Consider the following 57,671-nt stretch of genomic DNA (forward strand, 5'->3'; position numbering starts at 1 on the left):
GGCGAACGGGCTTTCCGTGAAGCAGGGGGCCTACGTGGCCGACGTCACGAGCGGCAGCCCCGCCGACAAGGCCGGCATCAAGAAGGGCGACATCATCGTGGCGGTGGACGGCGACGAGATCACGTCGGCCGATGGCATGATCCTGGCGGTGCGCTCGCACGAGATTGGCGACAAGGTCAAGGTGACGTTCATGCGCGGCGACTCGAAGAAGACCGTCGAGGTGACGCTGGGCGACGACGCAGAGCTCCAGAAGCAGCTGAAGGAGCAGAGCCAGCAGCAGAACACGCAGCAGAACAACGGCCTGGGCGACGGCTACGGCAACGGGTCTGGCAGCGGCTCGTCCCAGGAGGACCTGATGCAGGAGATCTATAACTACCTCAACCAGAACCACGGCGGCTCGTACTCGGACGGGACGTCCGGAAGCTCGAACCAGAGCTAGGGACCGTGGGGCCGCATGGCGCGGCGCCCGCGTGAGGGATACAATCCAGAGTCAGGCACTTCTCGCCCGCGTCGGCCTCACGGCTTGGCGCGGGCGAGCGCGCACGGGCGCACCGCGAGAGCGCGCGGCGCGTTGCGCGGCCTGGGCTTTGGTTCGAAGGCCTATGTGCGCCGATGGCGCGGGAGGGATGCGCGCATGGAATACGCAAGCGACCCGGCGTTCTGCCACGTGTGCGGGACGAGGCTCGTGCTGAGGGAGCAGCCGGAGGACGGACCGGAGCCGTGGTGCCCGACCTGCGGGGCGTGGCGCTACCCCGGCTTCAGCGTGGGGTGCAGCATGATCGTGTACCACCCGGACGGCACGCGCATCCTGACGATCGACCAGTACGGCAAGCGCGGGATCCTGGTGGCGGGCTACGTCGCGCGCGGGGAGGACCTGGAGTCGACCGTGCGGCGCGAGGTGCGCGAGGAGACGGGGCTCGAGCTGGATTCCGTGGCGTTCAACGCGAGCAGGTTCTATGGGCCCTCGAACACGCTGATGGCGAACTTCGTGTGCCACGCTACGGGGGAGGAGGCCCGCGCGAGACCCGGCGAGGTGGACCGCCTGAGGTGGGTTCCCGTCGAGGACGTGCTGGGACGGATGCCGGAGGGGTCCCTTGCGCAGTGGTTCGTGCGGCACCACCTGGAGTCCGTGGGGCTGGCATAGCGCCGGCGGTGCGGGGGCGTGCCTCTTTTGCGGCTTTCCGCCCCGGCCGCGCGCGCCGTGAGATAATCTCTTGTCTTGTGGCGACGTAGGGAGGAAGCGCATGGCAGACCGGGACGCAAGGCAGACGGCGGCGACAGGCACGCAGTTCTCGCTGTTTGGGCGGGACCAGGCTCCTGAGGTGCCGGGGGGCGGCGCCGGCGCGTCCACGCCGGCCGAGCGCGCGGCAGAGCTGAACCGCATCCTTTCGCACGCGGCATACGCGTACTACGCGCTGGACGACCCCGAGATGACGGACGCGCAGTTTGACCGCTACCTGGTGGAGCTGCAGCGGATCGAGGCCGCGCACCCCGAGTTGGTGACGCCGGACTCCTACACCCAGCGCGTGGGCGGCTACGTGAGCGAGCAGTTTGCGCCCGTGCGCCACGCGCGCCGCATGTACTCCATAGACGACGCGATGGACCTGGACGAGCTGGACGAGTGGCTCGCCCGCACCGAGGAGGCGCTCGCCGCCGCGGGGCAGGGGCCCGTTGCCTACACCTGCGAGCTGAAGATCGACGGCCTTGGCATCGCGCTGACGTATCGCGACGGGCGGCTGGTGCGCGCGGCGACGCGCGGCGACGGCACGACGGGCGAGGACGTGACGCAGAACGCGCTCACGATAAAGGGCATCCCGACGACGCTGGGGAAGGCCGGCCTTGCGCGCGTGGCCGACGGTGGCTTTGGACACTCCGTCGAGGTTCGCGGTGAGGTGTACATGCCGAAGCACTCCTTCGTGCGGCTGAACGAGGAGAACGACGCGGCCGGCAGGGCGCCGTTCGCGAACCCGCGCAACGCCGCCGCCGGGTCGCTGCGCCAGAAGGACCCGAAGGTGACGGCCGCGCGAGACCTGGAAACGTTCATATACGCCGTGGCCGACGAGGACCCCCTGGACGTTGCGACCCAGAGCGACTTTCTGGACTGGCTGCGCGACTGCGGCTTTAGCGTGAACCCGCACGCCCGCCGCGTGGCGACCGCCGCCGAGGTGCACGCGTACTGCGCGGACGCGCTCGCGCACCGCGAGGACCTGGACTACGACATCGACGGCGTGGTGGTGAAGGTGGACTCGTTCGCCTCGCAGGCGAGCCTTGGCTTCACGGCGCGCGCGCCGCGCTGGTCCATCGCGTTCAAGTTTCCCCCGGAGGAGAAGAGCACCATCCTGCGCCAGATCCGCGTGCAGGTGGGGCGCACCGGCGTGCTGACGCCGGTGGCGGAGTTCGACCCCGTGGTGGTGGCGGGCTCCACGATCGCGCGCGCGACGCTGCACAACATAGACGAGGTGCGTCGCAAGGACGTGCGCGTGGGCGACACCATCGTGGTGCACAAGGCGGGCGACGTCATCCCGGAGGTGGTGGGGCCCCTCGACCGCGAGGACGAGGAGCACCTTGCCCGTCCGCTGTGGGAGATGCCCGCGACGTGCCCCAGCTGCGGCAGCCCCGTGGTGCGCGAGGAGGGCGAGGTGGCGTACCGCTGCGTGTCCATCGACTGTCCCGCGCAGGCGACAGAACGCCTGATCCACTGGGGCAGCCGCAACGCCATGGACATAGACGGCCTTGGCGACGAGATCGTGGGCCGCATGGTCGAGCAGGGGCTGCTGCTGGACGTGGCCGACTTCTACACGCTCACGGCGGACGAGCTTGCGGCCGTCGACACGGGCAGGGTGTACGAGACGAGCACGAAGGACCACCTCGAGGGCGACGGCATCGTGGTGGGGCCGACCATCGCGGGGAAGATCATGGGGCAGATAGAGGAGTCCAAGGGCCGCGGGCTTGCGCGCGTGCTGTTTGGCCTGGGCATCCGCCACGTGGGCGCGAACGTGGCCGCGCTGCTTGCGAACTCCTTCGGGTCGATGGAGCGCCTCATGCTCGCAAAGGAGGCCGACATATCCGCAATCGATGGCATTGGGCCGAAGATCGCGGCAAGCGTGCGCGAGTTCTTCTCGATAGAGAAGAACGTCGCCGTCATCGAGCGCCTGCGCGAGAGCGGGGTGATCCTGGAGCAGGAGGGCTTTGGCGAGGAGCCGGAGAAGCCGCAGACGCTTGCGGGGCTCACGTTCGTGCTGACGGGGACGCTCAAGGGGCACACCCGCACCGAGGCGGGTAACCTGCTGAAGGCGATGGGCGCGAAGGTGTCCGGCTCCGTATCGAAGCGCACGAGCTACGTCGTCGCGGGCGAGGCCGCGGGCTCGAAGCTGACGAAGGCGCAGCAGCTTGGGGTGCCCGTGCTGGACGAGTCGGCTCTGGACGAGATCCTTGCGACGGGCGTGGTGCCTGCGGTCGAGGGATAGCGAGCTGCGGGCGCCTCGCGCCATGCGGGCTGGCGGCACACGTCGGCCGCGAGTTTACAAGATTTTGCAAGGTCATCCGCGGGTGTGTGCGGGTGCGTACCCGCCGCCGCACGCACCCGGCCCCAGTTCGCGCGAACCCGCAATCTCGGCCCCGGTGCGTTGCGCAAAGCGGGGCCCCGTGCCACGAAGTCGCGGGTGTGCTTCGCGAGATGCGAGAATCCCCCGGGTGTGCTACGTGCGCGCTTGGCTCGATAACGCATGGTCGCAGGTAGGCTGCCCGAGCCATGGCTCGTTTAACCATCGCGGGGTCACACACCGCGGGGTTCCCGCCACGGCGGCCCCAGGGGCGCAACGCACCCGGCCCGAGCTTGCACGACTCCGCAATGTCGGCCCGGGTGAGTGCGGGCGCGGCCGAGGCCTGGGTACGCACCCGGCCCGAGTTTGCACGATCTTGCAAGCTCGCCCCTGGTGCGCGCCGGGTGCCGACGCCGTGGGTACACACCCGCGCCGAGTTCGCAGCGGGTCCGTAAACTCGGGCCCCACGAGTACGGACAATGCTTTGCGCCGGTACACACCTGGACCGAGCTTGCACGCCCGCACGAAACTCGGGCCAGGTGTGTACCGGGAGGCGCCCCCGCGGTACACGCCTGCCCCCAGTTCGCGGGCGGCCTGCAAACTCGGCCCTCATGTGTGCCGAGGGCACGCCCCGTCGGTACACGTGGGGCCGGAACGTACGGGATCCCGCAAACTCGCGGCCGACGTGTGCCATAAGAATTCCAACCGTGTTAGGAACTCGCTGACGTGTACCGGAAAATGCAAACTCGGGCCAGACGCGTACCATGTGGAATTAGTCCAATTCCACATAGCATGAGGTAGACGACCTGCTCGATCAAAGTCTTAACGAACGACCCGGTACACGTCTGACGGTTCCTGACATGGCTCGACTTTCGATGGTACTCGCCTGACCCGAGTTCACGGGTTCGTGTCAAAAGCGCCCATGTGTACCGGTGCCGTATAGCGACCATGATCGCAATCGCGCATGGTCATGTGGTGCGAAGGGCGGCTTGGCCTTGCTTTGCGTGATGAGGCCGGGCGAAGGTAGGCCTGCGGTCAAATGGCTCCCAGAATTGCAATAAATACTGTGTCAAATGCATAAATTACGTCTTTGCTACAAAAGCGCATCAATTCAGTTCACAGTTCATACACGACGGGCCTGTGCTGCGTCGGCGTCTCTAGAATCGTGGCGTACGCAGTCAAGAGTGCAAGGGGTGATTCGCTATGGAGGAATCCGAGAAGCGTTTCGGTCGCGTCTTGGCATGGCTGGACGACGACGAGAAGACCGTTGAGTTCAAGCGCGAGAGGCCGCAGACGTGGCTCGAGGAGCTCGGCGAGCTGAACGAGGAGGGCAAGCTCGAGTCCGTTTCCAGGACCCTGAGGTTCCCGCGTTCGAAGGAGGAGTACGAGAGCGACGACGTTGCCTGGCTATAGGGCGAAAGCTCGTCAGATTTCCGTTCGGATGCCGCGGTCTGTGGGTTTGCAAGAGTTTCGCCGCGACGTCCTTCTCGGCGCTATCCTTTCAGAATGAATTGGAGTCATGGCCCCTCGCACCAGCTGCGAGGGGCCTTCCTGTGGGGAGTCCCGTCGTGGCGGAAATCTACTACTCTCTCGTGACCATCCTTCTGGTGACTGTGGTGTCGCCGTTCGTGGCGAGCCTCATCCCGGGCCGCGCGGTGCCCGAGGTCGTGTTCCTCGTGTTTGGCGGCGCCATCTGCGGAAAGTTCGGGCTGGCCGGCATAAACCCCGACCTCGAGCCGGTCAAGCTCCTCGCCGACCTTGGCATGGGCTTCCTCTTCCTGAAGGCCGGCTATGAGATCGACACCCGCGACCTTCTGGGACGCACGGGCGCCTATGCCGCCGGCTCGTGGCTGGTGTCTCTTGGGCTGGGGTTCGCCGTCGTGGCGCTCGTCTTCTCGAGGCTCGGCTTCAACCAGTCGTCGTGGGTGGCGCTCGCCATCTGCATGACGACCACCGCGTACGGCACGCTTGCGCCCATCATGCACGACCGTCGCCTGCAGGGCACGCGCGTGGGCAAGGCCGTCGACGTATACGGCTCGCTGGGAGAGATTCTGCCCGTCCTCGCGATGGCGTTCCTCCTGTCCTCGCGCTCGCTCGCGCGCACCGGGGCGCTGCTGCTGGCGTTCGTGCTCGTGTGCCTCGCCGTCTACCTGCTGTCCTCGAAGGTGCGCGACGGAGGCCGTCGCTTCCGCCGCTTCCTCGTGGAGAACGCCGGAGGCTCCAGCCAGCCCCTCATGAGACTCGTCATCCTCCTTCTGGTGTTCCTGCTGTTTGCGACCACGATGTTCGAGTTCGATGCGGCACTCGGCGCGTTCGCGGCCGGCTTCATCCTGAGGGCGCTCTTCCCCAACGGCAGCGAGCCCCTGGAGCAGAAGATCGATGTCATATCCAACAGCTTCTTCCAGCCGGTGTTCTTCGTCGTGTCCGGCGCGAGCCTCGACCTCGCCGCCGCAACGCGCGACCTGCCGCTCCTTTTGGGCTTCATCCTCGCGCTCGTCGTCGTTCGCGGGTTCGTGGTCGCGGCGTCGCTCAAGGCGGACCCGTCCACCCGCGACATGGACTGGCACGAGGTCTTCTCCACGTCCGCGTACTGCACCATGGCGCTTCCGCTCGTCGTGGCGATCACGTCGCTCGCGCGTGACGGCGGCCTGCTGTCCGCCACGGCCGCGTCCGTGCTCGTCACGTCCGCGGCGCTCACCGTGCTCATCGTTCCCACGGTCACGTCGTTCGTCCGCGTTGTCGAGGAGGTGGCGCCCGCGAGCGCCGCCCACCAGATCGCGCGCCACGAGGCGCCGCTCGAGCAGGTCCTGCACGACCACCTCGATACGTTCCACGAGCGCCAGCAGGCGTTCCACGACGTCAGGCGGAGCGTCCACCGCGAGGGCCGGCGCTTCTCGTCCGCCGAGTACTTCGCCCACCCGCACGAGAACGGGCTCCAGCACGCCCACGGGGGGCGCCATCCCCACGCCACGGGTGCGGGCGAGAGGGACGCGGCAAGTCGGCACGAGGCCCGGTCCTAGGTCCGCCGCGGGCGTGCACCGGACGTGTCCCAGATGCGGCCGGACACGGCAAGTGCCTTGCGCGGCCCCGGCTAGTCCTCGGCCGGCATGCCGTTGTAGTTGCGGCCGCCCATCGCGGCGCGCAGCAGCCGCTCGTCGCCGCGCACGTAGGTCTGCGCGACGTCCGCCCACTGGTCCAGGGCGCCAAAGAACAGGTCGGGGAAGCTCTCGTCGCGGACCTCGCCGGTCGCCGGGTCGCCCCACGGGTGATGCTGCAGGTTGGCGGCCGCGCAGTCGTCCGAGGTGCTCGCGCGGTGCGCCATGGACTCCGCCATGCCGTACGAGCTGAACAGGTGCTCGATCGCGACGACGGCCGCGCTCTTCCGGGAGCCCACGGGCTCGATGGCGCGGTACAGCGTCGCGTAGTCGCGCGTGGCACCGGCGTACTGCTCCGGGTTGAGCTTGATGTTGAACGTCTGCAGCGCAAGCTGCGAGAAGAGCGCCCCTGCCACGCGGTCGATCCGCTCGGTGCGCGTCAGGAGGCTTGCCGTGGGGGTGTCGCGCACCGTCTGGTGGCGCATGCTCCACAGCATCCACGTGTCGAGGTCGCTCTCGATGATCGCGTGGACCTCGCTGCCCCTGTGCTCAAGCCCCACGCCCGCGCCGCAGATCGCGTACTGCTGGGCGTATATGAACGGGTGCGTCGTGCTGTCGAGCACGTAGTGGCCAAGCAGGCCCAGCGTGAAGCTGCGGCCGATGCCCTTGTCGGCCTCGGGCAGGTGGGCCACGCCGTCGCGCAGCGCCATGAGCGCGGGTATGACCTTGCGCTCGTGCATGAGGTGCGCCAGGCGGTGGCAGGCCGAGGCGTTCTCGGGCGTGGTCGAGAAGCGCGTGAAGAACGGGTCCGGGCCCTGGTTGCCAAGGATGAAGGCCAGGAGCTCCTCCTGGTTGCGGATGATGCCCTCGGGCAGGAGGGCCGCGGCCTTCTCGCCAAAGAGGTGATGGGTTATCAGAGCAGGCATGGGCGCTCCCGAAAACGCGAATCTTGCAGTCAACGTGTTTAGATTACACGATTTTGACGCCGTCGGCACGAATTTGGCCACACGCGCGCCGAGGTTGTGTACAGTAGACGTTTTGCAGACGATACGTCCAACCGCGTCTTGCCCCACTGGAGGTTGCCCGTGAGCCCCATCGAAGTCGTGATAATCGGCCTTGCGCTTTCCGCCGACGCATTCGCCGTCACCATATCGAACACCTTTGTCTATTGCGACGAGAGACGCTCGCGCCTGCTGCTGCAGCCGCTGTTCTTTGGCGCGTTCCAGGGCCTGATGCCGCTTCTGGGCTACTTCCTGGGAGGTCTTGCCGCCAGCCTGATAGAGGCGTACGCGGGCATCGTCACCCTCGTGATCCTGGGCGTGATCGGCGGCAACATGGTGCGCGAGGGCGCGGTCGCGCTCAGGCACCCGGACGAGGTGGAGGAGCACGACGCATGCGTCAGGGGCAAGCGCCTCACGCTGGCACAGCTGCTGTTTCAGTCCGTCGCCACGGCGATCGACGCGTTCGCCGTGGGCGTGAGCCTTCGTGCGCACGCCGTGAACCTCGCGTTTGCGGCGGGGACGATCGCTGTCACGACCGCGCTCTGCTGCCTGGTGGCGCTCGCCATAGGCCGTAGGCTCGGCCACCTCTTGGGCGACCGCGCGGAGGTCGCCGGCGGCCTCGTGCTCATCGCGATCGGCGTGAAGGCGCTTCTGGGCTAGCAGCGGCGCGGGGTGCGGGCTGGCGCGACATGACCGGGCCCGCGTGTCGGGGCTTCGTGCGGTCGCGCCCCCGGAGGCTTTTGCGTCCGGTCGTGCGGCTACAATCGATAGGACCACAACCGGCAAGGAGACCCCATGGCAGAGACTCTGTCCGCAACGCAGGACCATTCCAGAAGGACCATCGCCGTCATCGACGGCAACTCGCTCATGCATCGCGCGTTCCACGCGATCCGCCAGCCCATGACGGCGCCGGACGGACGGGCCACGAACGCGCTCTTCGGCTTCTTCAACATGTTCATCAAGATGGTCGAGTCCTTCTCGCCCGATGGCGTGATCTGTGCGTTCGACAAGGGAAAGCCCCAGGTCAGGATTGACATGCTGCCGCAGTACAAAGCGCAGCGCCCACCGATGGACGAGTCCCTGCACGAGCAGTTCCCCATGGTGAAGGACCTTCTGCGCGCGCTGGACGTACCCGTGGTGGAGCTCCAGGGCTGGGAGGGCGACGACATCCTGGGCACGCTCGCGCGCCGCGGCGAGGCCGAGGGCTACGACATGCTGCTCTTCACGGGCGACCGCGACATGTACCAGCTCGCGACGGACCACGTGAGGATCGTCGCCACGAAGAAGGGCGTGTCCGACGTGTCGATCATGACGCCGGAGTCCGTGGACGACCTCTACCACGGCGTCACGCCCGAGCTGGTGCCGGACTTCTACGGCCTGAAGGGCGACACGTCGGACAACATCCCCGGCGTGCCCGGCATCGGCCCGAAGAAGGCGGCGGCCCTCATCGTGCAGTACGGGAGCCTCGACAACGTGATCGCGCACGCGGACGAGGTAAAGGGCAAGATGGGCGAGAGCCTGCGCGCCCACATAGACGACGCGCTGCTGAGCCGCAAGGTCGCGACCATCCGCACGGACGCGCCGCTCGACGTGAGCCTTTCGGACGCGAAGTTCCCCACGTTCGACCCCGCCGAGGTGACGAGGGCGTTTTCCGCGCTCGGCTTCACGGGGATGACGCAGCGCCTGGTGCGCCTGGGCGGCTACGACGTGCCGCAGGAGCAGACGGCTCCCTCGCTCGCGCTTCCGAAGCCGCTTTCCGGCGACGCCGCCGAGAAGCGCCTGGACGCCGCGGTCGCGGCCGGCTCGTGGGTCGCGGCGGCGCTCGAGAGCCCGGACGCGAAGAGGGGCCAGCAGACGGCGCTGTTTGACGAGGCACCGAAGGTGCTGTGGGCGGCGACGGCGGACGGCCTCCTGAGGTTCGAGGGAGGGGCCGCGACGTCCGCCCTCGCGAGGCTCGCCCGCGAGGGGCACCTGGTCGCGGGCGACGCGAAGGCCCTTCTCCACGAGGTGTGCCCCATGGACTCCGCGGAGGAGGCGCTCATCGCGCCGGAGGAGATGGACGCGGCGAGGCTGTTTGACTGCGGCGTTGCCGGATACCTGCTCGACTCGGACAGCGGGCACTTCTCGGTCGGGGAGCTGTACCAGAACCCGAAGGTGCTGGGCGGCACGCTGCCAGAGGCCACGGACGAAGCGCCCGCGGCCGCGATCGAGGCGGCGGCGGCGCTTGCGCTGATGCCGCGCCTGTCGGAGCTCTTGGAGAAGGACGGCAGTGACGCGCTGTTCCGCAAGGTGGAGATGCCGCTGCTTCTGGTGCTGCTGCAGATGGAGCGCACGGGCCTGCACGCGGACCCGGAGCGCCTGCGCGAGCAGTCCGAGGGCCTTGGCGCGGAGATCGACCGCATGGTGGCGGAGATCCACGAGGCGGCGGGGGAGGACTTCAACATCGACTCGCCGCAGCAGCTGAGCCACGTGCTGTTTGACGTGTGGGGCCTGCCGACGCAGGGCCTGAAGAAGACGCGCAAGGGGTTCTACTCCACGAACGCGAAGGTGATCGAGGGCTTCGCGGACGGCGGCTACGAGGCGAGCAGGTACGTGCGCGAGGTGCTGGACTACCGCGAGCGCGCGAAGATCAAGAACACGTACCTGGACGCGCTGCCACAGCTCATCCGCAGGGACGGGCGCATCCACACCACGCTGAACCAGACCGTCGCCGCGACGGGCAGACTCTCGAGCTCAGACCCGAACCTGCAGAACATCCCGACGAGGTCCGAGCTGGGGCACCGCGTGAGGACGGCGTTCACCGTGCCGGAGGGCTGCGTGTTCCTGGCATGCGACTACTCGCAGATCGAGCTGAGGCTGCTTGCGCATCTTTCGGGCGACGAGCACCTGGTCGCGGCGTTCAACGAGGGCGCGGACTTCCACCGTGCCACCGCGGCGCGCGTGTTTGGCGTACCGGTGGACGAGGTGACGCCGCAGCTGAGGAGCCGCGCGAAGGCCGTGAACTTTGGCATCGTGTACGGGCAGCAGGCGTACGGCCTGGCCACGTCGCTCAAGATCGGCCGTGCGGAGGCGCAGGAGATGATCGACCGCTACTTCGAGGCGTACCCCGGGGTCCGCGCGTACCTTGACCAGAGCATCGCGTTTGCGCGCAAGAACGGCTACGCCGTGACGATGTACGGCCGCAAGCGCCACATACGCGACATCAAGAGCCGCAACTTCCAGCTGCGCTCGTTCGCGGAGCGCACCGCGATGAACCACCCCATGCAGGGCACGGCGGCCGACATCATCAAGATCGCGATGACCCGCGTCCCGTCTCGCCTGCGCGAGGAGGGGCTGAGGAGCAGGCTCGTGCTGCAGATCCACGACGAGCTGGACTTCGAGGTGCCGAACGACGAGATCGAGCCCCTTTCCGAGCTGGTGCGCGACACCATGCAGGGCGTGGCGGAGCTGAGGGTCCCGCTTCTGGCGGACGTGAGCTATGGCAAGAACTGGGCGGAGGCGAAGTAGTGGCGAGCTTTGACGACTTCGTGAGGCAGAACCCGGGCGCCGTGAGGAAGGCGCCGGCGAGGCAGATGCGGGTTGTGGTGTGGACGGATGGCTCCTCCAGGGGAAACCCCGGCCCGGGAGGCTACGGGGCCGTGCTTCTGTACACGGACCCCGCGGGCGCGGAGCACAGGCTCGAGCTGAGCCAGGGATACCGCAAGACCACGAACAACCGCATGGAGCTCATGGGCGTGATCGCGGCGCTCGAGGCGCTCAGGCGCCCGTGCGCCGTGGAGGTGCACTCTGACTCGCAGTACGTGGTGAACGCGTTCAACAAGAACTGGGTGGCCGGCTGGCAGAAGCGCGGCTGGAAGAATGCCTCGAAGCAGCCCGTGAAGAACCCGGACCTGTGGAAGCGCCTGCTGAGGGCGATCGAGCCGCACGACGTCACGTTCGTGTGGGTGAAGGGCCACGCCGGCACCGAGCTGAACGAGCGCTGCGACGAGCTCGCGACGACCGCGGCGGACGATCGCGCGCACCTGATAGAGGACGAGGGCTTCTAGCGACTTGTGTCCCCGCGCTTGCGCCATCGCGTCGGGACGCTATAGTTAGAGATGGTTAACTTAGGCGTCTGGAGGACGAGATGGCAAACGTCGTGATAGTGGCTGTCGTGGCAGTGGGCTTTGTGTTCGCGGCGCGTCATGCCCTGCAGGTGTTCACGGGCAGGCGGGACTGCTGCGGGGGCGGCGCATGCGAGAAGGGCGGGCGTCCGCGGCCCGTGCGCGTTGCGGACACGGACGAGTCCCATTACCCGTACCGCATGGACCTGCGGATAGCCGGCATGCACTGCGAGGGGTGCCGCCGCAGCGTCGAGGGGGCGCTGGACTCCGTCCCGGGCACGTGGGCGAGGGTCGACCTGAAGAAGGGGACCGCGCGCGTGCTGAGCAAGGCGCCCGCGGACGCAGACGCGTATGCGCGGGCGGTGCGCGAGGCGGGCTACAGGGTCGTGGGGTAGGCCCGTGGGGCAGGCCCGCACGGTAGCCCAGCGCGAGCGGGCGCGGGGGTGCGGGCTACGGCCTCCTGAGCCTGCGGCGCCTGCCGGCGGCGATGCTGTCCAGGCACTTCTCGCTCTTCTCGTACTGGTCCTCTGACAGGGGCGTCACGTGTAGCCCGGCGGCCCAGTTGCCGCTCTCGCCGCGCCTGAGGCTGAGGTAGCCGACGACGGAGAACGCGAGCGCGCCGACGAAGTTGACGAGAAGGTCCTTCATGGTGTCGATGAGGCCGATGTCGAGGTAGCCGGAGAACGTGGTCGTGGCCCCGCCGGCCGTCGTGACCGTCGTGCGCGCGATGTCGCGTATGGCGACGCGTCTGCCCTGGTTCGTGGGGTCGAGCGCGATCGACGATATCGCCGTGACGAAGCTGTCCTTCTGCATGTCGAGGCCGAAGAAGGTGTCGAAGCCGAACTCGACGAACTCCCACAGGACGCCGATGGTCATCGAGAAGCAGAACGCGACGATCGCGACGTAGAGCGGGGAGAGGCTGATGGGCTTGTCCGAGCGGTTGAGCAGGTCGACGAGGGAGAAGCCGATCGCGGCGCACAGGAAGCCGTTCATGGTGTGCAGCACCGTGTCCCACCCGGGGACGAGCACGTAGTAGTGGTCGATCTCTCCCAGGATCTCCGCGGCGAAGATGAACGAGAAGATGATGGCCTGGAACAGGCCCGGGATCTGGATGCGGGCGAGGTCCTCGACGAACGCGGGAACGAGGAACAGCACGAGCGAAAGCGCGCAGAGCGCTACGTCCTCCCACCTGCCCGTGATGACGCAGCGAACGAGGACCACGAGCACGAGCGCGCGGAGCACGGAGTAGAGTACGAACGCCCGCCGGTTGAGCGCGATGCGGTCTTTCAGGCGTCGAACGAACGCCCTTGCCTTTATGGCGGGCATGGGTGCCGCCTCCCTTCCTCGGCGCGGCCGCCCGCTAGGCGTCCACGTCCGTCTTTCCGATCATGATGTTGAGTATCTCGACGTCCGTGGGGTGCATGCCCACGCGGCCGACGTAGCCCATGGAGCGGATGGTCTCCTCCGCGTTCTGGCCGACGAGGCCGTCGCCTGCGAGGAAGTTGTCGTCCGAGAGCGCCATGTCGCAGCCCAGGATGGCCGCGTCCACGGCGGCGCAGATCTTGGCGGCGCAGCTGGGCTTCGCGCCGTCGCACACGATGCCGCCCACGTTGGCGAGGGTGTTGACGATGGTCGCCTCGAACTGGGCGAACGAGCCGCCGCGCAGCATGCAGATGCCGGCGCCGGCGCCGCAGCTTGCGGACACGGCGCCGCAGAACGCCGACAGCTCGCCGATGAAGTACTTGACGTGGACGGCCGTGAGGTCCGAGAGCACGACGGCGCGCACGAGCTCCTCGTGCGTGCTCCACAGGTCGTGCGCGTACTCCAGCACGGGCTGCGAGCAGGTGATTCCCTGGTTGCCGCTGCCGCAGTTGATCACGACGGGCATGGCACAGCCGCTCATGCGCGCGTCCGATCCGGCCGCGGCCGCGGCGCGCGCCTTGCAGCTGATGTCGTTGGGGCGGCTGCGCAGGAGGGTGCGACCGATGTTCGCGCCCCAGCGGTTCGTGAGGCCCTCGCGCGAGATGGCCTGGTTCGTACGTATCTGGCGCGAGACGAGCTCGTCCACGTCCTCGAGCCGTGCCTCGTGGGCGAAGTCCCAGATCGACTGGAGCGTGAGGGCCGAGCGGTCAGCCCCGCCCGCGACGTCCGCGTCCTTCTCGCCCGTGGCGGCCCTTCCCGCGACCGTCGTGGGGCTGCCGTCGAGCGTGAGCTCGCACACGTTGGTGTGGCGCTCCTCGATGCAGGCGACGGCGACGTGGCCCGCGCCCGTCGCCGTGACGTGCACGTAGAGGTTCGGGACGTCCTCGGCGAGCTCCACGTCGCAGAAGCCCGCGGAGACGAGCGACTTCGTGTGCTCGATGTCCTCGGGGCGAACGGACTGGAGCACCTCGAGGTCGCGCGAGGGGTCGCCGCCGATGGCGCCGAGCGTGGCCGCGGCCTCGATGCCGCGCATGCCGCCGGAGTTGGGCACGGTGACGCTCTTGACGTTCTTGATGATGTTTCCGCTGCATGCGACGGTCAGGTGCTCCGGGCGCGCCCGAAGCGCGCCGCTGGCGAGCGCGGATGCGAGCGCGACGGCGATGGGCTCCGTGCACCCCAGCGCGCAGACGAGCTCCTCCTTCAGTATCGCGACGTGGTTTGCGTAGGCGTTCTGGTCCATGGGTTCCTCCTGCGGGGGATCGTTTGCGATGGGCGTGCCGTGGCCTGCGTCAGCGCAGGCCCTGACGGGAGTTGAGGAGGTCCAAGATCTCGGGCAGACGGGCGCCCAGGGCCTCTATGGGACCGCGGAAGACGGCCTTCCTCGGCCATCCGTGGCCGACGTACGCGGTGCTCATGCCTATGTCCGGCCGCGGGAAGTCCCGCGTCGCGTCGTTGCCCACCATGAGGCACTCCTGTGGCGCCAGGCCGAGCTGCGCGGCGAACTCCTGGTAGTAGCGGGCGCACGGCTTCGTGCGCGTCGAGTTCGCGATGTGGCTCACCAGCGCGAAGTCGATGTCGTCCACGCCCGCCCAGCGCATGCGCACGCGGTCGACGTCCATGGTGAGGGTGGGGTTGGTGGCAAGGGCGACCGTCAGCCCCATCGACAGGGCCTTCTCGACCGTCTGGCGCGCGCCCCTCTGCGGCGCCGCCATCACGATGCCGCCCTTGAGGGGCTCGAGGCACTCGCGCTCGTAGAAGCCGATGGCGTCCGCGATGGCCGGGTCATCCAGGGGAATGGAGGTGAGCGAGAAGAACGTCTCGTTCAGGAGCTGCTCGTTCGTCAGCTGGTCGTCGCGGGTCTGGTCGTTCACGCGCATGTAGCTGCGCGCGAGCCGCTCCATCACGATGGGGTAGGGAATGCCGGAGACCTTCGCGAGTATCCGGGCCTTGCCCGAGGCCCAGCGTGCCACGAACGCCGTGAGGTTTATGTCAAGCAGGGTATCGTCAAGATCGAAAAGCACTGCCCTGATCACGACACGTCCTCTCATAGGTATGAACAACAGAAACATTACTCTTGTGCCCGATAGTTTTGCACGCGAAATGAAATTCCTGAAATCCACAGGTAGTGCTTGAAATCTTGGGTCGATTAAAGGTACTCTATCCCACGCATGGGTAAATTGCCCATGCAAACGTATCTGTAGGCCCCCGAGAGCATGTAAGTTTCCATCTGCGCAAACGCACCTTCGCTGAGCGCCCGGCAGCGATCATGTTGATCGGGGCCCCGTTTTCGAAAGGGGTCCACCTTTGAGTGAGATTCAGAACTCGTCCATCTTCTCCCTGGATGACATGTCCGACGAGGAGATGAACAGCCTCATCGACGGTACGATTACCGACTTTGATGAGGGCGATCTTGTGACGGGCACCGTCGTCAAGATTGAGCACGATGAGGTTCTGCTGGACATCGGCTTCAAGTCCGAGGGCGTCATCCCCGCCCGCGAGCTTTCCATCCGCAAGGATGTCAACCCCGAGGACGTCGTCTCCCTGGGTGACACCATCGAGGCCCTCGTTCTCCAGAAGGAGGACAAGGAGGGTCGCCTGATCCTCTCCAAGAAGCGCGCGGAGTACGAGCGTGCCTGGAACCGCGTCGAGGAGAAGTTCAACGCCGGCGAGAACGTCGAGGGCGAGGTCATCGAGGTCGTCAAGGGCGGCCTTATCCTCGACATCGGCCTGCGCGGTTTCCTGCCCGCCTCCCTCGTCGACCTTCGTCGCGTCAAGGACCTCAACGCCTACCTCGGCACCCGCATCGAGGCCCGCGTCATCGAGATGGACCGCAACCGCAACAACGTCGTCCTCTCCCGCCGCGTCGTCCTCGAGGAGGCCCGCAAGGCCGAGCGCTCGGAGATCCTCTCCAAGCTCAAGCCTGGCATGCGCCTTCGTGGCACCGTGTCCTCGATCGTCGACTTCGGCGCGTTCGTCGACCTCGGCGGCATCGACGGCCTCATCCACATCTCCGAGCTCTCCTGGAACCACGTCAACCACCCCTCCGAGGTCGTCAAGGTCGGCCAGGAGGTCGAGGTTCAGGTTCTCGACGTGGACCTCAACCGCGAGCGCATCTCCCTTGGCCTGAAGCAGACCACCGAGGATCCCTGGAGGACCCTGGTCAAGAAGTATCCCGTCGGCGCCATCGTCGAGGGCACTGTCACCAAGCTCGTCACCTTCGGCGTCTTCGTCGACCTCGGTGACGGCGTCGAGGGCCTCGTGCACATCTCCGAGATGGCCAAGCAGCACGTGGACCAGCCGTCCCAGGTCTGCTCCGTGGGCGACAAGGTCCAGGTCAAGGTCATGGAGATCGACCTCGACCGTCGTCGCATCTCCCTGTCCATGAAGGCCGCTGCCGAGACGCTGGGCGTCGAGGTCGAGGTCAAGCCTCTGGACAAGCCCGAGGAGGACGAGAAGCCCGTCGAGGAGTAGCCTCGAGCCACGCCTTTAGGTGCATTTTCGCGAGGGGTCGCTTCGGCGGCCCCTCGTTCTTCTCTGCTGGGTCCGTGCCTTTGCCCGCGGACTAGAAACTGCCATAATGGGCACCATGCAATGTAGGTAGATTCGGGCGCGCCTGGGCGCACGGGAACGAGGGGTCTGGTCAATGGCTGACTTCAAGAACAAGGTCGAGGACTTCATGCGGGGACGCAACGGTGCCGACGAGCTGGGAATCGCGACGCTCGAGCTTGCGGTCATACTTGCAATCGTAAACATCTTCGCGAACAACACCGTCATCTACGTGCTGATTCTGCTCCTAATTGCGTATGCCGTGTTCAGGATGGTGTCGACGGACGTCAACCGCCGCCGCAAGGAGAGCATGGCGTTCGCATCGAAGCTGGGCCCCGCGCGCCCGTGGATCACGAACCCGGCGGCCGCGCTGCAGAACGCCCGCACGTACAAGCACGCGACGTGCCCCAACTGCCACCAGCGCGTCCGCGTCCCCAGGGGCAAGGGCCACATCCGCATCACGTGCCCGCGCTGCAAGCAGAAGTTCGACATCCACTCGTAGGCGCCGCGAGGCAACACGGGGGTGAGGAGGGGACGGTCGTGCCTTGCGCGCGGCCGTCCCCATGCGTTAGACACGTGCCTTGGCCGTCGGTCGCGCTCCGTCTGTTGGTTTTTGGGATGGGCGCATGGCACGTCCCCGGCGTGAGATGATAGTGTGCCGCCGCGCGTCTTGCGCGGAAGAGCGAAGGGTGGGCAGCATGTACATCGTGTTCCTTGCGGGTGGCATCGCGTCTGGCAAGTCGACCGTGGCTCGCGAGCTCGAGCGCCTGGGCGCGTGGCGCATAGACCTGGACCGCATATCGCGCGACGTGCTCGAGCCCGGGGGCGAGTGCACGCTCGCGATAGCGGACGCGTTTGGGCAGGACGTGCTCGACCCCAACACGGGGGCGCTGCGCAGGGGCCTGCTCGCAAAGCGCGCCTTCGCGTGTGAGGACGCGGCGCGCCTGCTAGAGAGCATCGAGCTTCCCTACATAAGGCAGAGGCTCGAGCAGGCGCTCTCGCAGGACGCATGCGCCTCGGCGGAGCCGCCGTGCGCCGTGGTGGAGGTGCCGCTGCTCGACCGCATGGAGGACTCACTCGGCATGGCCGACGAGGTCGTGTGCGTGACCTGCCCCGTGGCGGTGCGTCGCGAGCGCGCCATCGGCCGCGGGATGTCCAAGGAGGACTTCGACGCGCGGGCGGCGCGCCAGCCAAGCGACGACTACCTGCGCTCGAAGAGCGACGTCGAGATCGTTAACGACGGGGACGAGAAGGACCTTGCATCCAAGGTTCGCGCGTGGTGGGACGCCCACGAGCGAGCCGGTTGGAAGGCGGGCGGCGAGAGGGACGTGATGCATGGCTGACACCAGATTCTGGCGATGGTTCAGGACCATACCGATCGTGTGCATGCTGGCGGTGTGCGTCGCCTGCGCGGGGGCAAGTCTCCTTCCCACGCAGATCGTGAGGCGCGTGTTCTATCCCGTGGAGCATGCGGACGTGATTGAGCGGGCCTCCCGGCGCTACGGCGTGGACGAGTACCTGATCTGCGCGGTCATCAAGTGCGAGTCGAACTGGGACGAGCAGGCGCAGTCCTCGGCGGGCGCCGTCGGGCTCATGCAGCTGATGCCGTCGACGTCCGAGGCCGTGGCGAAGATGGGTCTGGTGGACTCGTCCGCGTACCCGCCCGACAACCTCACCGATGCCGAGACGAACATCATGTACGGCACGGCGTACCTCTCGTACCTGCAGAAGAACCTCTCCTCGCGCGACCAGGTCATCGCGGCGTACAACGCGGGGCTCGGCTCGGTGTCGAAGTGGCTCGCAAACGGGGACGACATCTCGTCCCAGATACAGTACTCCGAGACGGCGTCCTACCTCGTGAGGGTGAACGAGGCGTACGACCGCTACAAGCAGTTCTACCCGGACGGAATCCAGTCCCAGGGGTAGACTTCCCCGCGCATTGTTGGGTACACTTGTTCTAGTTCGTTTCTCTCGCTTTGGAGGGTGCATGGGTCAGGTGGCATCGGATGGCGCGCGTGATATCCCGCGGGGAGACGCGCCCGCCGCGGAAGAGCGCTCATTCGTGGACGAGAAGGGCGAGCGCATCGAGTACGAGCCCCTTGCCGGGACGCGCGAGGCGAAGGAGCGCTACGGCGCGGAGCTCAAGCGCTTTGGCATGGAGCATGGGGACGAGCGCCTCGAGGTCGTCTCTCCCTACCAGCCCGCCGGCGATCAGCCGAAGGCCATCGCGAGCCTGGCGAAGGGCGTGAGGGACGGCCTCCGCTACCAGACGCTTTTGGGCGTCACGGGGAGCGGCAAGACCTTCTCGATGGCAAAGACCATCGAGGCGGTGCAGAAGCCCACGCTCATCATGGAGCCCAACAAGACGCTCGCGGCGCAGGTCGCGAGCGAGATGCGTGAGCTCTTCCCCAACAACGCCGTCGTGTACTTCGTGAGCTACTACGACTACTACCAGCCTGAGGCCTACGTTCCGCAGACGGACACATACATAGAGAAGGACGCCTCCATCAACGAGGAGGTCGAGAAGCTCCGCCATCAGGCCACGTCGAGCCTCCTCAGCAGGCGCGACGTCATCGTGGTCGCGTCCGTCAGCTGCATCTACGGCATCGGCAGCCCCCAGGACTACGCGGGTCTTGCGCCGAACGTGGACAAGAGCGTGCCGCTTGAGCGCGACGACCTCGTGCACGAGCTCATCGACATCCAGTACGACCGCAACGACTACGACCTGCAGCGTGGCATGTTCCGCGTGCGCGGCGACACCGTGGACGTGTTTCCGCCCTACGCGGAGAACCCGCTGCGCATAAGCTTCTTCGGTGACGAGGTGGAGCTCATCGCGGAGATAGACGGCGTCACGGGCGAGGTTGTCCGCGAGTACGACGCGATCCCCATCTGGCCGGCGTCCCACTACGTTACGGCGCGGCCAAAGATCAACCACGCCATCAAGACGATAGAGGAGGAGCTCGAGCACCGCGTCAAGGAGCTGAAGGGCAACGATATGATCCTCGAGGCGCAGCGCCTGAGCCAGAGGACCGGCTACGACATAGAGATGCTCGAGACCATGGGCTACTGCTCCGGCATCGAGAACTACTCGAGGCACATGGACGGCCGCAGGCCGGGCGAGCCGCCGTACACGCTGATCGACTACTTCCCGAGCGACATGCTCTGCATCATCGACGAGTCGCACGTGACGGTGCCGCAGATCCGGGGCATGTACGAGGGCGACCGCTCCCGCAAGGTCACGCTCGTGGACCACGGCTTCCGCCTTCCGTCCGCGCTCGACAACAGGCCGCTGCGCTTCGACGAGTTCGAGCAGCGCATTCCCCAGTTCATCTACGTGTCCGCGACCCCCGGCGACTACGAGGAGCACGTGAGCCAGAACGAGGTGGAGCAGGTCATCAGGCCGACGGGTCTGCTCGACCCAGAGGTGGAGCTCAGGCCGGTGCGCGGTCAGATAGACGACCTCCTGGACGAGATAAAGATCCGCGTCGCCCGCAAGGAGCGCGTGCTCGTGACCACGCTCACGAAGCGCATGGCGGAGGACCTGACGGACCACCTCCTGGACGAGGGCATCCGTGTGAACTACATGCACTCGGACACGGCGACCCTCGACCGCATCGACATCATCCGCGACCTGAGGCTCGGCAGGATAGACGTGCTCGTGGGCATCAACCTGCTGCGCGAGGGCCTGGACATCCCCGAGGTATCGCTCGTCGCGATACTCGACGCGGACAAGGAGGGCTTCCTCCGAAACCGTCGCTCGCTCATCCAGACCATGGGCCGCGCCGCTCGAAACGCCCAGGGCAAGGTCATCATGTACGCCGACAGCGTGACGGACTCGATGCGCGAGGCCATGGACGAGACGGCGCGCCGCCGGCGCATCCAGATCGCGTTCAACGAGGAGCACGGCATCGTCCCGAAGACCATCAAGAAGTCGATCACGGACGTCACGAGCTTCATCGCCGAGGCGGACGAGACCCTTGGCTCCAAGTCGCGCGTGGACGGCAAGTTCTTCACCGCGGCCGGCGGCGAGGGCGAGCTCCAGGGGGATGCCGAGGAGGAGCACGAGAGGACGGTCCAGTCCGTGGCGGACGAGCTTCTTGCCCTGCCGAAGCAGGAGGTCGCCCAGGTCATGGGCTCACTTCAGGACGAGATGCTCCAGGCGTCCGCGGACATGGACTTCGAGCGCGCCGCGCGGCTCCGCGACCAGATCGTGGAGCTGCAGGCGCGTCTGGAGGGAACGAGCGAGAAGGACGTGATGGACCGCCTGAAGGCCGGCGCGCGCAAGGGGTCGGCCCACGCCACCCGCAGGCACTACAAGCGGAAGAAGCACTAGACGGACGCGTCGGTCCCTCCGCCGGCGCGCCCGTACTCCCTGAGCGTGCGGACGAGGAGCCCCGAGCTCGCGGCGTCGTCTCGCACGATCCTGGCCAGCGCCCTGCTCGCCCGCTCCTCCCTGGTGTCGTCGCGCGCCCACTCTGGCATCCGGCTGCGGACGTCCTCCGTCGCATGCCGCCACGCTAGGGCGAGCGCGCGCCGGACGAGCCCCGCGATGCCGGCGGCCGCCACGAGCGCGCCGCCGATGCCGAGCGCGGACACGCCGTGCGAGAAGAGCGGCACCCAGCAGACCTGGAGGGCGAGGCATACGAGCACCTGGAACGGCCCGTCGTCCAGCCGCTCGTCGACGCAATCGTCGCAGAGCGCGCGGCTGTAAGGCCTCCACTCGACGTCCCCGTCCTCACCGGACCTGCGGCCCAGGTACACGGTGGCCATGCCCTCGGCGTGCCTTCCGCAGAGGATGCAGTCCTTCTCGCCTGCGGTCTTCTTGCCCTGGGGCGCCATGCCGTCGATTTCCCGGGAGTCCCTCTTGGGGTGGTGCCGTGCCATGGTGAGCCTTTCGACATCGAGAATAAAACGTAATAGAACGTTATCACATTCCTGGGGATCGGCGCCGGTCATGGCGACCGGGCGCCTAAACGTCGCAATTGGGCACGCTCGTCCATGGGATGGGTGCGAAATACGTGGCCTACCCTTATATTTAGATAAAGAGTTGTTATGGCCGGGGGGAAGTTTCCCCTTGGCGCTGGCGTTTGGAGGGCTTGGCATGAAGCTTGAGGAAGGCGGTCTGACCCCGCTTTACCAGCAGGTGATGGAGGACCTCAAGGACGACATCGAGCGTGGAAAGTACCCAGCGGGCTGTCGCATCCCCTCCGAGGCGGAACTCTCGCAGATGTATTCCGTGAGCAGGATCACCGTGAGAAGGGCCGTCTCGGAGCTCGCTGCCGAGGGCTACCTCAGCAAGAAGCAGGGCAAGGGCACCTTCGTGAACCGGCGCAAGCTCATTCGCAAGATTTGCCAGAAGAGCGAGATCCAGAGCTTCACGGAGACCTGCGCGGAGGACGGTCGCGTCGCGGGCGCGAAGGTGCTGGGCGTCGAGGTCGTAAAGGCGCGCGAGGCCGAGAGGGAGTTCCTGGGCCTTGGGGAGGGCGCCGAGCTCGTCCACGTGAAGCGCCTGCGCACGGCGGACAGCGTGCCCATCATGCTCGAGAACAACTTCTATCCGCTCGAGGGCTTCGAGTTCCTGCTCGAGGCGGACCTTCAGGACGCGTCGATCTTCGACTACGTGAAGGGGCGGACCGGACGCGTCCCCCGCGGCGACGACCTCTGCACGCTCGAGGTGGTCCGCGCGAGCCCCGAGGAGGCGTCGGCCCTGAAGGTGTCGGTTGGGGAGCCCCTGTTCTACGAGAAGATCGACTTCACGGACCAGGACAGACGCCCGTTCCTGATAGGCAAGCAGTACATCGTGTGCAGCCTGTACGTCTTCAACATCTGACACGGCCCATGGCCCGCGCCGCCCGCGGGCCATATTGTTGCGCTTGGGAAAACGCTCGAGTCGGAGCTGGCGCCCGGGATTGCATTACGTACTATAACGTTATATAACAAGATATAACGTGCGAAGGTACGTGTCAGCAGTCTATACGGGAGGTGCCGCATGTCAGGGGAGAGCTCGAGTCGCAAGCGCAGGTCGTTCAGCCTGCCGCACGTGTACACCATCGTCTTCTTGCTCATGGTGGTGTTCGCAGTGCTCACGTGGATCGTTCCGTCAGGCTCGTACGAGCGCAAGACCATCCAGACCGCCGCGGGCGAGAAGGAAGTCGCCGTGGCTGGAACCTACAAGCCGCAGGACAAGGTCTACACCGACTCCAAGACGGGCGAGAAGGTCGACCTCCGCTGCAGCGTGATGCAGCTGCTCGAGGCACCGACCCAGGGCATCCAGGCCGCCGCCGACGTCGTGGCGTTCGTCCTTCTCATCGGGGGGTCGTTCGCCATCATCACGAAGACGAACGCGATAAACGCGGGGCTCAGCCACGTTATCGGAAGGTTCAAGGACCGCGACATCCTCATCATCCCCATCGTGATGGTCCTTCTCTCCATCTGCGGAACGACGTTTGGCATGTCGGAGGAGGCGCTCCCGTTCTACGCCATCTTCATCCCGATCATGATGGCTCTGGGATACGACTCCATGACGGCGTTCCTCATCTGCTTCATGGGACCGAACATCGGCTACATCGCCTCGACCGTGAACCCGTTCAACGTCCTCATCGCGCAGGGCATCGTCGGCATCGAGGGCAACCCCCAGCTGTGGCTGCGCGCAATCGTCTGGGTCGTGTTTACCGCGCTCGCGATCGTCTGGGTCATGCGCTACGCCCGCAAGGTGAAGAGGGACCCGCAGAGCTCCATCACCTACAAGGACGACATCCAGAAGCGCGTGGAGTTCTCCGTGCAGGACGACGCCATCGCGCAGCCGTTCTCTGGGCGCCAGAAGGGCGTGCTCGTGGTGTTTGCGGTCGGCATGGGCATCATCATCTGGGGCCTCGTCACCCAGCACTGGTACATGGACGAGATCAGCGCCGTGTTCTTTGGCATGGGCGTGCTGTCCGGCATCGTCGCCGGCATGAGCGAGCGCGAGATCGCGGAGGAGTTCGTCCACGGCATCGCGGACTTCGCCTATGCCGCCATCATCATCGGGCTCGCCCGCTCCATCCTCGTGATCGCCGAGAACGGCATGATCATCGACACGATCCTGAACGCCATGGCCACGGCCCTTGCCGGCGTGCCCGCGCCCGTGTATACCACGCTCCTCTACGTCGTGCTTGGCCTCCTGTCGCTGCTCGTGCCGAGCTCTTCCGGCCTCGCCGCGCTCACGATGCCGATCCTGGGGCCGCTCACGCAGCTCATGGGCGTGAACCCGGAGGCCGCGGTGACCGCGCTCTGCCTCGCGAACCAAACCATCAACTCCATCAGCCCCACGGCGGGCATGACGGTTGCGGGACTGTCCGTCTCCAAGATCAGCTTTGGCCAGTGGTGGAAGACGTGCTGGAAGTTCATCCTGCTCATCGCGGTGCTTGGCGTGGTCGTGACGGCAATCTCCGGCCTTCTGCCCGCATAGCGGCCGCAACGAGCTGCGCATGCTGAACGTGTAGGGCGTGAACGCGGCCCTCGCGGTGAGTGACGGACGCGTCGTGTACGACGAGCTTAGATAGTCTTATCGACAAAGGGAAGGACAGGAGAAGGACATGGACGCAAAGGACTTTGCAAGGCAGGCGCTGGGCGAGAAGGGCGCCGTCTCGCAGGTGTACTGGGTGGCGTGTGGCGGATCGGTCATCGACCTGTACCCCGCGCACTGCCTGATTAACGCAACAAGCAAGAGCATCGTGAGTGGCATCTATACGGCGGCGGAGTTCAACGCATTCCCGCCCGCGCAGCTTGGGCCATCGAGCGTCGTCGTCACGTGCAGCCACAGTGGCGGCACGCCCGAGACCATAGCCGCGACGCGCCTTGCGAAGGAGCGCGGCGCCTACGTCCTCACCATGACCAACCGCGCTGGCTCCAAGATCGACAACGGCGAGTGGCCGTGCTGGGTGTACGAGTGGGAGGACGACACGCCGCAGGCGGCTCGGCCGGCCGGGTTCTCGCTCGCGTTCGCGGCCGAGCTCATGGCAGCGCAGGACGGCTACGATGGCCGCGAGGCGCTTGCCCGGGGCCTTGCCCAGCTCGACCCCATCATCGCGGCCGCAAAGCCGCGCGTGGCCGCGGACCTTGGCCCCCGCTTCGTGGGACTGTGCCAGAAGCACGACTTTCTCTACGTCCTGGGCTCCGGTCCCACGTTCTGCCAGACCTACGGCTTCGCCATCTGCTCGCTCATGGAGATGCAGTGGCAGAACTGCTCGTACGTCAACTCCGCGGAGTACTTCCACGGGCCGTTCGAGTGCACGGAGGACGGCGTGTTCTACTTCCTGCAGAAGGGCGCCGGCGCCAACCGCGCCATCGACGAGCGTGCGGAGCGCTTCCTGAAGACGCATACGGACGACCTCGTGGTGCTGGACTCCGCGGCGTATGGCATGGTGGACGTGGGCGAGTCCGTGCGCACCTACCTGGACCCCATCTTCTTCTACGAGATGAACGTCACGCTGCGCGGCGAGCGTGGCAAGGCGTTCGACCACGATCCGGACGTGCGCCGCTACATGGGCGTCGTCGAGTACTAGGCGGAACGGACCGGGGGGAGGACACATGCAGAGGCAGGACCTGGACGTCGCCGTGTGCGGCTTCGGAGACAACGTCGTGGACGTGTACGAGCACACGAGGACCATGTATCCCGGCGGTAACTGCGTCAACTTTGCCGTGTACGCGCTCAAGGCGGGCGCACGGCGCGCGGCGTACATGGGCTACTTCGGAAGCGACGACCGTGCGGAGCACGTCATACGCAGCCTCCACGAGGAGGGCGTCGAGACCGTCAAGTGCAGGCAGCTTCTGGGCGAAAACGGCTACAGCTGCGTCTCCATCGCGCCGGACGGCGACCGCATCTGGGGTGACTACAACCAAGGCGGCATAAGGGGCGAGACGAGCTACGTCCTCGACCGCTTCGACATCGAGTACCTGCGCCAGTTCGACGTGGTGCACTCCGGCAACTACTGCTACACCGAGCGCCAGCTTCACAAGATCCACGACGCCGGAATCGCGCTCTCGTTCGACTTCTCGGACGACTCCACATGGGAGTACTTCCAGGAGGTGGCCCCCAACGTGACCTACGCGTTCTTCTCGGCCTCCGACCTGACCGTGGACGAGACGCGCGAGCGCCTGCGCAAGGTGCACGAGCTTGGGCCGCGCTGGGTCAGCGCCACGCGCGGGGCGGATGGTTGCTACGCGTTCGACGGCGAGCGCTTCTATCGTCAGGAGTCGAAGCCCGTGGAGCACATGCGCGACGCCATGGGGGCGGGGGACTCGTTTCTCACGTCGTTTTTGGTGAAGGCGCTCGACGGGCTCAAGCGCGGCGCGTCACATGAGGAGGCGTACTCGGCGGGGCTCGCGTTCGCGGCGGAGTTCGCGTCAGACGTGTGCTGCGCGCAGGACGGAAGCTGGGGCCACGGGCTCAGGTACTAGACGAACGATGTTTTTTTGGGGGGGCTCCGCTTTGACGGAGCCCCTGGCGTAAAGCAAGGACCCCGGGACTCGCGCGGCACGTTGCCGCGGGTCCCGGGGTCCCTGGTCTCAAGGGCGTGTTGCGGTCCCTATGCCTTGCTCTTCTCGCCCGCGAGCTTTGTGCGCACGATCTTGAACGAGCGCTTGGCCTGGTAGGGCAGGATGGCCTTCATCTTGTCCTCGGCCGTGTACATGTCGGACGCCTCCGGCACGTCGCGCGTGAGGTGGATCGCGTCGAACTCGCAGCGTGTGGTGCACAGTCCGCAGCCAATGCACTTGTTCGTGTCGACGATGCTGGCGCCGCACTTCAGGCAGCGCGCGGTCTCCTTGCGGATCTGCTCCTCCGTGAACTGGCGACGCGGGTCGTGCCAGTTGTGGTCGATGGAGGTAACCTTCTGGCATGCGGGGACCTGACGGCCGGCGTGGTCGTAGTCGCCGGGCGCGAGCACCACGTCGTCCTTGTTGAGCTCGACGTAGTGGCGCTGGTTCCTGCCCAGCGTGAGCGAGGAGCCGGTCTGCACGAAGCGGTGCAGGCTGATCGCGGCCTCGTGGCCCGCGGCGATCGCGTCGATCACGAAGCTGGGACCGGTGTAGACGTCACCGCCCACGAAGATGTCCGGCTCGTCGGTCTGATAGGTCTTGGGGTCCGCGACGGCGCCCTGCCCACGGCCGAGCTTGACCTTGCTGCCCGCGAGCAGGTCGCCCCACTCGATGGACTGGCCGATGGAGAGGACGACGTTCTTGCACGGCACGAACGTGGTGTCGGACTCGTCGTAGGTGGGCGAGAAGTGCTTGGCCTCGTCGAAGACGCGCGTGCAGCGCTTGAAGGTGACGCCGCGGACGCGACCCGCCTCATCGAGCTCGATGCGCGCGGGGCCCCAGCCGTTGTGGACCGTGACGCCGTCGTCCTTGGCCTCCTGCACCTCGAGCGGGAGGGCCGGCATCTCGTCCGGCTGCTCCAGGCACCACATGCTCACGTCGTCAGAGCCGCAGCGCTTGGACACGCGCGCGGAGTCGATGGCCACGTTGCCGCCGCCGATGACGACGGTCGCACCGTGGACCTCGTGCGACGGGTCGTCAAGCGCGCGGCGCAGGAAGTCAACGGCCGTGCTGACGCCCGCGGCGTCCTCGCCGTCCACGCCGGCCTTGCGGCCGCCCTGGCAGCCGATCGCAACGTAGAACGCCTTGAAGCCCTGCTCGCGCAGCTGCTGGAGCGTGACGTCGCGTCCGACCTCCACGCCGCAGCGGATCTCGACGCCCATCTGGCGCAGGATGTCGATCTCTGCGGCCACGACGTCCTTCTCGAGCTTGTAGCTGGGGATGCCGTAGACCATCATGCCGCCGGGCAGTGGGTTCTTCTCGAACACGACGGGGTTGTAGCCCATGTTCGCCAGGTAGTATGCGCAGCTGAGGCCAGCGGGTCCCGCACCCACGACGGCGATCTTCTCGAGGTGACGGCCGCGGTTGGAGGATATCACCGGCTCCGGCACGTAGCGGTGCTCCGCCTCCATGTCCTTGGCCGCGATGAACGCCTTCACGTCGTCGATGGCCACGGCCTCGTCCACCAGCCCGCGCGTGCAGGCGGCCTCGCAGCGCTTGTTGCAGATGCGGCCGCACACCGCCGGGAACGGGTTCTCCTTCTTGATGAGCGCCAGCGCGTCACGGTAGCGTCCCTGCGCGGCCATGCGCAGGTAGCCCTGGATCGCGATGTGCGCGGGGCATGCGACCTTGCACGGCGAGGTGCCGGACTCATGGCACTCGATGCGGTTGTTGTTCTTGTAGTTGGGGTCCCAGTCCTTCTCGCTCCAGGCGTGGTCGTCGGGAAGCGGCTGTTTGGGGTAGGAGACGCGGCCGTTCTTGGTGAGGAGCTTCTGGCCAAGCTGCACGGCACCTGCGGGGCAGACCTCGACGCAGCCTCCGCACGCCACGCACTTCTCCTCGTCCACGTGCGCGCGATAGGCGCTTGCGCTCATGTTGGGCGTGTTAAACAGCTGCGAGGTGCGCAGCGCGTAGCACACGTTCACGTCGCAGTTGCAGATGCCAAATATCTTGCGCTCGCCATCGATGTTCGTGATCTGGTGCACGTAGCCGTTCTTCTCGGCGTTCAGCAGGATGTCGATGACCTCGTCATAGGTGATGTAGTGGCCCTTGCCGGTCTCGACGCTGTAGTCCGCCAGGTCGCCCACGCCTATGCACCAGTTCTGCGGGTCGCGCCCGGCGTTGTTGGTGCGTGCGCGCTCTGACAACGTGCACGAGCACGGGCCGACGGAGAAGTGGTCGTACTTCTTGAGCCAGTGCGAGAGGTGCTCGACGTCCGCGGACTGGTTCTCGTGCCTGATGGCGTGCTCCACGGGGATGACGTGCATGCCGACGCCGGCGCCTCCGGGCGGGACCATCTTCGTGGCCATGGTGAGCGGCAGGTACGTCATGCGCTCGAAGAACGTCCCGAGCTCGGGGTGCTCGTTCAGCTGCTTCTCGTTCATGACCGTGAACTCCGCGGCCCCGGGGACGAACATGGGCAGGACGTAGCGCTTCTCGCCTTTGGGGTTCTTCCCGTCCAGGTTCTCCCAGTTGTACTCGATGCAGCCCTTGATGGACATGGAGTCGAGAAGTTCCTGGGCCTTCTCCTTCGACACGCCCGCGCCTGCGGCAACCTGCTCCAGGGTCTCGGGCACGCGGCGCTTCATGTGGCGCGTGAGCGCGGCCTCCTCCTCCGTCATGGCGACGGCGAGGCCCCAGTAGTCGGGGTCGTCGTAGTTGGTCTTGTGGAGCATGCGGTCCGTCATCTTGGCGGCTTCGCGCAGGACGCCCGGCTTTGGCGCCTCGGACGACGCCGGGCCGGGCGCGTCCACGGACGACGGCACGTAGTGATTCGCGCCGTCGTTCTCCACGAAGGTCTCGCGCGCGTTGATGACCCTGAGCTCGCGACCCTGCGGGTTCACGCGGGGTATGCCGTCCTCGTCGAGCTTGGGCCTGCGGTTGCGGACGGCGATGTCCTCATCCGTCATGCCGCGCCGCATCGCCTCCGCGCGCTCCTCGACGCTCGCCCCGCCGTAGTCCTCTGTCGGCCGGCCCGTCTTGGCGCCCTCCTCATAGTTGGCGGTCCCTATGCGGATGACCGTGTTCTTCTCGTCCGCGTCTTCAACCATGTTGGTCTCCCATCAGGCCAGGTGCATTCCAACGTCTTCTTCACAATGTCACCAATTCTAGCAGCGCGGGGCAACCATTTGCAGGGCACGGCGCATTTTGCCGAAACTGCCCCGGTGCGTTTCAAGCCGCGTCGCGGCGCGCGCCCCGCCACGCTCCGAGTCCGGTTGTGTAGATGCTGTGGGCCGCGTTTCGGGCGCTGGGCGCACGTTGCGTCGAAGGCAAGAAAACGACCACTTCTAGCTGCGGCGATACAAAAAATGGAACGGCCGCAAGACAGCGGCAAGACGCGTGGGAGGTAGCTGCAAGCGCCGTGGTGCACCCTCTTCATCCATCCCCGAGCGCGCGGAGAGAACTAACGGAGTCCGGCGAGCCAAGACAGTCGCCCGCCGGACAGGCCACGGGACCATATCGGTCCAAGAGACGGAGGACGCATGAGTGGGAATGCGAGGCAGGCGCGGTTTGCAGGACTTGGAAGGGCCATGGGGCGAGTGGCCCTCGTGGGCGGCGTTGCGGCTTCGTTGGCGCTGGGGCAGCTGGCGCCCGTAGCGGCGCTGGCGGAGGGCGAGGCCCAGGATGCGACCAAGGGCTCGATCACCATCAACTCAAACAACTACAGGAAGGGCGAGCTTTCCTACCTTGGCTACCAGGTGTTCAAGGCGGCCGTGGGAAAGGACGGGTCGGTCTCTGACGTGCAGTGGGCAAACGACGACGTGAAGGCCGCCGTGGAGGGGGTCATCAGAGCGGAGGACGCCTCGTACAGGGGCACGACCGCCCAGGATGCGGCCGTGTGGATTCGCGCGCACGTGCAGAAGGACGCCTATTGGCTCAAGGCGACCGATCCCGTCGGTAAGATCGCAAAGGCGGTCTCCGGCAAGACGAGCACCGTCACGGCGAAGCCGGGTGTCGCCGCAAGCGTGGACCAGGGGTACTGGCTCTTCGTGACCGATCCCGCCTCGACGAACGGCAAGGTCTACCTTGGCGGCACGTCGCCGCTGTTCGTGCTGGTGGGCACGGAGCCCGTGGACGTGACCGAGAAGACCGACCTTCCCCACTTGGGGAAGACCGTAACGGACGACGCGGGAAGGCGAAGCATCGCCGCGGACTCGCAGATGGGCCAGGAGCTCTCGTACAGGCTGGAGGGCTCCCTGCCGATGAACTTCGACAGCTACGACAAGTACTATTACCAGTTCGAGGACACGCTGTCGAAAGGCCTGACGCTTGGCAGCGACGTCAAGGTCGAGGTGGATTGCACGGACGAGAAGGGCGGCCCCGTCACTCGAGACGCCACCGGCAAGTTCAAGGTGGAGCGCGTGTCAAATGCCGATGGGACTACGACGCTCAGGCTCACTTGCGAGGACGTCAAGGCCATCGACGGTCTGGACGCCTCCTCCACGATCAGGGTCACCTACAAGGCGAAGATCAACGAGAAGGCCGTCATGGGCGGCAAGGGCAACAGGAACGACGCGAAGATAACGTACTCCAACAACCCGAACTCGGACAGCAAGGGAACGTCCCACGGCGGAGGGACGACGAACTACACGTTCAGACTCGACATCTGCAAGGTCGATGCCGCGACGAAGCGACCGCTCGCGGGCGCCAAGTTCACGATTCAGGCGACCGACCCGGACGACGAGGGATCGAAGAATAAGTACGTCCAGGAGGACGGCTCCCTGGGAAGCACGCCGTTCGTGTTTACGACGGACGAGAAGGGCATGATCGACGCACCGAGAATCGACTCGGGCACCTATACCATCCATGAGACGGAGGCGCCCAAGACGGACGACGGAACCTATGACAAGGTGCCTGACTTCGGCGTGGAGTTCAGCCCATCATACGTGCTGCCAAACTCCCTTGGCACGGATGACGGTGGCGCCTACAGGCTTACGGTACGGACGCTGGGCGGTGACGGCTATGTCACGGGCGGCATCGACGCGAACGGCGACGGCGTCATCGACGAAAAGGACTCCAAGGAGAAGATCGCGGACGCCGCGACGGGAACCGCGCGCGTGACCGTGGGCGACCGCCTGCAGACGAGCCTGCCGGTCACCGGTCGAAGCGGCATCGCCATGGCCGTGGGAACGGGGCTCGTCATCGTGACGGCGTCGGTCATCGCAATCAATCGCAGGCGCGGGGACGACCAGGTGGACTAGGAAGCTGAAGTAGGAGGGAGACGCTCGATGCGAGTGGGTGACGTTCTCGAGGCAGGCATGGGTCCCATGGGGAAGAGGCAGGCGCGCGGCGTGCCCGCCCGCATCTGCGTCGCACTTGTGGCGGCGATGGCGGCGCTTGCCCTGCTCGTGGGCCACGCGTTGGCCGCGGAGCCGGCGGAGCAAGGCGGTGCCGTCACCGTCGTCGCTGCCGGAAAGGCGCGTACGTACGAGGCATACAGGCTCTTCTCCGCCCGCGTCGGCAAAGGGGGGAAGGTGTCGGGCGCGTCGTGGGACGGCTGCATGGGCGCCGCATTCTACCGCGGGCTGGGCACGTTCGCGAACGCGCAGGATGCGCTGGTCGCGGTCGTGCGGGGCGCCCGCGGTGACGATGCCGCGAGCTACCTGGAAAGGCTTGCGGCCCTTGCCGTGGACGACGGGGAGTCCAGGCCCGTCAAGAGCGTCCGCTCGGGAAGGGCGACGCGGCTTGGGGAAGGCGTCTGGCTCCTCGTCTGCAAGGATTCGCAGCCGATTCTCCTTACGCTTGGGGGTGACGACGTGGTCGTGAACGAGAAGGGCGTCCGTCCGGGCGTTCAGAAGGAGATCCTGGTGCGCGGAGCCGACGGGACGGGACTTCGTGCGAAGGAGGCGAGCGCGTCCGCGGGAGACGCCGTGAGGTTCGTGCTGACGGGGACGCTTCCAAGCGACTATGGCGCGTACCGTGCGTACAGGTACGCGTTCGAGGATCGCGCGAGCGCCGCGATCAGGCCGGACGCCGACTCCGTTCGCGTTGCCGTGGTGCGGGCTGACGGTTCGAGGAAGGCCGTTGACGACGGATTCGAGGTGCACGTGACCGGGGGCGTGCTCACGGTCGAGTTCGCAGACCTGAAGAAGTCGTGCCCCAAGCTTGCGTTCGGGGATAGGCTGGAGGTCTCGTACGAGGCGCGCCTTCGCGCGGCCGAGGCAGGCATTGGCTTCGACGTTGGGAACGAGAACGAGGCAGTGGTCAAGTTTTCCGATTCCGCGGCCACGGGAGGGGTGGGCGAGAGCGCCCCGGACAGCGCGGCCGTATATTCCTTCGCCGTCAGGGCGGTGAAGGTGGACGAGGACGGAAAGAGGGTTCCCGGAGCGGCGTTTACGCTGCAGCGGGAGGATGGCAGGTACCTATCGCCAGAAGGCGAATGGGTGGACGACGCGGCCTCGGCGGCTCTCGATTGCGACGAGGACGGGACGGTCGTGTTCCGTGCGCTTGATGCGGGCTCGTATCGACTTCGCGAGGTGAGGGCGCCGAGGGGATTCCTCGGCCTTGCGAAGGACGCGACCATCGATGTCAGGGCCGACTTGGGTCAAAAGAGGCTTGGGGCGACGTGCGAGGGCGATGGGGTGCGCCTTTCGACGGTCAACGCAGGGTCCGGCACGGTCGATGTGACGGTGAGGAACGCCCGGGAAGCCAAGGCGGGTGTCGCCAGTCCAGGCGTGCCGAAAACCGGTGACGACGGGCAGGGGCGCCTCGCCGCGGCTTCCGCGTTGGCGGCCGCGATGATGGCCTTGGGGCTTGCGAGGAAGCTGGCTTCTGACGACAGGATTCTTGGGACGGGAGAAGTACGAGGGCGGGAGGCGACTCGCGTTGCGGACCATGCGTCCTCGTAGGTCACGGTCCCGGAGTCGCAGGGGGAGAAGACGCCTCCGTAGGGCCCTTCCCGCACTCGGGATGATGGTCAGCATCGCGCTTCTAGCGGCGCCCCTGGCAATGGACGTGGTCACGTCGGCATTGGCGGGACGCCAGGTGACGTCCATGAGCGACCGCTCTGACGGGATTGATCCGGGGGAGAGGAGGAGGCTGCTGTTGCAGGCGCGCTCGTACAATCGCGTGCTCGCGGGAGAGCGCACCGAGATTCCGACGAGCGAGATCTGGGACTACGAGCGGCAGCTGAATGGCAAGGACGGCAGGGTCGTGTCGGGCATAGAGGTGCCAAGCATCGGAGTCCGCCTACCCGTCCGCCTGGGGACTGGCGATGACGTCCTTTCCTCCGGCGTCGGCCACCTTGAGGGAAGCTCGCTACCCGTGGGAGGAAGATCGACCCATGCGGTGCTGATGGGACACTCTGGCCTCTACGGGAGCAGGATGTTCGACGACATTAGGAAGCTGAGGAAAGGAGACCACTTCAGGCTCCGTACGCTTGGGAGGACCCTCGAATACGCGGTGGTAGAAACGAGGGTGGTCAAGCCTGAGGGAGTGCGGGGCCTGAAGGTCTCCGCGGGCGAGGACCTGTGCACGCTTGTCACCTGCACGCCGTATGGCGTGAACGACCACAGGCTGCTGGTGACGGGGAGAAGGACAAGAGCGAGCGCGGCGGGTAAGGAGCGGGCCTCGGATGGTGTGGCGAACCCTCGGGTGATACCGCTTGCCGCAGGGATGACGACGGCCGCGTTCGGCTGTCTGGCGAACCGGATTCGGAAGGGACGTAGCGAGAGGAGGCGCGTTGCGTCGTCTCCTCGTCACATGGCCTCAGGAAAGGGAGTCGACAAGCGCCTGGGCGACACGGAGGCCATCGGTTGCGGCGCTCATGATTCCTCCGGCATATCCAGCCCCCTCGCCGCATGGCCAAAGACCGGCGGTTGAGACGGACCTGCAGTCCTTGCCGCGTGTCACGCGTATGGGCGAGCTCGACCGCGTCTCCACGCCGGTAAGAACCGCGTCCGCCGTCTCGAAGCCATGCAGCTGTCGGTTCATCTTCGGGATCGAGCCGCGCAGCGTCTCGGTGATGTAGGAGGGGAGGCACGTCGTGACGTCACCCCAGCTCACGCCACGCGGGTACGTCGGTACGACGTTTCCCACGGCAGTCGACGGCGTTCCCTGGAGGAAGTCTGCGACGAGCTGGGCAGGCGCGACATAAGATCCGCCGCCGGCCTCGAAAGCGAGGCGCTCGCAGCGGCGCTGTAGCTCGACGCCGGCAAGAACGTCGTCTCCGGGGAGGTCCGTCGGGAACACGTTGGCGAGAAAGCCGGAGTTGGCATTCGTCCCGGCACGGTCGGAGAGACTCATCCCGTTCGTTACGACGCCGCCCGGCTCACTGGCGGCGGCAACGACATAGCCGCCCGGGCACATGCAAAACGAGAACGCGCTGCGGTCGTTGTCGAGGTGGGCGACGAGCTTGTAGGGAGCGGCGCCCAAGGCCGGGTGTCCCGCAAAGGGTCCGTATTGGGATCGGTCGATCATGGACTGGAGGTGCTCTATGCGAACGCCCATCGCGAACGTCTTCCGCTCGAGCGTGACGTCACGGTCTCGAAGCAGCTCGAACACGTCGCGGGCGGAATGTCCGCACGCGATCACGAGGTTGTCAACGGGAACCCTTTCCTCGACGAGAAGCCCCGATTCGTCGTGGTGCTCCAGCGTGACCGATGTGACGTGCGGCGTAGGGGACTGCGATATCCCCATGTCGGTCATGCGGCACCCGAGCCTCACCTCACCGCCGAGGGATTCGATACTCTGCAGGATGTGCGTGACGACCGTTGGCAGGACGTCGCTACCCACGTGCGGCTTGGCATCCCAGAGTATCTCCTGCGAGGCGCCCGCGTCGACGAGCGTCTGCAGTATGAACCTGTGCGCCGGGCTTTTCGTGCCGGTCGAAAGCTTGCCGTCAGAGAAGGTCCCCGCGCCTCCGAGACCGAATTGGATGTTTGACTCTGGGTCGAGCTCACCTGTCTCGTTGAAGTGCTCAATGGCCTTCGTCCTGCGCGTCGCGTCCTGGCCACGCTCTACGAGAAGTGGCCTCAGCCCTGCGTTCGCGAGCGAGAGCGCGCAGAAGAGGCCGGCACATCCCGCCCCGATTACGATTGGTCTGCTTGCCGCGGTCGTGCCGAAATGGGCTGGAAGCCCAAACGCCTTGTCCGTGGAAGGACGCACGCCCTTCTCGGCACGACGGGCACGAAGCCTTGCGAGAAGCGCCCTCTCGGCGTTGGCACCTCCCCTCAGGGAAACGCGCACCGTATACGTGAAGTGGACGTCGCTCTTCTTGCGAGCGTCTATGGAGCGCTTGCGGGGATCTATGGACAACAGGTCGTCAGGCGCAATGCGGAGCCTATGCAGGACCGCCTTGCGGAGCGAAAGCTCCTCAGTTCGGAGGGTGCCGTCGAGATGGTCGACGGGAATCCGTATGGCAGAGATGTCGAGCACGTTTTCTCCAGTCTATGCAGACTTGCCCCCTCCCTGACGACCGATGGCCTGGGAGGGGACGCGACTATCTGGTTACGGCGGCCGCGCCTGCGACCATTCCGCTCTTCCAAGCCCACGAGAGGTTGAACCCTCCGCATTCCCCATCGACGTCGAGCGCCTCGCCTGTGGCGAAGAGTCCTGGTACGGAGGTGCACTCGAGCGTCTTGGTTGAGAACTGGTTCGTGCGAAGCCCGCCGCGCAGCACCTGGGCCTGCTCGTGCCCGGTCGTCCCCGTTGCCCTCAGCGGGTAGCTCTTCGCAAGGGCCATGAGCGACTCCGAGTCGCTTGCGGGTTTGTCCCGTCCGGCGTCTTCGAGCGTCCAGCGGCTGCGCGCAAGTCCCTCGAGCACCGAGGCGATGTCTGGGTCGAGCACCCCGTCGAGGCAGCCTTCCTCGAACGAGCCGTGAGCGAACGGGTCAACCATCTGCTGCAGCTCGCTCTTGGTGAGATCTGGAAGGAGGTCAAGCTCGACAAGGTCGCCCGGAACGACCTGACGGGACATGTTGAACACGACGATGCCAGAAAGGCCGTAGTTCCTGAGAAGGACCTCGCCGCGCTCGCTCCACACGGGGAAGGCGGTGTGCGTGAGCTGCGCGCGTACATGCAGCCTCCGGCCGTCCAGTTCGAGGATGGGGTTGGGCTCGCAGCCGACGGGACAGAGGACGGGCTGCGCGGGATTCGACTCGAGGCCAAGCGAGCCTGCCACATCGAAGTCGTGCGTGCGCTGCGTGCCTCCGGTCGATATGACGAGGCTCCTCGCCTGAACCGCGCGCTCCGCCCCGCCGGCAAACTCCTCGCGGTACGTGATAGCAAAGCCCCCGTCCGTCCGGGATGCCCCCACGACGCTTCTTGCGCATGCGATGGTCACGCCGGCGGAAGCGGCGCGTCGCAGGAGGACGTTCCTTACCGACGTCGCGCGCCGCGAGAGGGGGTAGAGCCTCTCCTCCTCCAGGCACCAGCGCATGTTGCACTGGCGGAAGAAGGCGAGGATGTCCCCGAGCGGGTCGTCGCCGAAGACGGCCTGTACGAACGCGGGGTCGTTGTAGTACTTCGGCGCGAGGCCGACGTTGCTGAAGTTGCACCGTCCGTTGCCTGTGGCGAGTATGGGCCGCCCGCATTCGGGCGAGGACTCCAGGAGCAGGACGTTTGCGCCCTTCTCGCCCGCGCAGATTGCGGCGACGAGGCCGGATGCCCCGCCGCCGACCACGACGACGTCGTATGAGGTGGCGACGTCTACCACCGCCGCTGCCTGGAGCCTGCGCTCCCGCAGCTTTGCGCGGGAGACGCGCCTCCGCCTGCCAGTGCCGTCCTGTGACATGCGCTATGCCTCCACCGCGGAGACCGCCTCGGGGATGAGACCCTCGGGGAGCTCGGACTCGAACGTGCCGGCATCGCAGCTTGCGGCGACCTTGGGGTCGATGGGGATGCGACCGAGGTCGGCGACCTTGAACTCGTCCACGATTTCTTGCAGGTGCGAGGGGCCGAAGGGCTCGAGCCTGTGGCCGCACTCCGGGCACTCCATGTAGCTCATGTTCTCGACCACGCCGAGGACGGGGACGTTCATCATGGCCGCCATCTTCACGGCCTTGCCGACGATGACCTGGACCAGGTCCTGCGGGGAGCTTACGATCACGACGCCCTCGATTGGCAGCGACTGGAAGACGGTGAGCGCGACGTCGCCGGTTCCCGGGGGCATGTCGACGAGCAGGTAGTCGATGTCGCCCCAGAGCGTGTCCTCGTAGAACTGCTTGAGCGCCCCCATGAGCATGGGGCCGCGCCAGAGCACGGGGTCGTTCTCGTTTTCGAGGACGAGGTTGGTGCTCATGATCTTGATGCCACCCTTGGACTGGGCGGGGATGATCTTGTCGCCCTGCCCGAAGACGCGCAGGCCGGAAAGGCCGAACATCTTGGGGATGGACGGGCCGGTGATGTCGGCGTCCAGGATGCCGACCTTGTGGCCCTTACGTGCGAGCTCGGTCGCGAGGATGCCGGTCACGAGCGACTTGCCGACGCCGCCCTTGCCGGAAATCACGCCGATCACGTGCTTGATGCTGGACTGGTCGTTCACCTGGTACAGCTCGGGTCCCTCGTGCTTGGGACGGTTGCCAAAGATCTGGTCGACCTCGTCCTTGATGGCATCCCTGTCGATGTCGTTCTCTGCCATGTGTCACCTCTCCTGTGCGAATGTCGACGGCCGCGCATGCGTGCCGTCGGGACTGATTTCAGTCTAGAGCTTGCCCAACATGTACGGGCAATTATAGGCGCAGGCCGCCCGCCACCCAATATCCACCGCTCGGAGAACGCTGCGATGGAGCGCGTATGGGAGGTGAAAGTAGAGCATCTCCGCAGGTAGAATGTACGTATCCGGTTTCCGTCCGGCATTGCGGTTCCCGCTGGTGCGGGGGGTAGTGACATGAGAGGAAACGCTTCGGTCCAAAAGGCAACTGCAAGGAAAGATCGCGCAGGATCGCGTAGCATCGCTGCACTCGTTCTGGGCGTGCTGATCGTTGCGCTTGCGAGGGCGAACCTGTATGGCGAGGGCGGGATGGGCTACGAGCTCTACGCGACCTTGACGTCTGACGCGGGCGGCAGCGCGCTTGCCCCGGCGTTCTGGGTGGCGGTGGCGACGGTCGGGACGACCTATGCCGTGGCGGGAGCGGTCGGCATCCTGGCAACGTTCGCGCGCGGCCGCGGGGTGGGTGCCGGTGCGGTGGCGACGGCGTCCCGGGCGCTGCGCATTGTGGCGGCCGTGCTGGCAGCTGCTCCCATGTGCGTGTTCGTGCTGGCGCTGCCGCCGGTCGAGGCCTTGCGACAGACGTTCATGCCCGTTCTGCTTGGCATGTATCAGACGGCCTCGGTCGCCGGCGTCGTGCCGCTGTACGCGCTCGTGGCAGGCATCGTGCTTGGGGCGGCGCTCCTGCGCGACGCCCGCTGAGCGCGGTCTGCCCGCCTACAGCGAGAGGAACAGCCGGTGCATCCTGAGGTCGTCGTCGAGCTCCGGGTGAAACGCGACGCCGAGCTGTGCGCCCTGCCGCACGGCCACGGGACTTGATCCAACGCGGGCGAGAATGTCGACCCCCTTGCCCGTGTGCGTGATCTTGGGCGCGCGTATGAACGTCATCGGCACATCCGCGCCGACGCCGGAGACTTCCTCCGTCGCGTGGAAGCTCCCGAGCTGGCGCCCGTACGAGTTGCGCTCCACCGTCACGTCCAGCGTCTCGAGGCGCGGTACATGCTTGTCGTCAAGCGCCTCGAGACGTCGTGCCAGCAGGATGAGCCCCGCGCACGTTCCCAGCACGGGCATGCCGTCGCATATGCGCTCTCGTATGGGGCAGAGCATCCCCAGCTCGCGGAGGAGCTTGCCCTGCACGGTCGACTCGCCGCCCGGAAGCACCAGACGGTCGAACGGCCTCAGGAGGTCGCTTGCGTCCCTGAGTTCGAAGCTCTTCTCGCCCAGCTCCGCGAGGCGAGCCTCGTGCTCCGCGAACGCCCCCTGCAGCGCAAGCACTGCGGTCGCCATTACTTGCCCCTCTCTGCCATCAGCAGCTCGATCTCGTCCTTGTTGATGCCGACCATCGCCTCGCCGAGGTTCTTGGACAGCGCGGCGACCTTCTCCGGGTCGTCGTAGTTCGTGACGGCGCCCACGATCGCCCTCGCGCGCTTCGCGGGGTTGCCGCTCTTGAAGATGCCGGAGCCCACGAACACGCCCTCGGCCCCCAGCTGCATCATGAGCGCCGCGTCCGCGGGCGTGGCAATGCCGCCCGCGGCGAAGTTCACGACGGGCAGGCGGCCGCCGTCGTGAACCTCCCGCACGAGCTCCACGGGCACCTGCAGGCGCTTCGCCTCCTCGAAGAGCTCGTCTGCGCGAAGGCTCGCAACGTGACGGATCTGTGCGTTTATCAGGCGCATGTGGCTCACGGCCTGCACCACGTCGCCCGTGCCCGGCTCGCCCTTCGTGCGGATCATGCTCGCGCCCTCCGCAATGCGACGCAGCGCCTCTCCCAGGTCGCGCGCCCCGCACACGAACGGCACGGCAAACTGTGTCTTGTCGATGTGGAACACGTCGTCCGCGGGGGAGAGCACCTCGGACTCGTCGATGTAGTCGATGTCGATGGTCTGAAGCACCTGCGCCTCCGCGAAGTGCCCTATGCGGCACTTCGCCATCACGGGGATGGACACGGCCTGCTGTATGCCGAAGATCATGGCGGGGTCGCTCATGCGGCTGACGCCGCCGGCCGCGCGGATGTCCGCCGGGATGCGCTCCAGCGCCATCACGGCGCACGCGCCTGCCTCCTCTGCGACGCGCGCCTGCTCCGGCGTCGTCACGTCCATGATGACGCCGCCCTTCAGCATCTGGGCCAGCTCGCGGTTGAGCTTGGCGCGCTCCGGTCCGGGCGTGGGGACGTTCTTCTCGCCTGTGGTCATGCTTCCTCCTTCTGGGTCTGCCTGCGTTTGCATGACCGGTAGGTTAGGGTACGTCTGATATTATGAAAACGTCCAAATCGTAATAGATTGGTAGGACCAGAATAAGGCCAGACCAGCGTGGCCGATAATGCCAGACGGGAGGTGCCAGTGAGGAGCTACGACCTTTCCAAACGGGGTGACCTGCCCCTTTACGAGTACCTGTACCGCTGCATCCGCGACGACATTACGGCCGGCGCCATCGGCGCAATGGACCGGCTTCCATCCCGGCGCGCGCTTGCCGAGCGCCTGGGCGTGAGCGTCGTCACCGTGGAGGGCGCGTACCGCCAGCTCGTGGCGGAGGGCTACGTCGAGGCGCGGCCGCGAAGCGGCTTTTTCGTCGCGAGCCTGCCGAGCCTGCCCACCGGCACCGCGGTCCCGGCGCCCGCGGCTCCGTCTGGGCGAGAAGGGCCCGCCGCACCGGCCGAAGCCGCCCCTCGACCGCCGCGCTACGACCTGTCGCACGGCTCGACCCACGCGTCCGCCGGCGCGGCCCGGCTCTGGGAGCGCAGCCTGCGCGACGCGCTTGCCCATGAGCCTGATTCCGTCCTGTACCAGACGCCGCCCCCGCGCGGGCTTCCCCGGCTGCGCCAGGCCATCGCGTCCCACCTCGAGCGCGCGCGTGGCATGACCGTGGAGCCAGAACGCGTGGTCGTGGCCGCGGGGGCACAGGCCATCTATGCCATGCTCGCCCTCTACCTGCGCAAATCCGAGGTCGTTGCCGTGGAGGACCCGGGGTACGCGCCTGTGGCCAAAACGTATGCCGCCGCCGGCCTGAGCGTGCGCCACCTGCCCATGGACGCGGACGGCCTTTCCGCGCGGGCACTGCGCGCGTCCGGGGCGAGGGTCGCGCACGTCATGCCGTCGCACCAGTTCCCCACGGGCCGCGTCATGAGCGTGGCGCGCCGCTACGAGCTTCTGGGCTGGGCTGCCGAGGACGCCTCCCGCCTCGTCGTGGAGGACGACTTCGACTGCGAGCTCCGCCTCTCGGGACGGCCCGTCCCCGCGCTCGCGAGCATGGACGCCACGGGCTCGGTCATGTACCTCTCGACGTTCTCGAAGAGCCTCGCCTCGGCGCTGCGCATCGCCTACCTGGTGCTTCCGCCGTCGCTCGACGCGGATTTCGATTGCGAGCTCGGGTTCTTCTCGACGACGGTCCCTGCGATCGACCAGGTGACGCTCGCACGCGCGCTCGAGTCCGGCGCGTACGCCAGCCACGTCCGACGCTTCCGCAACCAGATGCGCCAGGTGCGCGACGCGCTGGTGGAGGGCCTGGCGGAGGGCCCCGCCGGCTCGCGCCTGTCCGTGGAGCAGCAGGACTCCGGCATACACCTCGTGCTTGCCGTCGGGGGCCGTGCGAGCGAGCGCGAGGTCGTCGCCGCCGCCTGCGAAAACGGCGTTGCGCTGGCTCCGCTCTCCGCGTTCGCGCACGACCGCGAAAACGCGTCGTCGCCGGACGGGGCGGCGCGCTTCGTCGTGCAGTACGAGGGGCTGTCCGTCCAGGACGCGCGCGACGCGGCCGCGGCGCTGGCCAGGGCGGTCCTGACGCTGCCGTAGCCGCGAAGGCGGTGGCCCTTCTCGCCCGGCGCGCCCGCCCGGGCGCATGCAAACATTTGTTCTATGAAATTGGTACCAAGGGGTCTAGAGCCGCCTCCGATGGGGTAGGCTTGGCTACACTAATGAGCGAGAAGAACGTAACGGATGCGGTCGAAGAGGTTTCCATGGCATCAGACTCCATCGTCATCAAGGGCGCCCGCGAGCATAACCTGCGCGACATAGACGTGAACATCCCGCGCGACAAGCTGGTGGTCATCACGGGGCTCTCGGGCTCAGGCAAGTCGAGCCTCGCCTTCGACACCATCTACGCGGAGGGCCAGCGCCGCTACGTCGAGTCCCTCAGCAGCTACGCCCGCATGTTCCTGGGGCAGATGGACAAGCCGGACCTCGACTCCATCGACGGCCTCTCGCCCGCGGTCTCCATCGACCAGAAGACGACGAGCCGCAACCCGCGCTCCACGGTGGGCACGGTGACGGAGATATATGATTACCTGCGTCTCCTGTACGCGCGCATCGGCATCCCGCACTGCCCGGAGTGCGGCAGGCCCATCAGCCGCCAGACGACGGACCAGATCGCGGACAAGGTGCTCGAGGCGGGCCAGGGCAGGCGCGCATACGTGCTCGCGCCGGTCGTGCTCGGCCGCAAGGGCGAGTACCAGAAGCTGTTCGAGGACCTGCGCCACGAGGGCTTCAGCCGCGTGCGCGTCGACGGCGAGGTCCGCGAGCTGGACGAGGACATCAAGCTAGACAAGAAGTACAAGCACTCCATCGAGGTCGTGGTCGACCGCATTGTCATCCGCGAGAACTCGCTCGGCCGCATCGCGGAGGGCGTGGAGCAGGCGACGAAGCTCGCCTCGGGCCGCGTGAGCTTCTACCTGCTGCCCGCTCGTGACGCGCCGGAGGGCACGGAGGGCGAGCTGCTGCAGTACTCGCTCGCGCTCGCATGCCCCGAGCACGGCCACTCCATCGACGACCTCCAGCCCCGCGACTTCAGCTTCAACGCGCCCTATGGCGCCTGCCCGGACTGCGACGGCCTCGGAACAAGGCGTATCGTCGATGCGGAGGACCTCATCGAGAACCCGACGGTGCCGGTGGGCGAGGGCGTCTTCGGCGACCTGTTCGGCCGCTCGAACTACTATCCCCAGATTTTCGAGGCCGTTCTCAAGCATCTGGGCGAGGACCCAAAGACCCCGTGGCAGGAACTCAAGAAGAAGACGCGCACGGCAATCCTGGACGGCCTCGGTTCCACGAAGATCCGCGTGGACTACCACACGCGGGACGGCCGCGACACCTTCTGGTTCACGAAGTTCTCCGGCGTGCGCTCGATCCTGTTCGAGAAGTATCAGGAGACCACGTCCGAGACCACGCGCAACCACCTCGACAAGTACATCCGCGAGGTACCGTGCCCCACGTGCCACGGCGCGAGGCTCAAGCCGGAGTACCTTGCGGTCACGGTGGGCGAGAAGAACATCCAGCAGGTCTGCGACATGTCCTGCCGCGAGTGTCTTGCGTTCTTCGAGGGATTGCAGCTGACGGAGCGCCAGCACCTCATCGGCGCACCCATCGTGAAGGAGATCGTCGCGCGCCTGAGGTTCATGGTGAACGTCGGCCTGGACTACCTCACGCTCAGCCGTGCCGCGGCAACGCTCTCCGGTGGCGAGGCGCAGCGCATCCGGCTTGCCACGCAGATAGGCGCGGGCCTCATGGGCGTGCTGTACATCCTGGACGAGCCCTCCATCGGCCTGCACCAGCGTGACAACGACCGCCTGATAGCGACGCTCAAGAGCCTGCGCGACATGGGCAACACGGTGATCGTGGTCGAGCACGACGAGGATACCATCCGTGCGGCGGATTACGTGATCGACATGGGCCCAGGCGCGGGCGAGCTGGGCGGAGACGTGGTTGCCGCCGGCACCCCGGCGGAGATCATGGCGAACCCCGATTCGCTCACGGGGGCGTACCTAACCGGAAGGCGCATGATCGAGCTGCCGGGAAAGCGCAGGAACCCCCGTCGCGGTGCCTTCAAGATCTTCGGTTGCACGGCAAACAATCTCAAGAGCGTGTCCGCAAAGGTGGAGTACGGCACGCTCACGGTGGTGACGGGCGTCTCGGGCTCGGGCAAGTCCTCGCTTGTGACGGACACCATCGCGCCGGTGCTCGCGAACCAGATCATGCACGCGAAGCGCGTGTGCGGCCCCTACAAGCGCATCGACGGCCTCCTGGACGAGGACGGCAAGCCGCTCGTCGACAAGGTGATCGACATCGACCAGAGCCCCATCGGTCGTACGCCGCGCTCGAACCCCGCGACGTACATCGGCCTTTGGGACGACCTGCGCGCGCTCTTCGCATCCACGCCCGAGTCCCGAGCTCGCGGATACTCCGCAGGGCGCTTCAGCTTCAACGTGCCCGGCGGTCGCTGCGAGGCGTGCAAGGGCGACGGCCAGATAAAGATCGAGATGAACTTCCTGCCAGACATCTACGTGCCGTGCGAGGTCTGCCACGGCAAGCGCTACAACAGGGAGACCCTCGAGGTCACATACCACGGCAAGACGATTGCGGACGTTCTCGACATGACGGTGACCGAGGCGCTGGCATTCTTCACCAACATCCCGCGCATCAAGCGAAAGCTCCAGACGCTCTACGACGTGGGCCTGGGATACATACACCTGGGACAGTCCGCGACGACGCTCTCCGGTGGCGAGGCCCAGCGCGTCAAGCTGGCAAAGGAGCTGCACCGCCAGCAGACGGGCAAGACGTTCTACATCCTGGACGAGCCGACCACCGGCCTCCACTTCGAGGACGTCCGCATGCTGATCGAGGTGCTCCAGAAGCTGGTCGACGCGGGCAACACCGTTCTCGTTATCGAGCACAACCTCGATGTGATCAAGGTTGCGGACCGTCTGATCGACCTTGGGCCCGAAGGCGGCTCGGGTGGCGGCACCATCGTCTGCTACGGCACGCCCGAGAAGGTTTGCGCGTGCGAGGAGTCGTACACCGGTCGCTACCTCAAGCCGATCGTGGAAAGGGACAGGGAACGGATGGCTCTCCGTGACAAGAGGGCGGCTCGCTCTGCGGCAAAGTAGCAACGACACCCCGGGCCGACGGGTGCGGGGACTCTCACGGGGGCTGATTCGATGTCCAAGAAGGAGAAGATCCAGAAGACGAACGCGATGCGCGAGCTCGAGAGGGGCGGCGTCGCATACGAGTGGCACGAGCAGGAGGAGGACGACATCTCCCGCGGGCTCGGGCTTCGCATGGCGCAGGAGGCGGGGGAGGATCCCGACAGCCAGTTCAAGACCCTTGTGTGCGTGGCCCCCTCGGGCGACCACGTCGTATGCTGCATTCCTGTCGCGGAGGAGCTGGACTTCAAGAAGGCCGCGGCCGTAGCGGGGGAGAAGTCCCTCGCCCTGATCGCCATCAAGGACCTCGAGCCCCTTACGGGCTACGTCAGGGGCGGATGCACGCCCGTCGGCATGAAGAAGCAGTTCCCGACGCTCATCGACGAGACCGCGCAGCTCTTCGACGAAATCGGCATCTCCGGTGGACGCAGGGGCCTATCGCTCACCCTCAACCCGGTGAGCCTCGCGGAGTTCCTGGGAGCAACGTTCGCGGACATCACCCGAGTCCCGGCGAAGGCATAGCCGGCCTCTCAAGCACCTCGCAGGCTGTCGGGGCTTTCGACGGGATACGTTTCGCGGGCGTTACCGTTTTCTTGGGCATCACCTAGGTTCACTTTAGTGTGATAAAGTACTCGCACTTCAAGTCAGGCATTCTATTTCAGCCGTGCGGAAAAAGCGTAGAGCTGGGCCGTGCGGGCGAGAGGAACGGGACGATGTCGGCAGTGACCCCACGTGGCTTCAGGGACATTCTACCTACGGAGGCGCTCGCGCGAGAGCGCATTACGGGCACGGTACGCGAGTGCTTCTCTCGACATGGGTATCTGCCGGTCGAGACGCCCCTCATAGAGGATAGGAACCTGCTCTCTCTTGGAGGGAAGCTTCAGGACTCGCCGTTTCAGCTCTTCGACGGCGATGGTAGCCTCCTCATGGTGAGGCCTGACCTGACGCTTCCCATAGCGCGCATGGTTTCCGCCAGGACGAGTGCGGACGACCTTCCGCTTCGCCTGCGCTACGCCGCTCCGGTCGTGCGCGAGGAGTCGATGCTCAAGGGCCAGCCGCGTCAGTTCACGCAGCTTGGCGTCGAGTACTTCGGCGCGGATGGCATCGATGACACCCTTCCCGAGACAGAGGTCGTCTCGCTTCTTGCCGAGACGCTTGACGCGCTCGAGGCGCCGGCATGGCGCATCGTCTGCGGATCCGTCTCGCCCCTGAAGGCGCTGCTCGACCGTCGCTCCCCGTCGAGCGAGTTCGAGGAAAGGGCGCTCGGGCTCGCTCACGAGTCCGACCTCGTGAGCCTGGACGAGCTTGTCGACTCGACCGAGCTCGACCAGCCCGTGCGCGAGGCGCTGAGGAGAATTCCCCGCCTTGCCGGCGACGCAAGCGCGATCGAGGAGGCCGACGCGCTTCTCGACGCCGCTGGCATCCCGGAGGCCGAGAGGGGGACGAGCGAGCTTCGCGCGCTCGTTTCGTCGCTCGCGGACCTCGCCGAGGAGGGGCGGCTCACCTTCGACTTCTCGATCGCTAACTCCTTCGACTACTATACGGGCATCATCTTCAAGGGCTACGCCGAGGGAATAACCGCCTCGATAGCTTCGGGTGGCCGCTATGACGCCGTGCTCGCGAACTTCGGTAGGCCTAACGTCGCGTCCTGCGGCTTCGCCCTCTCCCTGGAGCGACTGCAGGAGATACTGGGAGAGCAGGGCGAAAGCGGCGTCGTGAGTTCGGACGTGCGCCTCTCGGAGAGGCCACTGAGGATCGCCGTGCCGAAGGGCTCGCTCTTCAAGGATGCGGTGAGCGTGCTGGAGTCGGCCGGCCTGCCCACGAACAGCCTTCGCGACCTGGGACGCAAGCTCATCGTTCGCGACGGTGGCTACGAGTACGTGATAGTGCGCGCGCAGGACGCGCCCGCGTTCGTGGCGCATGGCGGTGCCGACTGCGGCATCTGCGGATACGACTCCATATTCGAGGCGAACCACGACCTCATCCAGCTCGTGGACCTGCGCTTCGGCGGCTGCCGCTTCGTCGTGGCGGAGCCGAGGTCGAAGGCCGGCGCCGCCGAGGACGCGTACAGCTGGCGCGGTACGGTCCGCGTGGCAACGAAGTATCCCAGGATCACCCAGAGCTACTACGACCGCATCGGTCAGCAGGTCGACATCGTGCAGCTGCACGGCAACATCGAGCTTGGTCCCATCGTCGGCATGACCGACCGAATCGTGGACATTACGGCGACGGGAACCACTCTCGCCGAGAACGACCTCGTCATAGTGGACGAGGTGATGAACTGCACGGCGCGGTTCTTCTCGGGACCGGCTGCGTATCGCTATGACACCCGCATCCGCGACCTTGCGGCAAGGCTCGCCCAGGTCGTCGAGGCAAACCAGTAAGGAGAATGCCATGAGGAACGTAACGCTTTCCGGCGAGCAGAGGCTCCAGCAGAAGGACCTCATGCGTCAGGGCGCACTGCCAAAGGAGATCATGGACTCCGCGCAGCAGATCGTGGACGCCGTCAGGGAGGGGAGGGACGCCGCGGTTCGCGACTTCTGCCTGAAGTTCGATGGGGCCTGCCCCAAGAGCTTCCGCGTCCCCGACGAGGTCGTCAAGGGGGCGCTCGACATGGTCGACCCCGAGTTCCTCGAGTCCCTCCGTCGCGCCTACCGTCAGATCCGCGACTTCCACGAGCGCGAGCGAGAGCAGTCGTGGTTTACGACGAGGGAGGACGGCACCATCCTCGGCGTGAAGGTCACGCCGGTTCCCTCCGTCGCGGTGTACGTTCCCGGTGGGCGCGCGCAGTACCCATCCACGGTGCTCATGGACACCGTGCCGGCAAAGGTCGCGGGCGTCCCGCGCGTGATCATGGTCACCCCGCCCCAGAGAGACGGCTCGCTTTCGGCGTACACGCTCGCGGCTGCGGCAGTCGCCGGCGTCGACGAGGTGTACGCCGTGGGCGGCGCGCAGGCGATCGGTGCGGTTGCCTACGGGACGGAGTCCATCCCGAAGGTCGCGAAGATCGTGGGACCTGGCAACGCCTACGTCGCGGCGGCGAAGCGCTACGTTTCCGGAGACGTGGGAATCGACATGGTCGCAGGCCCGTCGGAGGTCTGCGTGCTCGCGGACGCGACGGCGGACCCCGCCGTCGTCGCCGCTGACCTCATGGCGCAGGCGGAGCACGATCCCCTTGCCACGTGCTACCTGGTTACCGACGCTCCCTCGCTTGCGAAGGAGGTCGAGGCGGCCAATGACATCCTGACAAGTCAGAGCCCGCGCGAGAAGATCACGCGCTCCTCGCTCGAGCACGGCCTCGTCGTCAGCACCGACAGCCTCGACGCGGCAGTCGATGCAGTGAACCTCATTGCGCCGGAGCACCTGGAGCTCCACTGCGCGCAGGCGTTCGACCTCCTCGGCCGAATCCAGAACGCAGGCGCGATATTCGTGGGGCCCTGGTCCTCGGAGCCCCTGGGAGACTATGTCGCCGGGCCAAACCACACGCTGCCGACCGGCGGAACCGCGGTCTTCTCGAATCCCCTTGGCGTCTACGACTTCCAGAAGCGCTCTAGCGTGATCTCCTACACGCCCCAGGGACTTGCGGCGGATGGCCCGGCGGTTCAGGCGCTCGCCCAGGCGGAGGGCCTGTGGGCGCATGCCCTTTCCGTCGGAATGCGCCGCAAGCTGCTTGAAGAGAAAACGGAGCGTTTCTCTGACGTTACCGCCGCGTGTGCGGATGCGATGGCGACCGCGTGGCCGCGTAAGCTTGAGGAGCCGGGAGTTCCCAATCTTGACGGCGGCAGGGGCTAGGCTCCGCGACGGCAGAAACGTGGGACGTGAGGAGGAGCATCGTGCCCCAGGGTATCTCAGACAGGATTCGTGCCGCCATGCGGCCGTCGGCCGCGGTGCTCGAGCCGTATGACCCGGCGTTCTCGCAGGTGAGGATAAACCTCTCGGCGAACGAGAACACCTATGGAATGCCGTCGGATGTCAAGGCGGCCGTCGACAAGGGACTGTGCGACGCGGTGACGAACCGCTACCCGCAGCCGCTCTCGAACGAGCTCAGGTCCGAGCTCGCCCGTTGGCATGGCGTCGGGGAAGACCACGTGATCGTTGGAAACGGTGGCGACGAGCTGCTGTTCAACCTCTTCCTCGCATTTGGTGGCCGTGACCACGTGCTCGTGAGCTGCGAGCCCACGTTCTCGGTGTACCGGCTGTACGCGGAGCTGGTCGAGACGGCGGTCGTGAACGTCCCGCGTGACCCCGAGACGTTCGAGTGCGATGCGGACGCGTTGGTGGAGGCAGCCGCCCGCGCGAGCATCGTGGTGGTGACGTCCCCAAACAACCCGACGGGAAACCTCTTTCCGGTAGAGCAGACGCGCAGGCTCTGCGAGGCGTGTCCCGGGATAGTCCTGTTGGACGAGGCGTACATGGAGTTCGCGCCCGACGGCTCCTCTGCGGAACCGCTCCTTGCGGAATATGGCAACCTGGCGGTCCTGCACACGCTGTCGAAGGCGTTCTGCCTTGCGGGTGGGCGCATAGGCTACGTGCTGGCGAGCCCATCCGTCGTGAACGCCCTCGCGGCCGTGCGGCAGCCGTATTCCGTGAACGTGTTCTCTCAGGCCGCGGGGCTTGCCGCGGTGAGGAGCCGCGGGGCGTTTGGGCCGACGATCGCAAGCATCGCGTCGGAGCGCGAGCGCCTGTTGGACGAGCTTGCCGGCATGGGGGACCTTGGCGTGACGGCATGGCCGAGCGCGGGAAACTTCCTGCTGGTCAGGATGCCTGACGCCCATGTCGTGCGCAACCGCCTGCGCGACGAGTTCTCGATTCTCGTGCGCGACTTCTCGTCTGCCCTGGGGCTAAGGGACTGTCTGCGTGTCACCGTGGGGATGCCGGATGAGAACGACGCTCTTCTCGACGCGCTGCGAAGACTTCTGAAGGGGGAATAGCATGGCAAGATCGGCCACCGTCACCCGCAAGACGGGTGAGACGGACATAACGGTGACGCTCGACCTGGACGGAACGGGTGCGTGCGACATCTCCACGGGCGTGGGCTTCTTCGACCATATGCTGAGCGCCCTCGGGAGACACTCGCTCTGCGACCTCACGTGCCACGCGACCGGCGACACGTGGGTCGATGACCATCACACGGTCGAGGACGTGGGCATTGTGCTAGGCCAGGCCCTCGCCGAGGCGCTGGGCGACAAGAGCGGCATCACGCGCTTCTCGGACGTGACGGTCCCCATGGACGAGGCGCTGGTGCTCGCGGCGATAGACGTGAGCGGCCGCGGCGAGCTGTACTGGGACGTTCCCATAGCCGCGCAGAAGGTCGGCACGTTCGACACCGAGCTCGGCCACGAGTTCTTCCAGGGGTTCGCGCGCGACGCGGGCTTCACCCTCCACGTGAGGGAGATCGCGGGGGAGAACGCGCACCACATCCTTGAGTGCGCGTTCAAGGCCGTCGCGCGAGCCGTCCGCGCCGCCGTCGAGATCGACCCGCGGGTGCACGGCGTTCCGTCTACGAAGGGGAGCCTGTGATGATCAGGGGAGACATAGTCGTCGTCGACTACCACAAGGGAAACCTCCAGAGTGTTGTCAGGGGGCTCGGTGCCGCGGGTGGGTCCGCGTACGTCTCCGACGACCCGTCGGACATCCGCAGGTCTCGTGGCATCATCCTGCCGGGCGTGGGCAGCTTCGAGGACGCGCTCGCGTACATGAGGGGTACGGGCCAGGCCGACGCGGTCGTCGCGGCGATAGGTGACGGGGTCCCGTTTCTTGGCATCTGCCTGGGCCTCCAGCTCCTGTTCGAGCGTGGTACGGAGCATGCACAGAACTCGTCCTTTGGCGGCGAGTGGGTTCCGGGCCTCGGGGTGCTCGAGGGTTCGGTCACGCGCCTCGAGTCCGCGAAGCTGAAGGTCCCGCACGTGGGATGGGATCAGGCGTACCTCACCCGGAGCGGTCGGGTCTGCCCGCTTCTGGTGGACGTCCCGGAGGGGGCCAACTTCTACTTCACTCATTCCTACGCGCTCGCGGACGACGTGGACGAGAAGGACGTCATCATGCGGACGCACTACACGCGCTCCTTTGCGTCGGCGATCTGGAGGGACAACGTGTTCGGCGTCCAGTTCCACCCCGAGAAGTCCTCGCGCGCCGGCCTCAAGGTCCTGCAGAACTTCGTCGACATCGTCAGGGGCTAGCGCATGATTCTCTTTCCTGCCATAGACCTCGTCGCGGGACAGGTCGTCCGCCTGCGGCGCGGCGACCGCTCGCAGATGGACGTGTACTCGACCGACCCGGTCGCGGTCGCGAGGGACTTTGCGGCCCGCGGGGCCAGATGGGTGCACGTCGTGGACCTCTCCTCGGCGTTCCGCGAGGACGCGGAGGCGGTCGAGAAGAACCACAGGGCCATCGCGGCGATCTGCTCCCTGGGCGTGATAGACGTCGACACGGGCGGCGGCGTTCGCGACATGGACGCCGTGCGCAGGCTGGTGGACGCTGGCGCGAAGCGCATAGCCATCGGCACGGCGCTCGTGCGCGACCCAGAGTTCGCGGAGGAGGCGGCGCGCCTGTTCCCCGAGCACGTGGTCGCGGACGTCGCGGCTCGCGACGGCGAGGTCCGCGTGGACGGTTGGCGCGACGGGGAGGGAATCGCCGCGGACACGCTCGTCGCCCACCTCGCGGACCTGGGATACAGGCACCTCGTCTTCACGGATATCTCGCGAGACGGCATGCAGACGGGGGTCGACGCGGACGCCTACAGGCACATCGCCAAGGTGGCGGGATTTCCCGTCGTCGCGTCGGGCGGCATCGCCACGCTGGATGACATTCGCTCCCTTGCGGCCCTTGGCCCCGGCGTGATAGAGGGCGCCATCACGGGTCGCGCCCTGTACGAGGGAAGCTTCACGCTCGAAGATGCGCTCGCCGCCGCTGGGCGTCGAGCCTGAGAGGAGATTCGCACATGCTTACCAAGCGCGTCATCCCATGCCTGGACGTGAAGGACGGCCGCGTCGTCAAGGGCGTCAACTTCGTGGGCCTGCGCGACGCGGGGGACCCGGTCGAGCTCGCGAGCACCTACGACCTGGAGGGTGCGGACGAGGTCGTGTTCCTGGACATCACGGCTACGTCGGACGACAGGTCAACCACCGTTGAGCTTGCGTCCCGCGCCGCCGAGCAGCTCCGCATACCGTACACGGTCGGCGGCGGCTTCCGCGACGTCGCGGGGATGAGGACGATGATCTCCGCCGGTGCGGACAAGGTTTCCGTAAACTCTGCCGCGGTGAGGGATCCGGGGCTCATCACGGCCGCGGCATCCGCGTTCGGGAGCCAGGCGGTCGTCGTGGCGATAGACGCCCGCCACGTCGAGGGCAAGGGCGACAAATGGGAGGTGTACACCGCCGGGGGCCGCAAGCCCACGGGAATCGACGCCGTCGCGTGGGCGGAGGAGGCCGCGCGTCGCGGTGCCGGAGAGATCCTCCTCACGAGCATGGACCGCGACGGGACCAAGGACGGGTTCGACATCCCCCTCACGCGCGCCGTGGCGCGTGCGGTGCCCATTCCCGTGATCGCGTCCGGAGGCGTCGGCAAGCTCGAGCACTTCGCCGAGGGCATCATCGACGGCGAGGCGGACGCCGTGCTGGCGGCGAGCGTGTTCCACTTCGGCACCTACACCATCCGTCAGGTGAAGGAGTACATGGCAAGCCAGGGCATCCCCGTGCGCCTGGACTTTTAGGCCCGACGCCCCGCTCGCATCGCACGGCATCACTTATGAAGCTACGGCGCATTTGCCGACCCGCCGCCTGCCGCATCTTAAAATGGCTTGATGCAATAAGTTTGGGCTGTAAGCGGCTGGAGAGTGCATGCAAGCTAAGGAACTCACGTTTGACCAGCTCGTAGCCGAGGCAGACCGCCTTGGCCTCGAGCTTCCCATTGAGCAGACCCCGGAGTGGGCCAGCTACGAGGAGACCGTCCCGGGCCGCACGTTCTGGGGCTGCGTCGCCATACAGGACGACGGGGGAGAAACGCTGGGCGTCGCGGCCTTCACCGACTACGAGACGCACGGCTACCACTACCTCCGCTCGCACCACGGGCCCGTCTGGACGCGCGAGCTGACGGAGGACGAGGAGCGCGAGGCCATGGTCGCCCTGCGCGAATTCGTGTCCGCGCGCGACCGCAAGGTCGTGTTCGTGCGCCTCGCCATCGAGCACGAGCTCGACGTGAGCCACCCCACGCTCTCTATGAAGCCGTACGACACGACCGTCGTGATCGACATCACGGGGTCCGACGAGGACATCCTCGCGCGCATGAAGGGCCGCGGACGGCGCGACGTGCGCAAGGCGCTGCGCGAGACGCCCGCCACCTACGCGGACGAGACCGAGCTCGCCGCGAAGTCCTTCTCGGAGTACTACGACGTCATGGTCGAGACCAGCGCGCGCGACGGCTTCGCCCCCGCCCCGATTGACGACTACGAGAACACGATCCGCTGCCTTGGTCCCGAGCACTGCCGCGTCTTCGCGGGCAGGGTGGACGGCCGCGTCATCACGTGGACCATGGCCACCATATCCGGCCGCCATGCCGTGCGCTACTACGGCGCCAGCCGCTCTGGCAAGGAGCGCGCGCTCGCGACGGACGGCCTCATCTTCTTCGAGTGCTGCACGCTCGGCAAGATGGGCTGCGTCGACTACGACCAGATGGGCATAGGCTCGGAGGAGTTCCCCGACCTCATGACCCTCAACACCTTCAAGACCAAGTTCAGCAAGGAGGTCAGGCACGTCTCGCCCGACCGCGACCTGCCCGTCAGGGCCACGTTCTACAAGTCGCTCCTCGCTGGCAAGAAGATACTCGACAAGGTTCGCGGCTAGGGAGGCTCCATGTCCGCATCGCAGGAAGGCAACTGCCAGCACACGTACGCAGGCGAGAAGAGCGTGCTCGTACCGCTCGGCGACGTCGCCGTGCACTTCGACGAGCGCGGCCTCATACCCGCCGTCGTGCAGCAGCACGACACGGGCGAGGTCCTCATGGTCGCGTGGATGAGCGAGGAGTCGCTTGCCCTCACGCTGAAGACCGCAACGACGTGGTTCTGGTCGCGCAGTCGCCAGGAGCTGTGGAACAAGGGCGCGACCAGCGGAAACGTGCAGCAGGTGAAGCGGGTGCTCGTCGACTGCGACGCGGACACCCTGCTCGTCGAGGTTGACTCGCCGGGACCCGCCTGCCACACGGGTCACAGGAGCTGCTTCTTCCGCGAGCTCGCCCCCGCAAGGGACGCGGCAGAGTCCGATAGGTAGGTCCCGCATGGCTAAGCACCTACGCACCAGCCAGGGCGACCCGCACGTGAGCGTGGACGGCCTCGCGGAGCCCGCCCGCCACATGCGTGGGGGCTCCGCTGCCGTCACGACGCGACTCGAGCGCATCTCCGCCGCGGACCCGGTGGTTGCGGCGGACTCCGTCGTGACCGTGGGGGATTCGGACGAGCCTGCCGCCGCGACCACGGAGGACGAGGCCGCGACGCAGGCCGCCGTCGGGCGCAGCGCCGCGCTCATGAGCGTGCTCGTGATCATCAGCCGCATAACGGGCTTCTTCCGCACGTGGGGCCAGGCGTACGCGCTGGGCGTCACGGCGCTCGCGAGCTGCTACACCGTGGCCAACAACCTGCCGAACCAGCTGTACGAGCTCGTCATGGGCGGCATGATCATGACGGCGTTCCTGCCGGTGTACATGTCCGTCAAGAAGCGGCTCGGCAGGCGCGGCGCGGACGAGTACGCGTCGAACCTCATATCGATCGTCACGGTCATCCTGCTTGCGGTCACGGTGTTGTCGTGGATATTCGCGGGCTTCATCATCTGGACGCAGTCCTTCTCGGCAAATGCCGACTTCGACGCGGACCTCTCCGCGTACCTGTTCAGGTTCTTCGTGGTCGAGGTCGTGCTGTACGCGCTCGACTCCCTGATTTCCGGCGTGCTGAACGCGGAGCGCGACTACCTGTGGTCCAACGCGGCGCCCATCTTCAACAACATCGTGTGCACGGCGTCGTTTCTTATCTACGCGCTGCTCGTGCCCTCCAACAAGTCGCTCGCCGTGCTCGCGCTCGCCATCGGCAACCCGCTGGGCGTGCTCGTGCAGGTGCTGGTGCAGCTGCCCTCCATCAGGCGGCACGACATCCACCTGCACTTCCACATAGACCTGCATGACCCCGCCCTGAAGGAGACGCTCTCCATCGGCGTGCCCACGCTCGTGCTCACCGTGGTGTCGTTCCCGACGGTCGCCGTGCAGACGTCCTCCGCGCTGCAGATAACGGCGGCCGGCGCCTCCATCGCGTACTACGCGCGCCTGTGGTACATGCTCCCGTACTCCGTGTTCGCCATCCCCATCACCATCGCGCTGTTCACGGAGCTTTCCGACTACGTGGCCGGCGGCGACATGGAGTCGTTCAAGAGCGCCGTGCGCTTTGGCACGGAGCGCATCGTGTTCATGCTGGTGCCGTTCGCCATGTTCCTCGTGGTGTTCGCGCCCGGCCTCATCACGATCCTCGCGGCCGGCAAGTTCGACTCCGCAGGCCTGAAGGACACGATCTTGTACCTCAGCTGGCTCGCCACGGCGCTGCCGTTCTATGGCATCAGCACGTACCTGCAGAAGATCTGCTCTTCGCTGCGCAAGATGATCTTCCTGACCATCGCGTCCATCGTGGCCGCGGTGGTGCAGATCGCGTTCTGCTTCGCGTTCACGGGCGTGCTGGGGCTTGCGGGCGTGGCCTTCTCGTCCACGCTGTTCTTCATCGCGATCGACGTGGTGTGCTACCTCAATCTGCGCCGCACGCTCGGCCCGCTCGGGCTTCGCTCCATGCTCGCGTCGTTCGTGCGCTCCGTCGTCTTTGGGCTTGCGGGCTCGGCCGTGGCCGTGGTCCTTCTCGCCCTGCTGAACCGCGTCATGGGCCCGTGGCTTGGCTCCATGTCGCGCAGCGTCCTGTATTGCGTCGTCGCGGGCGTGCCCGCCGTGCTCGTGACGTATGGCCTCGCCGTCGCGCTGAAGGCGCCGGAGGCCGCCGCCGTCAACACCATCCTTGCGCGCTTTGGGCGCAAGCGTAAGTAGCTGGAGGATCCTATGCAGACTGGCGTAAAGGCAACCCGCAACGACATCGTCCCCGTCGTCATCGGCGGCGACATCGGCGCGTACGCGCTCTGCCGCGAGTTCCACCAGGCGTTTGGCGTGTGCGCCATCGCGCTCAACACCGGATTCATCGGCGCGATCGAGCACTCGCGCATCGTGGAGCCGCGCACCGTGGCGAGCCTCACGCCAAAGGACGTGGTGCCCGCGGTGAGCTCCATCGCGCAGGAAAACGCCGGCAGGCGCGTGCTCCTGGTGGGCAACACCGACCAGCTCATCGAGCTGCTGGAGGACATCGCGCCCCGGCTTCCCGAAAACGTGACGTGCCTGTGCCCGCCGCGCGACGCGTTCGAGGCCGTGTGCGACAAGGCCACGTTCTCGCGGCTCTGCCGCGAGCACGGGCTGGACGTGCCGGCCATGGACGTCGTGCACCTGGCGGGGACGGACGCCATCGCGCCCACGCGGATAGGCTTCCCCGTGGTGGCGAAGCCGGCGGTTTCGGCCGACTACTACCACCTCATCGTGCAGGGCTTCAAGAAGGTCTACTACATGACGGAGCAGTCGCAGCTCGACGCGCTGTGGGCGGAGCTCCGCGCCGCGGGCTTCGCGGGCGACTTCCTGGTGCAGGAGCTCATTGGCGGCGACGACACGTACATGGACTCGCTCACCATCTACATCGGCCGCGACGGGCGCCCGCTCATGCTCGGCGGCGCGCAGGTGCTGCTTGAGGATCACGCGCCCGCGATGCTGGGCAACCCCGTCGCCATGATCACGCGCCAGAACCCCGAGCAGTGGCAGAGGGCCGCCGCGATGCTTTCGGACGCGGGGTACCGCGGCTTTGCGAACTTCGACATCAAGCGCGACCCCAAGACCGGCCGCGAGCTGTTTCTGGACTGCAACCCCAGGATCGGCCGCAACTCGTTCTACAACCTCGCCGGCGGCGTGAACCCCATGGAGGTCGCGGTGCTGGACCTTGTGGACGGGAAGGGAGAAGAGCCGCGCGTCGTGGCCGACACCATCCTGTACACGCTGGTCCCCATATCGCTTCTGCGTCGCTACGTGCGCGACGAGGCGCTGCTTGCCGAGGTGAACTCCCTCGTGGCGGCCGGCAAGGTGTTCGACCCGCAGCGCTACGACGCGGACTGGGGCCTGCGCCGCCGCCTGGACGTCGAGCTTACCGAGAAGAACCAGATCCGCAAGTTCGCGAGGTACTATCCCGAGCCCACGGACACCTCGTTCTAGCGGGGCGCGCCCATGTCTGTGAAGGACCCCGCGCCGCACATGCCCGACCTTGGGGGAGCGTCCCCGCGCCCCGAGGCGCTGGGGCTTCCCTCCATAGCGGAGCAGGTGAGCCAGGTGCCCACGAGCCCGGGATGCTACCTGTGGAAGGACGGCAAAGGCGAGGTCATCTACGTCGGTAAGGCCAAGAACCTGCGCAGCCGCATGTTCCAGTACGTCAACCTGACGGACGACCGCGCGAAGATCCCCCTCATGATGCAGGTGGTGCGCAGCTTTGACTACGTGGTAGTGGGCTCGGAGCACGAGGCGCTCGTGCTGGAGCGCAACCTCATCGAGCAGTACCACCCGTACTTCAACGTCGACTTCAAGGACGACAAGAGCTACCCGTACATCGCGATCACGGAGTCGGACGCGTTTCCGGCCATCAAGTACACGCGCGAGCGCCACCGCAAGGGCACGCGCTACTTTGGCCCGTACACCGACGCCCGTGCCGCGCGCGAGACCATAGACACGCTGC

The 57,671-nt window shown here is 66.5% G+C and carries 48 protein-coding genes (2 of these 48 cut by a window edge); 37 read left to right on the top strand and 11 right to left on the bottom strand.

What is annotated here, in order from left to right; genetic code table 11:
- The 5 genes from HF885_RS07880 to HF885_RS07900 form a co-directional block, all read left to right on the top strand.
- On the top strand, positions 1 to 439 hold the 3' portion of the coding sequence (locus HF885_RS07880) for a S1C family serine protease (RefSeq protein ID WP_170104393.1). 1,022 nt of this gene lie to the left of the window's left edge; 439 of the gene's 1,461 nt are visible here — the last part of the coding sequence; the start codon falls outside the window, past its left edge; it ends in the stop codon at positions 437 to 439.
- 195 nt (positions 440 to 634) lie between these two features.
- Positions 635 to 1,144 carry an NUDIX domain-containing protein gene (locus tag HF885_RS07885; protein WP_170104394.1) on the top strand — a complete coding sequence of 170 codons (510 nt, stop codon included), beginning with the start codon at positions 635 to 637 and terminating at the stop codon, positions 1,142 to 1,144.
- Positions 1,145 to 1,244: 100 nt separating this feature from the next.
- Positions 1,245 to 3,467, top strand: coding sequence for an NAD-dependent DNA ligase LigA (ligA, locus tag HF885_RS07890; protein ID WP_170104395.1), 2,223 nt, complete (start codon positions 1,245 to 1,247; stop codon positions 3,465 to 3,467).
- A 1,278-nt stretch (positions 3,468 to 4,745) separates the two neighbouring features.
- On the top strand, positions 4,746 to 4,955 hold the full coding sequence (locus tag HF885_RS07895) for a hypothetical protein (protein WP_206109854.1): 210 nt from the start codon (positions 4,746 to 4,748) through the stop codon (positions 4,953 to 4,955).
- Between the two features lie 155 nt (positions 4,956 to 5,110).
- On the top strand, positions 5,111 to 6,562 hold the full coding sequence (locus HF885_RS07900) for a cation:proton antiporter (RefSeq protein WP_170104397.1): 1,452 nt from the start codon (positions 5,111 to 5,113) through the stop codon (positions 6,560 to 6,562).
- Positions 6,563 to 6,633: 71 nt separating this feature from the next.
- Here the strand turns inward: HF885_RS07900 and HF885_RS07905 are convergent, their stop codons facing one another.
- The gene (locus tag HF885_RS07905; protein WP_170104398.1) at positions 6,634 to 7,563 is read right to left on the bottom strand and encodes a zinc dependent phospholipase C family protein; all 930 of its coding nucleotides are present in this window, start codon (positions 7,561 to 7,563) and stop codon (positions 6,634 to 6,636) included.
- 159 nt (positions 7,564 to 7,722) lie between these two features.
- On the opposite strand from HF885_RS07905, the gene HF885_RS07910 reads away from it, so the two are divergent.
- The 4 genes from HF885_RS07910 to HF885_RS07925 all read left to right on the top strand — a co-directional run bounded on the left by HF885_RS07910 (position 7,723) and on the right by HF885_RS07925 (position 12,136).
- The gene (locus tag HF885_RS07910) at positions 7,723 to 8,298 is read left to right on the top strand and encodes a manganese efflux pump MntP family protein (protein WP_170104399.1); all 576 of its coding nucleotides are present in this window, start codon (positions 7,723 to 7,725) and stop codon (positions 8,296 to 8,298) included.
- 135 nt (positions 8,299 to 8,433) lie between these two features.
- Positions 8,434 to 11,145: a DNA polymerase I gene (polA, locus tag HF885_RS07915; protein WP_170104400.1), complete on the top strand. Its 2,712-nt coding sequence runs from the start codon at positions 8,434 to 8,436 to the stop codon at positions 11,143 to 11,145.
- 65 nt (positions 11,146 to 11,210) lie between these two features.
- Positions 11,211 to 11,684, top strand: a complete 474-nt coding sequence (gene rnhA / locus HF885_RS07920; protein ID WP_170104452.1) for a ribonuclease HI — start codon at positions 11,211 to 11,213, stop codon at positions 11,682 to 11,684.
- Positions 11,685 to 11,764: 80 nt separating this feature from the next.
- Positions 11,765 to 12,136 carry a heavy-metal-associated domain-containing protein gene (locus HF885_RS07925; protein ID WP_170104401.1) on the top strand — a complete coding sequence of 124 codons (372 nt, stop codon included), beginning with the start codon at positions 11,765 to 11,767 and terminating at the stop codon, positions 12,134 to 12,136.
- Between the two features lie 55 nt (positions 12,137 to 12,191).
- Here HF885_RS07925 and HF885_RS07930 read toward each other — a convergent pair whose 3' ends face one another.
- The 3 genes from HF885_RS07930 to HF885_RS07940 are packed head-to-tail and all read right to left on the bottom strand — an operon-like array spanning position 12,192 to position 15,196.
- Positions 12,192 to 13,067: a hypothetical protein gene (locus HF885_RS07930; RefSeq protein WP_170104402.1), complete on the bottom strand. Its 876-nt coding sequence runs from the start codon at positions 13,065 to 13,067 to the stop codon at positions 12,192 to 12,194.
- A 34-nt stretch (positions 13,068 to 13,101) separates the two neighbouring features.
- Positions 13,102 to 14,403 (bottom strand): serine dehydratase subunit alpha family protein, encoded by a 1,302-nt coding sequence (locus tag HF885_RS07935; RefSeq protein WP_170104403.1) that lies wholly within the window; start codon positions 14,401 to 14,403, stop codon positions 13,102 to 13,104.
- A 49-nt stretch (positions 14,404 to 14,452) separates the two neighbouring features.
- A complete protein-coding gene (locus HF885_RS07940) occupies positions 14,453 to 15,196 on the bottom strand; it encodes an HAD family hydrolase (RefSeq protein ID WP_170104404.1) in 744 nt (247 codons plus the stop codon).
- Between the two features lie 271 nt (positions 15,197 to 15,467).
- On the opposite strand from HF885_RS07940, the gene rpsA reads away from it, so the two are divergent.
- The 5 genes from rpsA to uvrB all read left to right on the top strand — a co-directional run bounded on the left by rpsA (position 15,468) and on the right by uvrB (position 21,042).
- Complete coding sequence (gene rpsA / locus HF885_RS07945; protein WP_090846760.1) at positions 15,468 to 16,634, top strand: 30S ribosomal protein S1; 1,167 nt, start codon at positions 15,468 to 15,470, stop codon at positions 16,632 to 16,634.
- A gap of 172 nt (positions 16,635 to 16,806) precedes the next feature.
- Positions 16,807 to 17,211, top strand: a complete 405-nt coding sequence (locus HF885_RS07950; RefSeq protein WP_170104405.1) for a hypothetical protein — start codon at positions 16,807 to 16,809, stop codon at positions 17,209 to 17,211.
- A gap of 196 nt (positions 17,212 to 17,407) precedes the next feature.
- A complete protein-coding gene (coaE, locus tag HF885_RS07955; RefSeq protein ID WP_170104406.1) occupies positions 17,408 to 18,052 on the top strand; it encodes a dephospho-CoA kinase in 645 nt (214 codons plus the stop codon).
- Complete coding sequence (locus HF885_RS07960; RefSeq protein ID WP_170104407.1) at positions 18,045 to 18,635, top strand: lytic transglycosylase domain-containing protein; 591 nt, start codon at positions 18,045 to 18,047, stop codon at positions 18,633 to 18,635. The genes coaE and HF885_RS07960 overlap by 8 nt, the downstream gene beginning before the upstream one ends.
- 229 nt (positions 18,636 to 18,864) lie before the next feature.
- Positions 18,865 to 21,042 carry an excinuclease ABC subunit UvrB gene (gene uvrB, locus HF885_RS07965; RefSeq protein WP_170104453.1) on the top strand — a complete coding sequence of 726 codons (2,178 nt, stop codon included), beginning with the start codon at positions 18,865 to 18,867 and terminating at the stop codon, positions 21,040 to 21,042.
- Here the strand turns inward: uvrB and HF885_RS07970 are convergent.
- Positions 21,039 to 21,593 carry a hypothetical protein gene (locus HF885_RS07970; protein WP_170104408.1) on the bottom strand — a complete coding sequence of 185 codons (555 nt, stop codon included), beginning with the start codon at positions 21,591 to 21,593 and terminating at the stop codon, positions 21,039 to 21,041. The two genes, uvrB and HF885_RS07970, sit on opposite strands and share 4 nt — an antisense overlap.
- Before the next feature lie 217 nt (positions 21,594 to 21,810).
- Here HF885_RS07970 and HF885_RS07975 point away from each other — a divergent pair, with 217 nt between their 5' ends.
- From HF885_RS07975 to HF885_RS07990, 4 genes are all read left to right on the top strand, one after another.
- Positions 21,811 to 22,539, top strand: coding sequence for a GntR family transcriptional regulator (locus HF885_RS07975; protein WP_170104409.1), 729 nt, complete (start codon positions 21,811 to 21,813; stop codon positions 22,537 to 22,539).
- Between the two features lie 159 nt (positions 22,540 to 22,698).
- A complete protein-coding gene (locus tag HF885_RS07980) occupies positions 22,699 to 24,156 on the top strand; it encodes a YfcC family protein (protein WP_206109856.1) in 1,458 nt (485 codons plus the stop codon).
- Positions 24,157 to 24,283: 127 nt separating this feature from the next.
- Positions 24,284 to 25,252 (top strand): SIS domain-containing protein, encoded by a 969-nt coding sequence (locus HF885_RS07985; protein WP_170104410.1) that lies wholly within the window; start codon positions 24,284 to 24,286, stop codon positions 25,250 to 25,252.
- A gap of 25 nt (positions 25,253 to 25,277) precedes the next feature.
- Positions 25,278 to 26,147, top strand: a complete 870-nt coding sequence (locus HF885_RS07990) for a PfkB family carbohydrate kinase (protein ID WP_170104411.1) — start codon at positions 25,278 to 25,280, stop codon at positions 26,145 to 26,147.
- Between the two features lie 128 nt (positions 26,148 to 26,275).
- Here the strand turns inward: HF885_RS07990 and HF885_RS07995 are convergent, their stop codons facing one another.
- On the bottom strand, positions 26,276 to 29,335 hold the full coding sequence (locus HF885_RS07995; RefSeq protein WP_235927374.1) for an FAD-dependent oxidoreductase: 3,060 nt from the start codon (positions 29,333 to 29,335) through the stop codon (positions 26,276 to 26,278).
- Positions 29,336 to 29,815: 480 nt separating this feature from the next.
- On the opposite strand from HF885_RS07995, the gene HF885_RS08000 reads away from it, so the two are divergent.
- From HF885_RS08000 to HF885_RS08010, 3 genes are all read left to right on the top strand, one after another.
- Positions 29,816 to 31,486, top strand: a complete 1,671-nt coding sequence (locus HF885_RS08000) for an isopeptide-forming domain-containing fimbrial protein (protein ID WP_170104412.1) — start codon at positions 29,816 to 29,818, stop codon at positions 31,484 to 31,486.
- Positions 31,487 to 31,519: 33 nt separating this feature from the next.
- Positions 31,520 to 33,133, top strand: a complete 1,614-nt coding sequence (locus HF885_RS08005) for a SpaA isopeptide-forming pilin-related protein (RefSeq protein WP_206109857.1) — start codon at positions 31,520 to 31,522, stop codon at positions 33,131 to 33,133.
- Between the two features lie 64 nt (positions 33,134 to 33,197).
- Entirely contained in the window at positions 33,198 to 34,106 is a 909-nt protein-coding gene (locus HF885_RS08010; protein WP_206109858.1) for a class C sortase, read from the top strand.
- Here the strand turns inward: HF885_RS08010 and HF885_RS08015 are convergent.
- The 3 genes from HF885_RS08015 to HF885_RS08025 all read right to left on the bottom strand — a co-directional run bounded on the left by HF885_RS08015 (position 33,993) and on the right by HF885_RS08025 (position 37,863).
- Positions 33,993 to 35,660, bottom strand: coding sequence for an NAD(P)/FAD-dependent oxidoreductase (locus tag HF885_RS08015; RefSeq protein WP_170104415.1), 1,668 nt, complete (start codon positions 35,658 to 35,660; stop codon positions 33,993 to 33,995). The genes HF885_RS08010 and HF885_RS08015 overlap by 114 nt on opposite strands.
- Positions 35,661 to 35,724: 64 nt before the next feature.
- The gene (locus HF885_RS08020) at positions 35,725 to 37,017 is read right to left on the bottom strand and encodes an aminoacetone oxidase family FAD-binding enzyme (protein WP_170104416.1); all 1,293 of its coding nucleotides are present in this window, start codon (positions 37,015 to 37,017) and stop codon (positions 35,725 to 35,727) included.
- 3 nt (positions 37,018 to 37,020) lie between these two features.
- The gene (locus HF885_RS08025) at positions 37,021 to 37,863 is read right to left on the bottom strand and encodes an Mrp/NBP35 family ATP-binding protein (protein ID WP_170104417.1); all 843 of its coding nucleotides are present in this window, start codon (positions 37,861 to 37,863) and stop codon (positions 37,021 to 37,023) included.
- A 249-nt stretch (positions 37,864 to 38,112) separates the two neighbouring features.
- On the opposite strand from HF885_RS08025, the gene HF885_RS08030 reads away from it, so the two are divergent.
- Positions 38,113 to 38,634 carry a hypothetical protein gene (locus tag HF885_RS08030; RefSeq protein ID WP_206109859.1) on the top strand — a complete coding sequence of 174 codons (522 nt, stop codon included), beginning with the start codon at positions 38,113 to 38,115 and terminating at the stop codon, positions 38,632 to 38,634.
- Between the two features lie 15 nt (positions 38,635 to 38,649).
- Here the strand turns inward: HF885_RS08030 and pdxT are convergent, their stop codons facing one another.
- Both pdxT and pdxS read right to left on the bottom strand, forming a co-directional pair.
- Positions 38,650 to 39,219, bottom strand: coding sequence for a pyridoxal 5'-phosphate synthase glutaminase subunit PdxT (gene pdxT / locus HF885_RS08035; RefSeq protein WP_170104419.1), 570 nt, complete (start codon positions 39,217 to 39,219; stop codon positions 38,650 to 38,652).
- On the bottom strand, positions 39,219 to 40,124 hold the full coding sequence (pdxS, locus tag HF885_RS08040) for a pyridoxal 5'-phosphate synthase lyase subunit PdxS (RefSeq protein WP_170104420.1): 906 nt from the start codon (positions 40,122 to 40,124) through the stop codon (positions 39,219 to 39,221). The genes pdxT and pdxS overlap by 1 nt, the downstream gene beginning before the upstream one ends.
- A 147-nt stretch (positions 40,125 to 40,271) precedes the next feature.
- Between pdxS and HF885_RS08045 the strand changes: the two genes are divergently transcribed.
- The 15 genes from HF885_RS08045 to uvrC all read left to right on the top strand — a co-directional run.
- Complete coding sequence (locus HF885_RS08045) at positions 40,272 to 41,717, top strand: PLP-dependent aminotransferase family protein (protein WP_170104421.1); 1,446 nt, start codon at positions 40,272 to 40,274, stop codon at positions 41,715 to 41,717.
- 164 nt (positions 41,718 to 41,881) lie between these two features.
- Positions 41,882 to 44,800 carry an excinuclease ABC subunit UvrA gene (gene uvrA / locus HF885_RS08050; RefSeq protein WP_170104422.1) on the top strand — a complete coding sequence of 973 codons (2,919 nt, stop codon included), beginning with the start codon at positions 41,882 to 41,884 and terminating at the stop codon, positions 44,798 to 44,800.
- Positions 44,801 to 44,851: 51 nt separating this feature from the next.
- Entirely contained in the window at positions 44,852 to 45,358 is a 507-nt protein-coding gene (gene ybaK, locus HF885_RS08055; protein WP_170104423.1) for a Cys-tRNA(Pro) deacylase, read from the top strand.
- 191 nt (positions 45,359 to 45,549) lie between these two features.
- Positions 45,550 to 47,220 (top strand): ATP phosphoribosyltransferase, encoded by a 1,671-nt coding sequence (hisG, locus tag HF885_RS08060; RefSeq protein ID WP_170104424.1) that lies wholly within the window; start codon positions 45,550 to 45,552, stop codon positions 47,218 to 47,220.
- A gap of 10 nt (positions 47,221 to 47,230) precedes the next feature.
- Positions 47,231 to 48,628 (top strand): histidinol dehydrogenase, encoded by a 1,398-nt coding sequence (hisD, locus tag HF885_RS08065; protein ID WP_170104425.1) that lies wholly within the window; start codon positions 47,231 to 47,233, stop codon positions 48,626 to 48,628.
- A 41-nt stretch (positions 48,629 to 48,669) separates the two neighbouring features.
- A complete protein-coding gene (hisC, locus tag HF885_RS08070) occupies positions 48,670 to 49,767 on the top strand; it encodes a histidinol-phosphate transaminase (protein ID WP_170104426.1) in 1,098 nt (365 codons plus the stop codon).
- Between the two features lies 1 nt (position 49,768).
- Positions 49,769 to 50,356 (top strand): imidazoleglycerol-phosphate dehydratase HisB, encoded by a 588-nt coding sequence (hisB, locus tag HF885_RS08075; RefSeq protein ID WP_170104427.1) that lies wholly within the window; start codon positions 49,769 to 49,771, stop codon positions 50,354 to 50,356.
- Positions 50,356 to 51,015, top strand: a complete 660-nt coding sequence (hisH, locus tag HF885_RS08080; RefSeq protein ID WP_170104428.1) for an imidazole glycerol phosphate synthase subunit HisH — start codon at positions 50,356 to 50,358, stop codon at positions 51,013 to 51,015. Before hisB ends, hisH begins: the two co-directional genes overlap by 1 nt.
- A gap of 3 nt (positions 51,016 to 51,018) precedes the next feature.
- Positions 51,019 to 51,762 carry a HisA/HisF-related TIM barrel protein gene (locus tag HF885_RS08085; protein WP_170104429.1) on the top strand — a complete coding sequence of 248 codons (744 nt, stop codon included), beginning with the start codon at positions 51,019 to 51,021 and terminating at the stop codon, positions 51,760 to 51,762.
- A 14-nt stretch (positions 51,763 to 51,776) separates the two neighbouring features.
- The gene (hisF, locus tag HF885_RS08090) at positions 51,777 to 52,547 is read left to right on the top strand and encodes an imidazole glycerol phosphate synthase subunit HisF (protein WP_170104430.1); all 771 of its coding nucleotides are present in this window, start codon (positions 51,777 to 51,779) and stop codon (positions 52,545 to 52,547) included.
- A 127-nt stretch (positions 52,548 to 52,674) separates the two neighbouring features.
- Complete coding sequence (locus tag HF885_RS08095) at positions 52,675 to 53,676, top strand: lipid II:glycine glycyltransferase FemX (protein ID WP_170104431.1); 1,002 nt, start codon at positions 52,675 to 52,677, stop codon at positions 53,674 to 53,676.
- A 9-nt stretch (positions 53,677 to 53,685) separates the two neighbouring features.
- Positions 53,686 to 54,099 (top strand): phosphoribosyl-AMP cyclohydrolase, encoded by a 414-nt coding sequence (gene hisI / locus HF885_RS08100; protein WP_170104432.1) that lies wholly within the window; start codon positions 53,686 to 53,688, stop codon positions 54,097 to 54,099.
- A 7-nt stretch (positions 54,100 to 54,106) separates the two neighbouring features.
- Positions 54,107 to 55,900: a murein biosynthesis integral membrane protein MurJ gene (murJ, locus tag HF885_RS08105; RefSeq protein ID WP_170104433.1), complete on the top strand. Its 1,794-nt coding sequence runs from the start codon at positions 54,107 to 54,109 to the stop codon at positions 55,898 to 55,900.
- 12 nt (positions 55,901 to 55,912) lie between these two features.
- Positions 55,913 to 57,157 (top strand): ATP-grasp domain-containing protein, encoded by a 1,245-nt coding sequence (locus tag HF885_RS08110; protein WP_170104434.1) that lies wholly within the window; start codon positions 55,913 to 55,915, stop codon positions 57,155 to 57,157.
- A 39-nt stretch (positions 57,158 to 57,196) separates the two neighbouring features.
- Positions 57,197 to 57,671, top strand: the 5' portion of a protein-coding gene (gene uvrC, locus HF885_RS08115) for an excinuclease ABC subunit UvrC (RefSeq protein WP_170104456.1). It continues 1,577 nt past the right edge of the window; only the first 475 of its 2,052 coding nucleotides appear in the window; it begins with the start codon at positions 57,197 to 57,199; its stop codon lies off the right edge, out of view.

It is taken from the genome of Parafannyhessea umbonata, from assembly GCF_012844235.1.
GTDB lineage: Bacteria > Actinomycetota > Coriobacteriia > Coriobacteriales > Atopobiaceae > Parafannyhessea.

Coding starts and splice junctions, on each gene's coding strand:
- HF885_RS07885 (WP_170104394.1), top strand. CDS start 635: ATGGAATACGCAAGCGACCCGGCGTTCTGCCACGTGTGCGGGACGAGG.
- ligA (WP_170104395.1), top strand. CDS start 1,245: ATGGCAGACCGGGACGCAAGGCAGACGGCGGCGACAGGCACGCAGTTC.
- HF885_RS07895 (WP_206109854.1), top strand. CDS start 4,746: ATGGAGGAATCCGAGAAGCGTTTCGGTCGCGTCTTGGCATGGCTGGAC.
- HF885_RS07905 (WP_170104398.1), bottom strand. CDS start 7,563: ATGCCTGCTCTGATAACCCATCACCTCTTTGGCGAGAAGGCCGCGGCC.
- polA (WP_170104400.1), top strand. CDS start 8,434: ATGGCAGAGACTCTGTCCGCAACGCAGGACCATTCCAGAAGGACCATC.
- rnhA (WP_170104452.1), top strand. CDS start 11,211: ATGCGGGTTGTGGTGTGGACGGATGGCTCCTCCAGGGGAAACCCCGGC.
- HF885_RS07925 (WP_170104401.1), top strand. CDS start 11,765: ATGGCAAACGTCGTGATAGTGGCTGTCGTGGCAGTGGGCTTTGTGTTC.
- HF885_RS07930 (WP_170104402.1), bottom strand. CDS start 13,067: ATGCCCGCCATAAAGGCAAGGGCGTTCGTTCGACGCCTGAAAGACCGC.
- HF885_RS07935 (WP_170104403.1), bottom strand. CDS start 14,403: ATGGACCAGAACGCCTACGCAAACCACGTCGCGATACTGAAGGAGGAG.
- HF885_RS07950 (WP_170104405.1), top strand. CDS start 16,807: ATGGCTGACTTCAAGAACAAGGTCGAGGACTTCATGCGGGGACGCAAC.
- coaE (WP_170104406.1), top strand. CDS start 17,408: ATGTACATCGTGTTCCTTGCGGGTGGCATCGCGTCTGGCAAGTCGACC.
- HF885_RS07960 (WP_170104407.1), top strand. CDS start 18,045: ATGGCTGACACCAGATTCTGGCGATGGTTCAGGACCATACCGATCGTG.
- uvrB (WP_170104453.1), top strand. CDS start 18,865: ATGGAGCATGGGGACGAGCGCCTCGAGGTCGTCTCTCCCTACCAGCCC.
- HF885_RS07970 (WP_170104408.1), bottom strand. CDS start 21,593: ATGGCACGGCACCACCCCAAGAGGGACTCCCGGGAAATCGACGGCATG.
- HF885_RS07975 (WP_170104409.1), top strand. CDS start 21,811: ATGAAGCTTGAGGAAGGCGGTCTGACCCCGCTTTACCAGCAGGTGATG.
- HF885_RS07980 (WP_206109856.1), top strand. CDS start 22,699: ATGTCAGGGGAGAGCTCGAGTCGCAAGCGCAGGTCGTTCAGCCTGCCG.
- HF885_RS07985 (WP_170104410.1), top strand. CDS start 24,284: ATGGACGCAAAGGACTTTGCAAGGCAGGCGCTGGGCGAGAAGGGCGCC.
- HF885_RS07990 (WP_170104411.1), top strand. CDS start 25,278: ATGCAGAGGCAGGACCTGGACGTCGCCGTGTGCGGCTTCGGAGACAAC.
- HF885_RS07995 (WP_235927374.1), bottom strand. CDS start 29,335: ATGGTTGAAGACGCGGACGAGAAGAACACGGTCATCCGCATAGGGACC.
- HF885_RS08000 (WP_170104412.1), top strand. CDS start 29,816: ATGGGGCGAGTGGCCCTCGTGGGCGGCGTTGCGGCTTCGTTGGCGCTG.
- HF885_RS08010 (WP_206109858.1), top strand. CDS start 33,198: ATGGTCAGCATCGCGCTTCTAGCGGCGCCCCTGGCAATGGACGTGGTC.
- HF885_RS08020 (WP_170104416.1), bottom strand. CDS start 37,017: ATGTCACAGGACGGCACTGGCAGGCGGAGGCGCGTCTCCCGCGCAAAG.
- HF885_RS08025 (WP_170104417.1), bottom strand. CDS start 37,863: ATGGCAGAGAACGACATCGACAGGGATGCCATCAAGGACGAGGTCGAC.
- HF885_RS08030 (WP_206109859.1), top strand. CDS start 38,113: ATGAGAGGAAACGCTTCGGTCCAAAAGGCAACTGCAAGGAAAGATCGC.
- pdxT (WP_170104419.1), bottom strand. CDS start 39,219: ATGGCGACCGCAGTGCTTGCGCTGCAGGGGGCGTTCGCGGAGCACGAG.
- pdxS (WP_170104420.1), bottom strand. CDS start 40,124: ATGACCACAGGCGAGAAGAACGTCCCCACGCCCGGACCGGAGCGCGCC.
- uvrA (WP_170104422.1), top strand. CDS start 41,882: ATGGCATCAGACTCCATCGTCATCAAGGGCGCCCGCGAGCATAACCTG.
- ybaK (WP_170104423.1), top strand. CDS start 44,852: ATGTCCAAGAAGGAGAAGATCCAGAAGACGAACGCGATGCGCGAGCTC.
- hisG (WP_170104424.1), top strand. CDS start 45,550: ATGTCGGCAGTGACCCCACGTGGCTTCAGGGACATTCTACCTACGGAG.
- hisD (WP_170104425.1), top strand. CDS start 47,231: ATGAGGAACGTAACGCTTTCCGGCGAGCAGAGGCTCCAGCAGAAGGAC.
- hisB (WP_170104427.1), top strand. CDS start 49,769: ATGGCAAGATCGGCCACCGTCACCCGCAAGACGGGTGAGACGGACATA.
- hisH (WP_170104428.1), top strand. CDS start 50,356: ATGATCAGGGGAGACATAGTCGTCGTCGACTACCACAAGGGAAACCTC.
- HF885_RS08085 (WP_170104429.1), top strand. CDS start 51,019: ATGATTCTCTTTCCTGCCATAGACCTCGTCGCGGGACAGGTCGTCCGC.
- hisF (WP_170104430.1), top strand. CDS start 51,777: ATGCTTACCAAGCGCGTCATCCCATGCCTGGACGTGAAGGACGGCCGC.
- HF885_RS08095 (WP_170104431.1), top strand. CDS start 52,675: ATGCAAGCTAAGGAACTCACGTTTGACCAGCTCGTAGCCGAGGCAGAC.
- hisI (WP_170104432.1), top strand. CDS start 53,686: ATGTCCGCATCGCAGGAAGGCAACTGCCAGCACACGTACGCAGGCGAG.
- murJ (WP_170104433.1), top strand. CDS start 54,107: ATGGCTAAGCACCTACGCACCAGCCAGGGCGACCCGCACGTGAGCGTG.
- HF885_RS08110 (WP_170104434.1), top strand. CDS start 55,913: ATGCAGACTGGCGTAAAGGCAACCCGCAACGACATCGTCCCCGTCGTC.